General features: G+C 43.9%; 46 protein-coding genes and 4 pseudogenes. 17 read left to right on the top strand and 33 right to left on the bottom strand.

The window, feature by feature from the left end; all coding sequences use genetic code 11:
- Nucleotides 1–388: 388 nt before the first annotated feature.
- Nucleotides 389–925, bottom strand: coding sequence for a TetR/AcrR family transcriptional regulator (locus HHA42_RS07535; protein WP_075168278.1), 537 nt, complete (start codon nt 923–925; stop codon nt 389–391).
- Nucleotides 926–1,175: 250 nt separating this feature from the next.
- Here HHA42_RS07535 and HHA42_RS07530 point away from each other — a divergent pair, with 250 nt between their 5' ends.
- Nucleotides 1,176–2,111, top strand: coding sequence for an alpha/beta fold hydrolase (locus HHA42_RS07530; protein ID WP_104492492.1), 936 nt, complete (start codon nt 1,176–1,178; stop codon nt 2,109–2,111).
- An 84-nt stretch (nt 2,112–2,195) separates the two neighbouring features.
- On the opposite strand, the gene HHA42_RS07525 is transcribed toward HHA42_RS07530, so the two are convergent.
- The 6 genes and pseudogenes from HHA42_RS07525 to HHA42_RS07500 all read right to left on the bottom strand — a co-directional run bounded on the left by HHA42_RS07525 (nt 2,196) and on the right by HHA42_RS07500 (nt 7,247).
- Nucleotides 2,196–2,549, bottom strand: coding sequence for an alpha/beta hydrolase (locus HHA42_RS07525; protein ID WP_075168280.1), 354 nt, complete (start codon nt 2,547–2,549; stop codon nt 2,196–2,198).
- 103 nt (nt 2,550–2,652) lie between these two features.
- Nucleotides 2,653–3,408, bottom strand: a pseudogene (locus HHA42_RS07520) (TonB-dependent receptor plug domain-containing protein); the annotation flags it as partial.
- 352 nt (nt 3,409–3,760) lie between these two features.
- Nucleotides 3,761–4,561 (bottom strand): sulfite exporter TauE/SafE family protein, encoded by an 801-nt coding sequence (locus HHA42_RS07515; RefSeq protein WP_168418679.1) that lies wholly within the window; start codon nt 4,559–4,561, stop codon nt 3,761–3,763.
- Between the two features lie 41 nt (nt 4,562–4,602).
- The gene (locus HHA42_RS07510; protein ID WP_160232475.1) at nt 4,603–5,094 is read right to left on the bottom strand and encodes a flavin reductase; all 492 of its coding nucleotides are present in this window, start codon (nt 5,092–5,094) and stop codon (nt 4,603–4,605) included.
- Between the two features lie 109 nt (nt 5,095–5,203).
- Entirely contained in the window at nt 5,204–6,232 is a 1,029-nt protein-coding gene (locus HHA42_RS07505) for a methionine synthase (protein ID WP_168418678.1), read from the bottom strand.
- A gap of 28 nt (nt 6,233–6,260) precedes the next feature.
- Nucleotides 6,261–7,247 (bottom strand): DUF1852 domain-containing protein, encoded by a 987-nt coding sequence (locus tag HHA42_RS07500; protein WP_168418677.1) that lies wholly within the window; start codon nt 7,245–7,247, stop codon nt 6,261–6,263.
- 661 nt (nt 7,248–7,908) lie between these two features.
- Here HHA42_RS07500 and HHA42_RS07495 point away from each other — a divergent pair.
- Nucleotides 7,909–8,916 (top strand): OmpA family protein, encoded by a 1,008-nt coding sequence (locus tag HHA42_RS07495; RefSeq protein ID WP_168418676.1) that lies wholly within the window; start codon nt 7,909–7,911, stop codon nt 8,914–8,916.
- A 153-nt stretch (nt 8,917–9,069) separates the two neighbouring features.
- On the opposite strand, the gene HHA42_RS07490 is transcribed toward HHA42_RS07495, so the two are convergent.
- From HHA42_RS07490 to dsbD (HHA42_RS07470), 5 genes are all read right to left on the bottom strand, one after another.
- On the bottom strand, nt 9,070–9,273 hold the full coding sequence (locus tag HHA42_RS07490; protein WP_127801575.1) for a hypothetical protein: 204 nt from the start codon (nt 9,271–9,273) through the stop codon (nt 9,070–9,072).
- Nucleotides 9,274–9,276: 3 nt separating this feature from the next.
- The gene (locus HHA42_RS07485; protein ID WP_168418675.1) at nt 9,277–10,200 is read right to left on the bottom strand and encodes an Abi family protein; all 924 of its coding nucleotides are present in this window, start codon (nt 10,198–10,200) and stop codon (nt 9,277–9,279) included.
- 272 nt (nt 10,201–10,472) lie between these two features.
- Nucleotides 10,473–11,213 (bottom strand): thiol:disulfide interchange protein DsbG, encoded by a 741-nt coding sequence (gene dsbG / locus HHA42_RS07480; protein WP_168418674.1) that lies wholly within the window; start codon nt 11,211–11,213, stop codon nt 10,473–10,475.
- A 12-nt stretch (nt 11,214–11,225) separates the two neighbouring features.
- The gene (locus HHA42_RS07475; protein ID WP_168418673.1) at nt 11,226–12,068 is read right to left on the bottom strand and encodes a TlpA disulfide reductase family protein; all 843 of its coding nucleotides are present in this window, start codon (nt 12,066–12,068) and stop codon (nt 11,226–11,228) included.
- A complete protein-coding gene (gene dsbD / locus HHA42_RS07470) occupies nt 12,065–14,047 on the bottom strand; it encodes a protein-disulfide reductase DsbD (protein ID WP_168461532.1) in 1,983 nt (660 codons plus the stop codon). Before dsbD (HHA42_RS07470) ends, HHA42_RS07475 begins: the two co-directional genes overlap by 4 nt.
- 109 nt (nt 14,048–14,156) lie before the next feature.
- On the opposite strand from dsbD (HHA42_RS07470), the pseudogene HHA42_RS07465 reads away from it, so the two are divergent.
- Both HHA42_RS07465 and HHA42_RS07460 read left to right on the top strand, forming a co-directional pair.
- Nucleotides 14,157–14,827 (top strand): annotated as a pseudogene (locus HHA42_RS07465) (response regulator transcription factor).
- Between the two features lie 2 nt (nt 14,828–14,829).
- Complete coding sequence (locus tag HHA42_RS07460; protein ID WP_168461531.1) at nt 14,830–16,221, top strand: ATP-binding protein; 1,392 nt, start codon at nt 14,830–14,832, stop codon at nt 16,219–16,221.
- 23 nt (nt 16,222–16,244) lie between these two features.
- On the opposite strand, the gene HHA42_RS07455 is transcribed toward HHA42_RS07460, so the two are convergent.
- The 4 genes from HHA42_RS07455 to betI form a co-directional block, all read right to left on the bottom strand.
- Entirely contained in the window at nt 16,245–17,018 is a 774-nt protein-coding gene (locus HHA42_RS07455; protein WP_168418670.1) for a TorF family putative porin, read from the bottom strand.
- 157 nt (nt 17,019–17,175) lie between these two features.
- Nucleotides 17,176–18,843 carry a choline dehydrogenase gene (gene betA, locus HHA42_RS07450; protein ID WP_168418669.1) on the bottom strand — a complete coding sequence of 556 codons (1,668 nt, stop codon included), beginning with the start codon at nt 18,841–18,843 and terminating at the stop codon, nt 17,176–17,178.
- A 16-nt stretch (nt 18,844–18,859) separates the two neighbouring features.
- The gene (gene betB / locus HHA42_RS07445; RefSeq protein WP_005177904.1) at nt 18,860–20,332 is read right to left on the bottom strand and encodes a betaine-aldehyde dehydrogenase; all 1,473 of its coding nucleotides are present in this window, start codon (nt 20,330–20,332) and stop codon (nt 18,860–18,862) included.
- Nucleotides 20,333–20,352: 20 nt separating this feature from the next.
- Nucleotides 20,353–20,937 (bottom strand): transcriptional regulator BetI, encoded by a 585-nt coding sequence (gene betI / locus HHA42_RS07440; RefSeq protein ID WP_034597681.1) that lies wholly within the window; start codon nt 20,935–20,937, stop codon nt 20,353–20,355.
- A gap of 229 nt (nt 20,938–21,166) precedes the next feature.
- Here betI and HHA42_RS07435 point away from each other — a divergent pair, with 229 nt between their 5' ends.
- Both HHA42_RS07435 and HHA42_RS07430 read left to right on the top strand, forming a co-directional pair.
- Nucleotides 21,167–23,203 (top strand): choline transporter, encoded by a 2,037-nt coding sequence (locus HHA42_RS07435; protein ID WP_168526018.1) that lies wholly within the window; start codon nt 21,167–21,169, stop codon nt 23,201–23,203.
- A 12-nt stretch (nt 23,204–23,215) separates the two neighbouring features.
- On the top strand, nt 23,216–23,824 hold the full coding sequence (locus HHA42_RS07430; RefSeq protein ID WP_005177911.1) for a MarC family protein: 609 nt from the start codon (nt 23,216–23,218) through the stop codon (nt 23,822–23,824).
- A gap of 82 nt (nt 23,825–23,906) precedes the next feature.
- On the opposite strand, the gene HHA42_RS07425 is transcribed toward HHA42_RS07430, so the two are convergent.
- From HHA42_RS07425 to HHA42_RS07400, 6 genes are all read right to left on the bottom strand, one after another.
- Complete coding sequence (locus HHA42_RS07425; protein WP_168526016.1) at nt 23,907–24,968, bottom strand: enoyl-CoA hydratase/isomerase family protein; 1,062 nt, start codon at nt 24,966–24,968, stop codon at nt 23,907–23,909.
- 21 nt (nt 24,969–24,989) lie between these two features.
- A complete protein-coding gene (locus tag HHA42_RS07420) occupies nt 24,990–25,763 on the bottom strand; it encodes an enoyl-CoA hydratase (protein ID WP_168389937.1) in 774 nt (257 codons plus the stop codon).
- Between the two features lie 19 nt (nt 25,764–25,782).
- Nucleotides 25,783–26,910: an acyl-CoA dehydrogenase family protein gene (locus tag HHA42_RS07415; RefSeq protein ID WP_104470213.1), complete on the bottom strand. Its 1,128-nt coding sequence runs from the start codon at nt 26,908–26,910 to the stop codon at nt 25,783–25,785.
- Nucleotides 26,911–26,979: 69 nt separating this feature from the next.
- Entirely contained in the window at nt 26,980–28,632 is a 1,653-nt protein-coding gene (locus HHA42_RS07410) for an AMP-binding protein (protein ID WP_168395992.1), read from the bottom strand.
- An 83-nt stretch (nt 28,633–28,715) separates the two neighbouring features.
- On the bottom strand, nt 28,716–29,606 hold the full coding sequence (gene mmsB / locus HHA42_RS07405) for a 3-hydroxyisobutyrate dehydrogenase (RefSeq protein WP_168418681.1): 891 nt from the start codon (nt 29,604–29,606) through the stop codon (nt 28,716–28,718).
- An 11-nt stretch (nt 29,607–29,617) separates the two neighbouring features.
- Nucleotides 29,618–31,147 (bottom strand): CoA-acylating methylmalonate-semialdehyde dehydrogenase, encoded by a 1,530-nt coding sequence (locus tag HHA42_RS07400; RefSeq protein ID WP_168418666.1) that lies wholly within the window; start codon nt 31,145–31,147, stop codon nt 29,618–29,620.
- A gap of 176 nt (nt 31,148–31,323) precedes the next feature.
- On the opposite strand from HHA42_RS07400, the gene HHA42_RS07395 reads away from it, so the two are divergent.
- The gene (locus HHA42_RS07395; protein WP_104471333.1) at nt 31,324–32,208 is read left to right on the top strand and encodes a LysR family transcriptional regulator; all 885 of its coding nucleotides are present in this window, start codon (nt 31,324–31,326) and stop codon (nt 32,206–32,208) included.
- A gap of 132 nt (nt 32,209–32,340) precedes the next feature.
- Nucleotides 32,341–33,018, top strand: coding sequence for a type 1 glutamine amidotransferase domain-containing protein (locus HHA42_RS07390; protein ID WP_168418665.1), 678 nt, complete (start codon nt 32,341–32,343; stop codon nt 33,016–33,018).
- Between the two features lie 121 nt (nt 33,019–33,139).
- Here the strand turns inward: HHA42_RS07390 and HHA42_RS07385 are convergent, their stop codons facing one another.
- The 7 genes and pseudogenes from HHA42_RS07385 to HHA42_RS07355 all read right to left on the bottom strand — a co-directional run bounded on the left by HHA42_RS07385 (nt 33,140) and on the right by HHA42_RS07355 (nt 39,916).
- Nucleotides 33,140–34,894, bottom strand: a complete 1,755-nt coding sequence (locus HHA42_RS07385; protein ID WP_168418664.1) for a bifunctional protein-serine/threonine kinase/phosphatase — start codon at nt 34,892–34,894, stop codon at nt 33,140–33,142.
- Nucleotides 34,895–34,956: 62 nt separating this feature from the next.
- Nucleotides 34,957–35,064, bottom strand: a pseudogene (locus HHA42_RS07380) (formate/nitrite transporter family protein); the annotation flags it as partial.
- Between the two features lie 134 nt (nt 35,065–35,198).
- Nucleotides 35,199–35,348: pseudogene (locus tag HHA42_RS07375) on the bottom strand (transposase); the annotation flags it as partial.
- 98 nt (nt 35,349–35,446) lie between these two features.
- Nucleotides 35,447–35,722 (bottom strand): hypothetical protein, encoded by a 276-nt coding sequence (locus HHA42_RS07370; RefSeq protein ID WP_168461656.1) that lies wholly within the window; start codon nt 35,720–35,722, stop codon nt 35,447–35,449.
- A gap of 99 nt (nt 35,723–35,821) precedes the next feature.
- The gene (locus HHA42_RS07365) at nt 35,822–37,999 is read right to left on the bottom strand and encodes a TonB-dependent siderophore receptor (RefSeq protein ID WP_168526014.1); all 2,178 of its coding nucleotides are present in this window, start codon (nt 37,997–37,999) and stop codon (nt 35,822–35,824) included.
- Nucleotides 38,000–38,054: 55 nt separating this feature from the next.
- Nucleotides 38,055–39,242, bottom strand: coding sequence for a phosphotransferase (locus HHA42_RS07360; protein WP_168526012.1), 1,188 nt, complete (start codon nt 39,240–39,242; stop codon nt 38,055–38,057).
- 92 nt (nt 39,243–39,334) lie between these two features.
- The gene (locus tag HHA42_RS07355) at nt 39,335–39,916 is read right to left on the bottom strand and encodes a hypothetical protein (protein ID WP_168419301.1); all 582 of its coding nucleotides are present in this window, start codon (nt 39,914–39,916) and stop codon (nt 39,335–39,337) included.
- 197 nt (nt 39,917–40,113) lie between these two features.
- Between HHA42_RS07355 and umuD the strand changes: the two genes are divergently transcribed.
- On the top strand, nt 40,114–40,728 hold the full coding sequence (gene umuD / locus HHA42_RS07350; protein ID WP_168526010.1) for a translesion error-prone DNA polymerase V autoproteolytic subunit: 615 nt from the start codon (nt 40,114–40,116) through the stop codon (nt 40,726–40,728).
- A gap of 40 nt (nt 40,729–40,768) precedes the next feature.
- Nucleotides 40,769–42,064, top strand: coding sequence for a Y-family DNA polymerase (locus HHA42_RS07345; protein WP_168526008.1), 1,296 nt, complete (start codon nt 40,769–40,771; stop codon nt 42,062–42,064).
- 144 nt (nt 42,065–42,208) lie between these two features.
- Here the strand turns inward: HHA42_RS07345 and HHA42_RS07340 are convergent, their stop codons facing one another.
- Nucleotides 42,209–44,416, bottom strand: a complete 2,208-nt coding sequence (locus tag HHA42_RS07340) for an OsmC domain/YcaO domain-containing protein (protein WP_168526006.1) — start codon at nt 44,414–44,416, stop codon at nt 42,209–42,211.
- Nucleotides 44,417–44,725: 309 nt separating this feature from the next.
- Between HHA42_RS07340 and HHA42_RS07335 the strand changes: the two genes are divergently transcribed.
- Together HHA42_RS07335 and HHA42_RS07330 are read left to right on the top strand one after the other, a co-directional pair.
- Complete coding sequence (locus tag HHA42_RS07335; protein WP_168526004.1) at nt 44,726–45,073, top strand: carboxymuconolactone decarboxylase family protein; 348 nt, start codon at nt 44,726–44,728, stop codon at nt 45,071–45,073.
- A 32-nt stretch (nt 45,074–45,105) separates the two neighbouring features.
- Entirely contained in the window at nt 45,106–45,735 is a 630-nt protein-coding gene (locus tag HHA42_RS07330; protein ID WP_168526002.1) for a class I SAM-dependent methyltransferase, read from the top strand.
- A 167-nt stretch (nt 45,736–45,902) separates the two neighbouring features.
- Here the strand turns inward: HHA42_RS07330 and dsbG (HHA42_RS07325) are convergent, their stop codons facing one another.
- From dsbG (HHA42_RS07325) to dsbD (HHA42_RS07315), 3 genes are read right to left on the bottom strand one after another with little or no spacing between them, the layout of a single operon-like run.
- Nucleotides 45,903–46,661 carry a thiol:disulfide interchange protein DsbG gene (gene dsbG / locus HHA42_RS07325; protein ID WP_168525999.1) on the bottom strand — a complete coding sequence of 253 codons (759 nt, stop codon included), beginning with the start codon at nt 46,659–46,661 and terminating at the stop codon, nt 45,903–45,905.
- 60 nt (nt 46,662–46,721) lie between these two features.
- On the bottom strand, nt 46,722–47,552 hold the full coding sequence (locus HHA42_RS07320) for a TlpA disulfide reductase family protein (protein ID WP_168525997.1): 831 nt from the start codon (nt 47,550–47,552) through the stop codon (nt 46,722–46,724).
- Nucleotides 47,549–49,597 carry a protein-disulfide reductase DsbD gene (gene dsbD, locus HHA42_RS07315; protein WP_168419293.1) on the bottom strand — a complete coding sequence of 683 codons (2,049 nt, stop codon included), beginning with the start codon at nt 49,595–49,597 and terminating at the stop codon, nt 47,549–47,551. Before dsbD (HHA42_RS07315) ends, HHA42_RS07320 begins: the two co-directional genes overlap by 4 nt.
- Before the next feature lie 110 nt (nt 49,598–49,707).
- Between dsbD (HHA42_RS07315) and HHA42_RS07310 the strand changes: the two genes are divergently transcribed.
- From HHA42_RS07310 to accC, 5 genes are all read left to right on the top strand, one after another.
- Entirely contained in the window at nt 49,708–50,376 is a 669-nt protein-coding gene (locus HHA42_RS07310; RefSeq protein WP_168419292.1) for a response regulator transcription factor, read from the top strand.
- Nucleotides 50,373–51,776: an ATP-binding protein gene (locus HHA42_RS07305; RefSeq protein WP_168525995.1), complete on the top strand. Its 1,404-nt coding sequence runs from the start codon at nt 50,373–50,375 to the stop codon at nt 51,774–51,776. The genes HHA42_RS07310 and HHA42_RS07305 overlap by 4 nt, the downstream gene beginning before the upstream one ends.
- 967 nt (nt 51,777–52,743) lie before the next feature.
- Complete coding sequence (gene aroQ / locus HHA42_RS07300; protein WP_075175225.1) at nt 52,744–53,199, top strand: type II 3-dehydroquinate dehydratase; 456 nt, start codon at nt 52,744–52,746, stop codon at nt 53,197–53,199.
- A gap of 16 nt (nt 53,200–53,215) precedes the next feature.
- Nucleotides 53,216–53,638 carry an acetyl-CoA carboxylase biotin carboxyl carrier protein gene (gene accB, locus HHA42_RS07295; protein WP_075175224.1) on the top strand — a complete coding sequence of 141 codons (423 nt, stop codon included), beginning with the start codon at nt 53,216–53,218 and terminating at the stop codon, nt 53,636–53,638.
- Nucleotides 53,639–53,655: 17 nt separating this feature from the next.
- Entirely contained in the window at nt 53,656–55,023 is a 1,368-nt protein-coding gene (gene accC / locus HHA42_RS07290) for an acetyl-CoA carboxylase biotin carboxylase subunit (protein ID WP_168419289.1), read from the top strand.
- Nucleotides 55,024–55,234: the final 211 nt, after the last annotated feature.

The raw sequence follows: 55,234 nt of genomic DNA, 5'->3' as shown, positions 1-55,234 counted from the left end.
GAAATTGCAAAAGTGCATATTCTAAAAGCGGACATTTTTACTTTGGAGAAACCGGACATTTCTATTTTGGAGTTACAAACGCAATTGCGTATAATCAATATTATGTTAAATACCATTCACCATACAATAAGTTCATATTTATCTTACTCTCACCTGAATTGGCTATTCACCAAAACTTATGAATCTTGCCGGCTTTGAATATAGCTTCCTTGAGGATTTGATAGCCCTAGGAGTATTCCTTTGAAAGTTTTCGCAATGAATTACTTAGCTAACTTTGGCTGTAAGCCATTAAATTGCTTATGTCAACTGCCAAGCCTTTTGAAATTTTCCTTAGAAATTAAAACTAAATAAGAATTGGGTCTGACGGTTCTATATCAGCATATTTAACTTAAGCACTCGCAACTAATGCTGCACAAACGGCCCGCTTCTCTGGTTCAGATAACTGATGAGCTAAAAGACCTTCAATGGTGAATACAGCTATTTTTACTCTAGGCTCAATTTGATCAGCGGACATTCCTATCTTCTGTAGCTCTAAACGAAACAATGCCTCCACCATGACATGGAATCTCTCATGCCACTCCTTTAGTTCTGTCGAAAATTTCAGTCTAGCATGCACAGTACTCACCAAGCGATCAACTAATTGCAGTTGATCCACTACCCAGATTAAACGTTCAGAAAGATCCTTTGATGATTGCAACATGTATTCATTTACATGCTTGGTTAACTCAGCATTCAGGATGCTAACCAATAATTCATCTTTATTTTTGAAATACCAGTAAATGGTATTTGGGGCAACTCTAGCTTCAACAGCAATACGACTCATGGAAGTCGCATCATACCCTTCGGTTAAAAACAACGAACGTGCAGCATCAATGATCTCTTGTTGTTTTTCTTCCCGATCTTGTACACGTTTATTACGGGCCATTCAGTTTTCCTACTCTACTAAAAATTAAGGTGCTATCACATAAAACGGATCAAAGCAGTATCGTAAATTCTTCTTGAATGCTATTCAAGAATATAGTTAAATCATACTATCTTGAACAACATTCAAGATAATGTAAAAGAATAATAATGCACTACTGATTGATCAAAATAAATTTAATTTTCTGGTGCATTTTTAACAAGAAATAAGATGGAAGGCAGCCATCAAGAAATCTAAGAGCAGGCCAAAATATATGTCAAACCGTAAATATCCTGATACCTCACATATTGAAAAATCAGTCTATGAGTCTAACTTCCTAACTGAAGGTGATATGTGCTCAGCAACATTACATGTACCTAAAGAGTCAGCAACACAAAAGCTGCCTGCTGTTTTAATGGTAGGTGGTTGGGGAAGTATTCAAGGTGCATTGACCGATTCTTTCATCAATCACTTTGTTACCCAAGGTTATGCTGTGATGGAATTTGATTATCCAGGCTGGGGATTAAGTGGAGGTCTGCCGCGTCAGGATATTAATCCGTGGAAGAGAGTAAAAACCGTTAATAAAGCATTATCCCATTTGAAGTCTATGCCTCAGGTGGATGCTGACAATATTATTGCCTGGGGTACTTCATTTGGTGGTGGACATGTGGTGGATCTAGTAGCAGAACACCCTGAATTAAAAGGTGCCATTATTCAAGTTCCTATGCTAGATGGCATCAGTACAGTACGTTCTGTACCTCTACCCCAAATGTTTAAATTTTTAGGGTATGGTTTAGCGGACAGAATTAAACCAGGTGAACGAATTTGCATTCCAACTGTGTCACAACCGGGTCAATTAGGAGCGATGGATCGTGATCAGGCCTGGAATGCCATGGAACTTGCTAAAGAGAAATTGAATATAGACTATGATAATCGTGTTACTGCACGTTCGCTTTTGACTATGGGATTCTATCGCCCATGGAAACGTTTAAAGCAGGTCAAAGTACCTATGTTGATTGTAGGGGCAACTCAAGATACCGTCGCTCCGTTCGTAGCTAAAAAGATTGAAAAGGTAAAAAATCCTTTCATTCAAATGAAGAAAATTGAAGCGGACCATTTTGACCCTTATTTTGAACCATACTTCTCACAAAATTTAAGTTATCAGTTGGACTTTTTAAACAGCTTAAAGTCTTCAAGAGCACACGTATAAATGCCATACCGCTTATAACAGCTAAAATAGCCTTATCCCTGGATAAGGCTATTTCTTTAAAGCGATCGATAGAAAATTTTTAAATTAAAGCTGCTGTAGAAATGATATATGTTGCGATTGGATGCGATCGATAAAGGGTGCATGAAACAGATCAAAATGCCCACAGTCTTCTTCTAAATAGCGGATTGACTTTGATTGTTGCGCCGTTTTGCGTGTACTTGATATTGGAATTAAAGAGTCTTGCTTTGCTCCAATCATTAAGGTGGGGGTCTGAATTTTATGACTTACGGAAATGGGGCGATAAAATGGAATAGTGAGGACGATTCGTGCAGGAACTTGGTTATCCCAGTTTTGGTTTTCCTCAACTAATGAATAATAACCCTGATAACAATCCGAACCTGATAGGACTGCAAACCGACTTTTTGCCACGACCTTCATCAATTTTGCCTTACCAAATAGACTATAGAATAAGTCAGTGATTGTTAAATAGGTTGCAGGCAAAAGATAACGTTTAGGGTAACCCTACACTGAAAGTTTGCGTATCTGTTAAGTCAAAGTTTAAGCGGCCATTGATGTCAAGGGTATCGGTATCCATTGTGCTACCCTGCCAAGGACTTAATGAAATACGCTTTCCTCGACCATCAAATCGAGAACCTCGGCGGGTATAATCTAGGCCTAAAAATCCATCCACTTGATCATTACTAAATGAGGCAGTTTGACCCACTTGGTAAGTTAAACCGTCACGGCGGAAATTATCGGCTGATGTGATGCCCAGCTTGGTTTGAAAACTTACGGGTTCAGATTTATCTGTGCGTTTGGTAATAATATTAATAATACCGCCAGTTGCACCTGAACCATAAATACTGGATGCGCCGGAAACCACCTCAATATGGTCAATCATATTTGGACTAATACTATTCAGTTGACGTGCAATATCCCGTGAACCTGTCTGTGAAACTCCATCAATCATGACCAGTACATTACGTCCACGCATGGTCTGACCATAATTACTTGTAGTTCCACTACTAGGTGCTAAAGATGGTACAAGCTGCGCTAAAATATCCGCGACTTTTCGACCTGCGCCAGCTTGTTGAACAATTGCTTCGCCATGAATGGTTTGTACTGTCCCTGCGATCTCGGCGATTGTTTTAGGTGTACGTGTGGCGGTCATCACCATTGTTGAAAGTTGAGTGATATCCGGTTTTTCTGGTGCAGCTGCTGGGCTACTCTCTTTTGCATAAAGATGCATAGAAATAGCGATTGTGAGAAGACAAAGATTAAATTGAGATCGCCGCATTTTCATTCCCTAGATTGCAATTGTTAATTTTGCGGCAAATGATAATCATTATTATTAATGATGTAAAATTATTATTTAAAAATTTTATTGAGTACTTTCCTGGCTTGAAACTTCACAGGAAAAATTTCATAAAACAGACAATGAACACTGCTTTGAAATGAAAAAAATTAATATTTATTGATCTATTTTTAATTGAGGTAACCGACTTCTTCTAAGTAAATCAAGTAATCCAAATTGAACAGGAAGCTCCTTCTAAAGATAATTATTTAGATCATGAATCTGCTAAGAAGCATACGCTCTATAATCAAACCACTATTATGAGCGTATTCGTTATCTTCCAATTGCCTTCAGCTTAACCCAAACCCTTAACCAGAAAGAAACAGCCCACAATCACCAATAACACGGCGAAACATTTTTTCAGGATTTGTGGCGATAATGCATGTGCTGTTTTCGCCCCAAGTTTGGCAGTAAAGAAACTCATAATGCTAATACCAAGAAAAGCATAAATATGAACAAAGCCAATAGTATTGGGCACATTCACCTGCGCCTGCATCCCAAAAATCATAAATCCCAAAGCACCGGCAACTGCAATGGGGAAACCACAGGCTGCAGATGTGCCTACTGCCTGTTGCATGACCACGCCATAACGGTTGAGATACGGTACGGTCAAGCTGCCACCGCCAACCCCAAAGATGGCTGAAGCAAAACCAATTCCCGAACCTGCAGCGATTTGTTGACCGGTTGAGGGCAAGGTTCGCCCCTGCTCTGCCGGCTTTTTGCTACCTGTAAACATGGTATACGCCACCCAGATCAGAAAGATTCCTACCACAATCTGCAAATGTAAGCCCGAAATTAAACCGGCAATCCCTGCACCGAAAAAGCATCCAATGGCCATAGGCGGAGCTAGATGTCTAAAGACTGGCCACAGCACTGCCTCGTTCTTATGGTGCGCCATCAATGAACTGATAGAGGTGATCACAATAGTTGCTAGCGATGTACCTAAAGCCAAATGCATAATCACATCCGGACTATAACCCATCTGCATAAACACGATATATAACAGTGGTACAATGATTGTTCCGCCACCGACCCCAAACAGCCCAGCGGCAAAACCTGCGCATGCCCCGATAATTAAAAAAATGATAATTTCCACGAAATACTGACTGAATAATTTGAAATTAAAGACAAGGCGCCTTAAGCAAGTTCCAGCTCACCAACCTGATGATAGGCACGATTAAAATACACCAGACCATGTTCTTGCTGACTGTGCTGAATGGCCAGCACACGGCACATAAAAATGCTATGCGTACCCACCTGCTGAATCTGCTCAATCTCGCAATCAAAGCTGGTCAAGGCATCTGTTAACACCGGTGCGCCGGTTTCCAGTTCGGTCCAGGTTCCATATTGAAAGCGCTCTTCAGACTTCATTTTGGAAGCAAAGACATTGGAGATCTGCTGATGCTGCGCGCCTAGCACATTCACGCTCAAGACTTTATTTTCAATAAAATGGGCGTGTGAACGTGAGGTCTGATTCATGCAAACCAATAAGGTCGGTGGTGTATCGGTTACACTACACACGGCAGATGCGGTAAATCCATGCACACCAGATGCCCCAGCCGTGGTCACCACATTGACCGCGCTGCTGAGCAAAGACATGGCATTTCTAAAGTCTGCTGCTTCAATCATCACCGGATTCCTTCATTTTCTTGGGTTATGCTTGAAATGGTTGTTAAGCGGATGGGCCAGATGTTTTCCATCCATTCCCATCAGCTCTGCCACATGATGTACCTGCGCGTTAAGCACTCAATTCTTGACGCACAATATCGGCGCCAGCGCTTAAAGCACGCAGTTTACCTTGCGCCACCTGACGTGATAACGGCGTCATACCACAGTTGGTCGATGGATAAAGCTTGTCGGCATCGACAAATTGCAAGGCCTTACGCAAGGTATTGGCCACTTCTTCTGCGGTTTCAATCTGGTTGGTGGCCACATCAATAGCGCCAACCATGACTTTTTTGCCACGGATCAGCTCAATCAGGTCCATCGGTACGCGCGAGTTCTGGCATTCCAGCGATACAATATCAATTTTGGATTGTTGCAATTTCGGGAATACGGCTTCATATTGTCGCCATTCAGAGCCTAAGGTTTTTTTCCAGTCGGTATTGGCTTTAATGCCATAGCCATAACAGATATGCACGGCGGTTTCGCATTTCAGTCCTTCCAGTGCGCGTTCCAGTGTGGCCACGCCCCAGTCATTGACTTCATCAAAGAACACGTTAAAAGCAGGTTCATCAAACTGGATAATATCGACCCCAGCCGCTTCGAGTTCCCTTGCCTCCTGATTCAGGATTTTGGCAAATTCCCAGGCCAGTTTTTCACGGCTTTTGTAATGACCATCGTACAGGGTATCAATCATGGTCATTGGACCCGGCAAAGCCCATTTAATTGGCTGAGTGGTCTGGCTGCGTAAAAACTTGGCATCTTTCACAAACACTGGCTGTTTCCGGGTTACTTCACCGATCACCGAAGGTACGTTGGCATCATAACGGTTACGGATACGCACCGTTTCCCGTTTTTCAAAATCCACACCTTCGAGATGTTCAATAAAGGTGGTGACAAAATGCTGACGGGTTTGTTCACCATCACTGACAATATCAATCCCGGCCAGTAACTGTTCATGCAGTGACAGGCTCAAGGCATCCTGTTTGGCTTCACGTAGTGCATCGCCTTCAAGTTTCCACGGCGACCAGAGTTGTTCCGGTTCTGCCAGCCAAGACGGTTTCGGTAAGCTGCCTGCGGTTGAAGTTGGGAGTAAAATGCTCATCTTTAATCTTCTATCTCTATACGTTGAATTAAGCAGCGTTGGTTTCTACGGTGTAGCTGGCAGCCCACTGTTCCAGAATGTGCTGATACGGTTTGATAAAGTGTTCTTCTGTCCACTTGCCCTGTTTTACGGCCAGCTGGCTACGCTCGACACGGTCATAGACAATTTGCGTTAAGGAATAATCCGAGTACTCAAGACTAGGTTGATAGACCTGACCAGCAGTCGAGTTGGCATTGTAAATTTCAGGACGATAAATCTTCTGGAAGCTTTCCATGGTGCTAATCGCGCTGATTAATTCAAGATCGGTATAATCTGCCAATAAATCACCGCTAAAATAGAACGCCAAAGGTGCAGCACTATTTTCCGGTTTAAAATAGCGAACGGTTAAACCCATTTTTGCGAAATAATGATCTGTTCTTGAGTATTCATTTTGCTGATATTCAACACCCAGCACCGGATGAACATTGGCGGTACGATAATAGGTTTTGGTGGTCGATACGCTCAGGCAGATCACCGGCTGTTTATTAAACTGTGACTGGAACGCCTCGGAATTCACCACGTACTGATACAGCTTGCCGTGCAAATCACCAAAGTTGTCAGGCATTTCCCCGGCTTTATGGCCTTGGGACAATAAAAGCACGCTAAAGTCATAATCACGTACATACGATGAAAAACTGTTTCCGATCATGCCTTCAATACGCTGATTGGTACGATGATCAACAATCGTCGATTTCAGCATTTCAATGGCTGGAAAGGCGTTACCATTGCCTTCGACATCAAGATCTGCAGATACAATATCAATTTCCAGTGAATAACGGTCACCCTTCGGATTATCCCAATGTGCCAAGGCATTAAAACGGTTATTGATCATGCGCAGCGTATTACGCAGGTTCTGTTCACGGCTTTCGCCACGCGCCAGATTGGCAAAGTTGGTTGTTAAACGGGTACTGTCCGCTGGTTGATAGTTTTCATCAAAACGAATACGTTGAATTGAACATGCAAACTGTTGACTCATCTGTTCCACCGCTTTAAATATCTAAAAATAAAAATCTGAATGTCTTTCTGGTTTTAGTTATACGTGAACCCTAAGATGAATAAAAATGATTTAATCTAAGTCAATAATGAATAAAATTCATGTTGAGGTTTTAATATCGTTATTTAAGGAAAGAGAACAGAAAAATAGACTGCCCTATTAGTTGTCACTCGAGTCCTTTTTTTCTAGCAGGAAAAAGTCAAAGCAATGCTAGATTTAAAATCAAAACAAATTTTAAAATTATAATAAAAACAATTATTTATAATTTTTATTTTAGCTAAGTATCTTCACATTTTGTTGAAGAAAATGAGCTTCTTGATGGAATAAAAAATTGGCTCGCCTAAATATTTGGATCTGGTCTGTTTAGGTCAAACGGCGCTTATATAAAAATATCTATAAAAGCATCAACATGAATTTGGCTCAGTTGAAGATGAGGAAAAATCAAGGCGTTAAGCTTGTAAATGATCAGTGATTTACCTTTTATATTGAACGAATGGATGCAACGATCTCCTGTAGCCCAATTTCCTTGAGAAACGACTTAGCGACGCTCAGCCTCTATAAAAAATGAAAATTTAAACCGGCTCAGCTATACTGCTTAAAATACAAGCAGAATATTAAGATCAGTAAAATAAGGAAATATCCGATGACTTTTCAAAAAATAATCTTGGGGCTAAGTTTAAGTTGTGTACTGGCACTTATGTATGGCTGTGCCAAACCGACTTCTGATCAGGCTGAAACTGAAGTCAGTACTTCTGAAATCACATCAGATGCAAATGAAACTGCCAAAGCCAGCTCTGATTTTGACCTGAATAACATCCCCATTTCGACCGCAGTGCTTGGTGAGTTTCCTTATATTGCATTACCAGAGGGCTATCGCTATCAGAATGATGAAAAACGAAATTTTGAACGTGTGCCGTTTTGGACAGGACATGACTTTCACTGGGTTGAGGGAAAACTGTTTAGTTCGGGTATTACCGCTAAATCAGATTATAAAGAAGGCAGTTATTTAGAAATACAGCGTAATCTTGATGCGGTAATTAAACAGCTTGGTGGTGTAGAAGTTGCCAATAGTCAAATCCCCAAAGAGCTTGCCAACAGTCTGCCTGATGCCATTCGGGTGCAACATGGTTCAGGTTTGGCTGATATTTATAATTACCCTGCGCAAACGTATGTGATTCGACAAGCGGATAAAAATATTTGGTTCCATTTGGCACAATCTGGCCACTATATGGGTTTAATGGTAGCGGAAAGTCAGCCCTTAAATATCACTGCCAAAGCACTGACTTCAGGTGCACTGAAACAAAGTCTGGATCAGGACAGTAAAGTGAGTGTGCAAATTAACTTTGCCACAGATCAAGCCGATATTTTGCCAGACTCACAAGAACAAATAGATCAGATTATTGCTTTACTGAAAGATAACGATGATTTAAAACTTGGCATTTACGGACATACTGATAATACAGGCGATGCGGCGCATAATTTAAAATTGTCTGAGCAACGTGCGCAAGCTGTGGTGACTGCTCTAACCAAAGCAGGCATTGATACAAATCGTCTGACAGCCAAAGGTTTTGGGGATACTCAGCCTGTTGCAGATAATGCGACTGAAGATGGTAAGGCGAAAAACCGTCGGGTGGAGTTGGTGAAATTATAAAAGTCTAAATACTAAAAAGACCGCAATATAGCGGTCTTTTTTACATCTTTTTAAAAATGGTGTCACGGCAGTCAACGTCTAAAACAAGCACCACAATTTTGGCGTCAATGACTTGATAGACTAAGCGATACGCGGTTTCAGCTTATCAAACTTTTAAGTGCGGTTTTTGTGAACTCGAACTCTTAAGTCAGCTAAAGTTATCCTGATAGTTTCTTCACTTTTCGCTTTTTCTGCTAGTTGTAATAAATAAACCTCATCCATAACACAATCTTTTAAGATTATTTTTGTATTTTCCAAAATGCGATTTTGACGATCAGGGCTACGACCTTCTAAAAATTCTGGTATTTTTTTTACCATATTTCATAAGCTCCAAATAGGATGTTCTTCCCAATTACCAGGAAAACCCATCGCAACACGCCAATTTTCATCTTTCACAATAGGTTTTAAGAGTTTATTCAATTGATAGCACCACTCTGAATCAAATCCTGTCGGTCTTAGCAAGGTTTTTAAGATTAAGAGTACATAGAAGATACGTTTATTCGTCGGTGTAATCGGTGATTGCCAATTTGGATCTTTGTCGGCTTTAGATTTAATAGCTAATTCTTTATTCCATAACCGTCCATGATGGGCACAAATATTTCTCACATAGGTCAATATATGCAACCATTCAGCTAATTTTTCATGATGCAAAGAAAAATGCTGTGCGATTGCTTTCTTATCTTCTTTATTGTTAGCCTTATTATTTATTAAACCACTATATAAAAATGACAATGAACCAAAACTTAAAACTTCTGTCAGCATCCAGATTGGGATTTGAGGAAAACCATCATAATTTTGTTGAAAATGCTGGATGAACGTATCTTTAGAGCGTCCAACTTCTTTGTTGCATGTTTCTAAAAATTTTCTATGGTTAAATTTGGGATAAAAATTTTGTGCATTGTAGATACCAAATGCACCATATTGATGACCGAGATAATACGTTAATTTCGTTCGTAAAAACGTTTCTATAATTTCGATAGCACCGAATATTTGTAATCGTAATTCAGTATCAAATTCATATAATTGCACAATTTTTTCAAACGAAGTGCCCGGCTTGAATCGATCTAAGACATTATTTCCTGACCTTATTCGGTAAGGATACCAATATGCACTTAAGCGATAATAACCATATTTTGCCAATATTCCTTCAGCCCAAGCAACATTATGAATACTCAATCCTTTAGACTGTAGATGATGCACTTGCTCAGCATATGATAAAGGCTTTTTATTATAAGGTTTTAACATAATTCACTAAAATCGAGGCATAAAAAACCGCCAAGGTTGCGCGGACTTCAAAAGAAGAACTAAGCGTGGCGGCTGTATTAAGTACATAATAGCGACAATTGTCATTATTAGCAAGTTATGATCAAAAACTGCCCTTAGCGACAGTCTTTTTTATATCTAATCTCCCCTAACCCCTCTTTATTAAAGAGGTGAGGAACAGCATTCCACAAGGGGAAGATTTTTTACGCCCCAAGCGCTAACCTAAACAACATCTGCCATTGTTCATGAACCTTTTACTTCTCAAAAATCTCTCTTAAATCCTCCATCATCCCTTGGGCGGACTTAAACTCGCCTTGCTGGTTTTTCCACACCATCGACGGAGTGGCAAAGAAACCATATTTAGCCATCAGTTCCTGATTGGCATCTATTTTTGCAGCAATATCAGCAGGGATATTCTTGGTAATTTTTAACTTGTTTTGCCCTTTGTTAGCATTGTAACTGGTAAACACCTGCTGTGGATTTTTAGCCATCAGCATGGTTGCCACTTGCCCGCGACTCTCATCACGAATGACTGCCACCTGAATATGTCTAAGCTGTACCTTCCCCGCCTTCACCCACGGACGTGCCTTTTGCCAGAAGGTATGGCAATACGGACAATTCGGGTCTGAAAATACATATACAATCCGCGGCGCATCTTTTTGTCCGTCCTGAATCCAGGTGGAGTTTTCCAGACTTTTCCAGACATCATCCAGCACGGCGTCTTTGACATGGGTTTCAAGCGCTTTGATGGTCAGGTTCTCACCCTTGGCATTGTGCAAATCGCCAATAATGTAATATTTCTGGTCATTGGAAATAAACACGGTCGCCGGACTTTGCTGCATATGCCCGGCCCATCCGGTCATTTTTTCTGGCGCTTCAATCTGTTTGATAAATTTAAAGCCTTCCTGCTCAATCTGTTTTTTCAGATCAGTCTGGGCAAATGCTGTCGTATTTAACAGCAGCAGGAACAACGCAGCGGGATAGATCATTTTCATGAGAATTTCCTGTTATTTTGAAGATGGAGCAGAAAGATCATTGATATAGCGACGCAGCATCGGCTGGGTCAGTTCGCCCATATGCCGATGCACGAGCTGTCCTTGTGCATTAAAGAACAAGGTGCTTGGCAAGCCATACATATTCATCTGGGTGGCCATGTCACCTTGAGGATCAAACAGGACATGCTGGAAATTAAAACCATGCTGACGCAAATAATCCTGTACGGTGTCAGTCGTTTCGCCCTGATTCAGCATTACAAAATGAATGTCCGGATAATCCTGCTGGGCCTGATGTAAAACCGGCATTTCCCGGTGACACGGCGGACACCAGCTGGCCCACAGGTTAATGACGGTCGGTTTGCTGACCCAGTGCTGTAGTGGCACCTGTTGCTGCTGTAAATTTTGAAATTGCAGATCAGGATACTGATTCTGCTGTGGCAAGACCGTTTGAATACCCCAATTCAGACAAAGCTGGATCGCAACAAATAGCGCGATCAATATCGCTTTAGGCAGATTGGCCAATGCCCGGTTTTTCCATAGAAACCACCCAATGCCGGCAATCAATCCACCATAAAAATGAAAGCCTTTGTCCTGAATCTTGATTATATCCAGTGGTGTCGCCAGATAAAGATCGGCATGCATCAGCACAAAAACCAGTCGTGCGGCAATTAATCCCACCCACAATGATGTCCACAAGCTGTCACTAAAGATGCACCAGCTAGGTTCAGGCCATTGCTGTTTGTGTCTGAAATATCGCCCTGCCCCATACACCAGCACTAATCCGGTGAGCAGCAGCACAATCTGCCACGGCAACATCAGTGGGCCTATATGCAGCGCCGTTGCAGAAACCATCATGGTGTTTTTGCCTGCTGAAGTTGCTGTAAGCGCTGAATAAGTTGGGTCGCGCTAAAGGTACCAGTTAAACGTAAAGTACGCTGTTCCTGCTGCTGACTGTCCAGGAAAATCATGGTCGGTGGACCAAGAATCTGCCAGTCACGCAGTAATTCATCTTGAGATGGATGATACTCGGTTAAATCCAGTTTAATCCGTACCACATCCTGCAAGGCTGCCTGTACATCGGTACGGGGCAGGACTTCATTTTCTACCGGTTGACAGGCCACACACCAGTCGGCATAGACATCAATCACGATACTGCGTCCACTGTTTTGCTGTAGCAGCTGTACCAGTTCCTGCTGGGTATGCACCTTTTGCCAGCTGAGTGTTTGTTGGGCATGGACTGCACCCATCTGCTGAAGGCCATGTTGAATATGCCAAATACTAATAGCGGTCATGGCCAGCGCCAGTACAATAACGCCAACACGCGAGATTTTGCCTTGCAGATGTCTGCGGATTAAATCGAAGCAGTAAATCGCCAGTGCCAGGAAAATAATGCCCATCAACAGGAAATAGGCCACAGTCGGCAGCAATGGGCGGGCGAAATAAACCGCCAGCGCCAGCATTAAAAAGCCGAAACTGAATTTCAACCGGTCCATCCACATACCCGGTTTCGGTAAATATTTGGCGCCAAATACAGCGGCAATAAATAAAGGAATCCCGAGGCCCAGACCCAGTACAAACAGATAGGTCGCGCCGAGTACCGGCTGATCCAACTGCGATACGAACAGCAAAGCACCAGCCAAAGGCGCGCTCATACACGGACCTACAATCAGCGCGGAAATCATCCCCATTAACGCAGCACCGACCAGCGTACCGCCCTGCTGTTTTTGCTGCCATCGGTCCAGTCGTTGTAATAAACCTTGTGGTAAGGACAGCTGATACACCCCAAACAGGTTCAAGGCAAACAAGATAAATAGCACCGCAAAAATGCCAATAAAGATCGGGCTTTGGAACCAGCGCTGGAAACTATAGCCCAGTTGCGCAACTGCCAGTCCCATCACCGCATACACTGCGGCCATACCCAGCACAAAAGCCAGCGCAATCAACGCAGCACGATAACCGCGATGACGCTGTACCAGAATACCGGACAGAATTGGAATCAGTGGCAAAGAACAAGGTAAAAAGGCCAGTAAAATACCAAAACCTAAAAAAATCAGTAGATTAACAAATAAATGATGTTCCGAGAGTAAATTGAAAAAATACTGGTCGTTGTTCCATTCAGATTGTAATGATGCGGTGGCTGCCGTTTGTGTCTCGCCTGCGATTTCACTGGCCGGCACCGGATTAGACGCTACGACTGAAATTTCTGAAGCCGCGACAGCATCAGTGAGTTTTGTCGGCTCTGTATTCTCTACTGCGGCAATCGACTCATTTTCAATGACTGCTTCTTCGGCGGCAGCAGATGTAGTTGTCAGTACTGTTTTTTCAGGTTTACTTGGTGCCGCTTCAATTTTAGCCGGTGCATCCAGCGCGACCGGTTTGGCGGCACTTAATAAACGCCGTTCGCTTGAAGGCGCATCTGACTGGGGCAACAAGCCTTGCGCATCGGTCTGAATGGTGGCGCGTTGCACCGGATAACATAAACCGCTTTCGGCACAGCCCTGCCACTGAATTTTAAATTGCTGGTTTGGCGCGACCGTAATCGTGGTCTTGACCTGATGATAATGCACCTTGGTCTGGCCAAAGGTCGGATCGTTCTTATCTTCCGGGACCGGCAGCTGTAATTTTAGCGCACCAGCATCGCTACGCACCTGTAGCTGATCATGATATAAATAATAATCTTCGGCGATGGTCCAGCGCAGTTCCGCCTGATCATCGCTAATAGAACGCGCCTGAAACTGAAACGCTTGATCGGGTGGCAAGAACTCCTGCGCCTGTGACCAAACTGGCCAGAATGCACAAAGAACCACAAGCAAAGCACTTACACGCGTAATCATGACGTCCATTTTTCTGTAGAAAACCCGATTCATTATTAAAAAGATTAAATTAAGAGAACATTAACATAGCTCATTATTTATAAAATAGGATTTCAGGTGGAGAGTAACTATGTTTGTGGTTCTGGTCGAAGATGATCCTTATATTGCCCAAAGTATCTGTTCAGCGCTGGACTATTTAAATATTTCAGTCGAGCATGTGGCTACTGCGCGTGCTGCCGATTATTTTATCCGGCAAAGTGCGGTCGATTTGTGCCTGCTGGATTTGGGCCTGCCCGATCAGGATGGTCTGGAACTGCTGCAGCAGTGGCGCCAGGATGAAATTCATCTGCCGGTACTGGTTTTACCGCCCGGCATCAAACCCGGCAATGTGTAGAAGCCTTAAATCTGGGGGCCGATGACTACCTGACCAAACCCTTTGAACTGGATGAGCTGATTGCCCGTATTCATGCGCTGGCACGGCGTAATCGAGGTTTTTCTTCCAATCTGTTACAACTGGGCGATTTGCAGTTAAACCGCGATACCCAGGAAGTGACGTTCCAGCAGCAGCCGGTGACTCTGTCACGGCGTGAATACAGCCTGCTGGAAACCCTGATGAGCCATCCCAACCAGATTTTAAAAAATGAACAGCTGCTCGATAAACTGTATGGCTATCAGGACAGTATCGAGAGCAACGCGCTGAATGTGCATATTTATCATTTACGCCAGAAACTAGAGCCGCAGCTGATTCAGACCATTCGTGGTGTGGGCTATATGTTTAAAGTACCGGAAACCGAGAGCTGAATATGCAGAACTACAGTTTAAAATGGCGGCTGGTCAGCATGTTTATGGTGGTGTTTCTTAGCCTGTGGAGTCTGGTGTTTTGCTGGCTGTATTATGATTTGCAGCAGCGGCTGCAAGATACGCTGGATCAGCGCCTGTTTGCCTCTGCACAAATGGTGGCGCGGCTGATTCAGCATTTGCCGCTCCAGGAAATTAATCCCGATTCCTTAAAACAGGTGGCCGAACAGTATCATGCGCAAAACCTGATTGCCTGTGAGGTGTCGGTGTTTAGCTCGGATATTACCTTGGGGCCGTATGTGGTGGCTCGCACCCGCGGTGCGCCGGCGCAGCTAACCGGACAGCAACCGGGCTTTAGTACCTGGCAGGAAAATGGTGTGGAATGGCGCAGTTATGTGCTGCGTAAAGGTGATATTCAGGTGGTGGCCGCAGAACGGCTGGTGCTTAGAGCCTCTTTATTGCAACAGATTCTGCAATCGGTGCTGATTCCGCTGGTGTTATCGCTACTGATCTGTATGGCGCTGGTGATTCATATTCTGCGTAAAGAATTCCGCCCTTTAGATGATATGGCCCAGCAACTGGCAGATAAACAGCATTCGCTGTCAGATGCGGCGCATTATCTGCAACATCTAGATGCGCGTAAAATTCCCAAAGAAGTCCAGCCTTTTGTCGATAATTCCAATCAGCTGATTCAGAACCTGCACCATAGTCTGGAAAATGAAAAACTGTTTACCGCCTATGCCGCGCATGAACTGCGTAGTCCTTTAACTGCAATTAAAACCCATGTACAACTCAGCCGGATGATGGTCGAGCAAAATCCGGCGCAGGCCAGCAAGCTGATTGAAAACCTGAAACAGGCCGAAAACAGTATCTGGCGCTATCAGCAGTTGCTGGAACAATTGTTATTACTGAGCCAGACCGATCATGACGCTGCGCAAGCTGCCCCAGATTCAGATACCACCGAAGTCGCGCCGGTTTTAAGACAAGTGATAGAAGAATTAAGTCCGGTTTATCCGCATTTAAATAGCGTATTGCAGGTCGATTGGGAAAATCTGCAGACCCTGCAACTACCACCGCTGAGCTTGCAGACCATCCTGAAAAATCTGCTGGAAAATGCCCTGTTACATGCCCAAGGCTTAAGCCGGATTGCAATTGCCATGCATGATCAGCAACTGCTGGTACAAGATGATGGTCAGGGGCTGACTGCCGCTGAACTGACCCAGATGACCCGGCGCTTCTGGCGTAAATCTGCCCAGCAACAGGGTCATGGTTTAGGGCTGGCTTTGGTGAAAGCGCTGCTCCAACATCATCACTACCAGATGGATTTAAGCCTGAACCCGCCTCAGGGTTTAAGCATTCGCATTCGGCCGGAGCAACCCTCTTCCACGCTCAATTAAAGGGTTGATGCTTGGGGACCAGATTAGAAGCTATATCTTAAGCCCCAAACCGTCTGATTTTTCTGTTTGATTTTACTGCGGTCATAGCCACCCAGAATGAAGTCGGAAAAGACATTCACATTCGGCGCAACTGCATAATCCAGGCCGACCGAGGCAAAACGAAAAGCGGTATCGGTCTGGGTATCTAAAAATTCCTGACCTTCATATTTGCCGGAGTCATTAAAATATGAACCGGCAACGGCCAGATTTCCAGTTAATTTGTCGCTGAGCTGATGGGCATAGTTCAGGCTGACATAGGTATCGCCCTGATTCATATACACCACATCATATAAATAGGTCGACACGCCGAAGGTTAGTGTAGCTTGCTCATTCAGGTTTTTACTGACACGCAGGCCCAGTTCATTGGAGGTGGTGCTGTCCCCACCCGGATAATAATAGGTCGCATTCCACAGATCCCAAGTCAGGCCTTTAAAATCTGACACATGCCCGACAATAAAATCATGTTCCATTTTATCGGTGCTGTATTGCCGACCTTTCTGTAAATCGCGGTATGAATAACCCAGTGTACTGCCCCAATAACCGGCATAAAAATTTCCATAACCCAAGGTTAAAGAGGCCTGCAAAGCCAAGTCTTCATTTTCTGGTGCATTGGTCAGACCGCGTGACACATATTTGGATACTGCAGTCAGCTGACCAGACACATCAATAGAGGAAGAGGATGCATCATTGGCCCAGCTGGACATGCTGATACATGACAGACACCCGGCGGCGACCACCGTTCTTGTAAATGGAATCATTGTTTTAAAATTTAACCTGATTGAATGTAAAAATCCCAGCCAACCATCCGACCGTGAGCTGTGCGGATGGTTGGATATGTGGTTTTAACTAAGAAAAAAGGATGTGTATAAAAATGCACATCAAAATGATCTAAGAGATCAAAGCGTTCTGTTGCGGCTAGATTGACCGGACTGGCGTATTGGCCCGGTAAAATGGCGCCGTAGATTTGGCCAGCGCCGGTTTGGCGCGAATATGATCGGCCAGTTTTTCGGCCATCATAATGGTGGTGGCATTCAGGTTGCCGGTAATAATCAGCGGCATGATCGAAGCATCAATCACACGCAGGTTTTGCAGCCCATGTACCCGCCCGTAGCCATCGACCACCGCCATATCATCTTCACCCATTTTGCAGCTGCAAGATGGATGGAACGCAGTTTCAGCGTGGTTACGGATAAATTCGTCCAGCTCGGCATCACTTTGTACCTGTTTGCCCGGGCTGATTTCTTCGCCGCGATAGGCATCTAAAGCCGGTTGATGCATGATGTCCCGGGTAATGCGGATGGCATCACGAAACTCGCGCCAGTCCTGTTCGGTACTCATATAATTGAACAGGATACTTGGATGCTGAAACGGATCTTTGGAGCGCAGTTTGACCCGCCCACGAGATGGAGAGCGCATAGAACCAACATGCGCCTGAAAACCATGCTGCTGAATGGCATTACTGCCATTGTAGTTAATGGCGACCGGTAAAAAGTGATACTGGATATTTGGCCAGGCAAACTCATCGGAGGTGCGGATAAAGCCACCGGCTTCAAACTGGTTACTGGCACCCACACCCTGACCTAAAAACAGCCATTCTGCGCCAATTTTTGGCTGGTTATACCATTTTAAGGCGGGATATAAGCTGACCGGTTTTTTGCACTGATACTGTAAATACATTTCCAGATGATCTTGCAGGTTTTCGCCCACGCCCGGTAAATCATGAACCACCGGAATCTCCAGGCTTTTTAGATGCTGGGCATTACCGACACCGGAACGCTGCAGAATTTGCGGGGACGCAATGGCACCCCCACAGAGCAGCACTTCTTTTTCAGCAAAGACTTGCTGTGGCTGCGCGGTACTTTGTCCCTGAAAATATTCAACTCCCACCGCCTGCTTGCCATGAAATAGAATTTTATTGGTCATGGCATGGGTGCGAATGGTTAAATTCGGGCGCTGTCTGGCCATATCCAGATAACCACGCGCCGTGCTGGAACGGCGTCCCTGTGGGGTTACGGTACGGTCCATCGGGCCAAATCCTTCCTGCTGATAGCCATTTAAATCATCGGTACGTGGATAGCCAGCCTGTACCGCAGCATCGACCATGGCATGAAACAGCTCGTTATTTCCGGCTTTCGGGGTGGCGACCTGTACCGGACCACTGTCGCCATGATAGTCATTGCCGCCAATATCACGGGTTTCGGCCTTTTTATAATAAGGCAGGCAGTCGGCATAGCTCCAATGTTCCAGTCCTTTCAAACTGGCCCATTGTTCCAGATCCATCGCATTGCCGCGGATATAACACATGCCGTTAATCAGGGAGGACCCGCCCAAGCCTTTACCGCGACCACATTCCATGCGGCGATTATTCATATACGGTTCCGGATCGGTCAGATAGGCCCAGTTATAACGCCGGCCCTGTAAGGGATAAGCCAGCGCGGCAGGCATCTGGGTACGAAAATCCAGCCGGTAGTCCGGCCCACCTGCTTCCAGGAGCAACACCGTCGTTTCTGGATCTTCGGTTAATCGAGCCGCCAGCACATTCCCGGCAGAACCTGCGCCAATAATAATATAGTCATAATTCATGCAGCATGATCCTCCCTTAAGCTGAAAATACAGATTGGAAAGGACTCAGTTCCACCTGAACCGATTTGGTCTGGGTATAGTGCTGTAAGGTCACCAGACCATTTTCACGGCCAACGCCTGACTGTTTATAGCCACCAACCGGCATTTCTGCTGGAGATTCACCCCAGGTATTCAGCCAGCAAATCCCAGCTTCAATCTGATGAATAATGCGATGGGCACGGCTTAAATCCGGACTGACCACACCAGCAGCCAGACCATAGGTGGTGGCATTGGCTCTGCGGATTACTTCATCTTCACTGTCATAGCTTAAGATGCTCATAACCGGGCCAAAAATTTCTTCCTGGACAATGCGCATTTCATCATGACAGTCGGTAAATACCGTGGGTTCAACAAAAGCCCCGTGCGCAAACTCAGCTGCCGCTGCGCGCTGTCCACCTGTTAACAGACGGGCGCCCTGTTGCTTGCCCAGCTCAATGTAATGCAATACTTTTTCCATATGGGCAAAGCTGGACAGTGGTCCAAAATTGGTGTTCGGGTCTAAAGGCTGCCCCATCCGCACATAAGGAATGCGCTGCAGAATCTTTTCTTCAAAAGCAGTTTTTAAAGCAGCAGGAATAAACACCCGGGTTCCATTGGTACACACCTGTCCAGAGCTGTAGAAATTGGCCATCATGGCGATATCGGCAGCCAGATCCAGATTGGCATCTTCACAGATAATTAACGGTGATTTTCCACCAAGTTCCATGGTGACTTCTTTTAAGCTGGACGCCGCCGCCTGTGCCATTACTTTTTTACCGGTACTCACACCGCCGGTAAAGGATACTTTGGCAATCTCTGGATGCTCAGTGAGGTAGCTACCCACATCGCCACCACCGGTCACCACATTAAAGACGCCGTCTGGTACTCCGGCTTCACTATAAATTTCGGCCAGTTTTAACGCGGTAAGTGGGGTAATTTCACTGGCTTTAAACACCATGGCGTTGCCTGCGGCCAAGGCCGGTGCAGATTTCCATAACGCAATCTGGATTGGATAATTCCAAGCGCCAATACCGGCCACCACACCCAGCGGTTCACGGCGGGTATAAATAAAAGAACTTTCTCTTAATGGAATTTGCTGGCCTTCGAGCGCTGGTAAAATGCTGGCATAATATTCCAGCACATCTGCCCCGGTCACAATATCGACGCTCCGGGTTTCACTTAAAGGCTTGCCACTGTCCAGGCTTTCAATTTCTGCCAGCTCATCATTGCGTGCCCGTAAAATGGCTACGGCCTGATTTAAAATGCGTGAACGCTGCATGGTGGTCATGGCTGCCCAGACTTTTTGTCCCTGTTTGGCAGACTGTACTGCCCGATCAACATCGGCCTGGTTACATGCCTGAATGGTGGCCAACACCTCAGCATTGGCCGGATTAATACTTTGGAATGTTTCAGAGGATGAAGCATCGACAAACTGACCGTGAATATAAGGTCGTTGTGTATTGAATTGCATCAATTGGTTCTCCTCGCAATTTAGTGAATATTGAGTTGCTGACGGATATAGTCGGCACAAATCTGAATAGGTAAATCGGCATCCAGTTCAGTGGTCATTAAGGAACCGCGTAACCAGAAACCGTCAATCAGTGCGGCCAGACCCTGCGCGGCGCGTTCAGCCTGCTCGCGGTCCAGCTGTTTGGCAAACTCATGCTTGATATTGGAATGCAGGCGATAATGGTTGACCTGCTGCAAACGGTGCAAGTCAGGTTGATGCATACTGTTGGCCCAGAATGCCAGCCAGGTTTTCATGGCGGCTTTATCGGTCTGTTCGGCCGAGAAATTGGCACGCACAATCGCAATCAGGCGCTGCTCCGGGGTGTTTTCTGCGGCGTTTAAACTGGCAGAAATGGCATCGCCCAGCTGTTGCAGCAAATAACGCATGGTCGCTTCAATCAGGCCATGCTTGCCCTGAAAATAATGACTGATGATGCCTGTAGACACACCTGCCCGCTGGGCAATCTGGCTGATAGATGCTTCAGCAAAACCCAGTTCATTAATGGCAGATAAGGTGGCATCAATTAGCTGTTGACGACGAATCGGTTGCATACCAACTTTAGGCATAAGATCGACCTGACTAATAAAAATCATGCACAAGGCAAGGTAACATATAAAAACGTTATTTTAATTGAACGTTCAATTAAAATAAATTATAGTCCCGTCTGCTTCCTGATGTACAGCTCAGTTTGTTTTTCATTTGCAAATGTTTGTAATGAGAGCCATGCCTATAGTCTGGTTAAGCCAAAACACACTGCGCTGTAGATCCGAATTAAAAAAATATGGTCACAGATTTATGCAAAAGAAAACTGAACAGACGACCGATAGTCTGAACAAAGTTGTCTTTTTTCTTTCGGCAACACTCATCCTGCTGTTTTCGCTGGTTACGATTTTATTTAATGACCAGGCGAATCAGCTCATTACCCAAATCTTGAACTGGGTCAGCCGGACCTTTAGCTGGTATTACCTGCTGGCGGCCACCTTATATCTGGTCTTTGTACTGTTTATTGCCCTGTCGCGTTATGGCGATATCAAATTAGGTCCCAAACATTCCAAGCCGGAATTTAGCCTGCTGAGCTGGTCGGCAATGCTGTTCTCGGCCGGAATCGGGATTGACCTGATGTTCTTCTCGGTGGCCGAACCGCTGTCTCACTATATGAATCCGCCTGTCGGCGAAGGTCAGACTTTTGAGGCTGCGCGCCAGTCAATGGTCTGGACCCTGTTCCACTATGGATTAACTGGCTGGAGCATGTATGCCTTGGTTGGCGTGGCTTTGGGTTATTTTAGTTATCGTTATAACCTGCCGCTAACCATCCGCTCGGCGCTTTATCCGATTTTTGGCAAGCGTGTTAATGGCTGGATTGGACATAGTGTTGATACCGCGGCCGTTTTGGGCACCATTTTTGGTATTGCCACCACCTGCGGGATTGGTGTGGTTCAGCTCAACTACGGCCTGCATGTACTGTTTGATGTGCCAGAAAACCTGCTGATCCAGTCGGCGCTGATTGCCGTTGCAGTCATTATTACTATTATTTCCGTGACTGCGGGTGTCAATAAAGGTATTCGGGTTCTGTCTGAAATTAATATCTATGTATCAATCGGGTTGCTGCTCTTTATTCTCTTTATGGGAAATACAGAGTTTTTATTAGCGGCTCTAATTCAGAATTTTGGTGATTATCTCAGCCAGTTCCCGAAACTCTCTTTAAGCAGTTTTCCTTTTGAGCAGCCTAAAGAATGGATGAACAGCTGGACCCTGTTTTTCTGGGCCTGGTGGATTGCCTGGTCGCCATTTGTCGGCCTGTTCCTGGCGCGAATTTCCCGTGGCCGAACCATCCGTGAATTTGTGGCCGGTACCTTAATTATTCCCCTGCTGTTTACCCTGACCTGGCTGTCAATTTTTGGAAATAGCGCCCTGCACAGCGTAATTTTTGATGGCAATACCCAGCTGGCCACCACCGTATTGGCCAATCCGGCACATGGTTTCTATGACCTGCTTGCCCAATATCCGTGGTTCCCATTTCTGGCCGGCGTCGCTACCATTACCGGTTTGCTGTTTTATGTGACTTCTGCCGATTCAGGCGCACTGGTACTGGGGAATTTCACCACCAAATTTACCAATATTGAACATGATTCGCCGCGCTGGTTAAGTGTCTTCTGGGCACTGGCGATTGGTTTACTGACTTTGGCCATGCTGATGGCCAATGGCGTGACTGCACTGCAAAACACCACCATTATTATGGGGCTGCCTTTTAGCTTTGTGATTTTCTTTGTGATGGCGGGTCTGTACAAGTCATTAAGACTGGAAGATTTCCGTCAGGCCAGTACCAACATGAATGCGGCACCCGTGGTCGGCAATGTCGACATCTTTAACTGGAAAAAACGCCTCAGCCGGGTAATGCTGCATGCCAATTTATCGCAAACCCAGCAAATGCTGGAAGAGGTCTGTAAACCGGCAATGCAGGCGGTGGCCACAGAATTCATCAACAAAGGCATTCAGGTCGATCTGGCGGAAAAAGCCCTGGATGATGAACCGGAACTGTCACATCTGGATTTAACCATTCAGCTGGATGAAGAAGAAAACTTCGTTTACCAGATCTGGCCAATCCGTTATGACACACCCAACTTCAGTTCACGCGGCAAACGCACCAAGAAATACTATTACCGTCTGGAAACCTATCTGTTTGAAGGCTCGCAAGGCAATGATCTGGTGGGTTATAGCAAGGAACAGGTCATTAACGACATTCTGGATAAATACGAGCGCCATTTGATGTTCTTGCACATCAACCGGATTAGTCCAGGCAAGCGCCCGCTCTTTCCAGACCCGGATCAATAAGGAATCTGTAGGATGTCTGAATCGCTTCACGCCTTTGCACTGTTTTTCTCATTATTAAACCCGTTTTTAATGAGTATTTATATGCTCGGCATTATCCGTAATTCCGAGGCCCGAGTGTTTAATCGCGCCCTGATTCAGGGCAGTTTAATCAGCTTTGTGGTGTTTATTATTTTCGCCAAAACCGGTGAAGCCTTTTTTCATGATGTCCTGCATGTCCGTTTTGAATCTTTCCAGATTTTTGGCGGGATTATTTTTCTGGTGATTGGTTATCGCTATGTGTTTGAAGGCGCCGATACCATTGGGGTGATGCGCGGTGCGCCACATCATTTGGCCGGCACCATTGCCATGCCGTTTATGATTGGCCCGGGAACCATCAGCGCCGCGGTCATTACCGGAATTCAGCTAAGCCTGTGGCAACTGGTGCTGGTGATTTTTGTGACGCTATTTCTGACCTGTAGCCTGCTTATTTTAATGAAATATGCGCATGATCATTTGCAGCATAAACATTCCAATTATATTGATTTGTATGTCGATATTGTCGGGCGTCTGGCTGCCTTGCTGATTGGGACCATTGCCATTGATATGATTGTGACCGGTGTCAGCGGAATTATGCAGAGCTAAACGTCCATTTTAGATGCTCTAAACCAAAACCCTCTTTCAATTTGAAAGAGGGTTTTTTATTGATATTTGAATGTTTAGCTGTTTAAGAAATCTGCTCCAGCGGCTGCGTATTCCAGACCGGCCACAAAGTTTCCAGCACTTTTTCAAAAGCAGTATTGTCAGTTTGCCATTGCGGATTTTTATCTTTATCGACAATTAAAGCGCGTACACCTTCAATAAAATCACCTTGCTGCATCCAGACATCCTGTAAATTGCGTTCCAGCTGCATTGACTTTTCCAGCGACAAGTTTTGCCCGACCTGTTGCAGCTTTAAGCTGACCTGTTTGGCCATTACTGGACGCTGCTGCAAAATAGCCAGCATTTTCTGCGCCCATTCCTGATCTGGACCGGTACCTGCCTGAGCCAGACTGTGTTCAATATCATCCAGCGTTGCATAAGAGAAATGGGCATTGATCTGCTCGATACGCTTTTGCAATTCACTTTCTGCCGGATGGGTAATAAAGCTGCTGATGATTTTGCGGATTTCAATCGGGTTGAGTAGCGGCGCTGCAATTAACGCTGCTTCTAATTCAGCAAAGCGCGCACTCGGCACATGATAGTCAATTAAATCTAAATACAAGGCATCGCTGCTGCTGATCTGTTCACCGGTCAGCGCCATATATACACCAACATCATCTAGCCGTGACAGGAAATGGGTGGCACCGACATCGGGGAAAAAGCCAATTGCAGTTTCCGGCATGGCAAAGCGGGATTTTTCACTGCTGATCTTGATATGACAGGCTTGCGCCAGACCAAAACCGCCGCCCAGCACATAGCCATCCAGCATCACCATAACGGTTTTTGGAAAATTGCGGATGTTGCTTAACATGCGATATTCAGTGGCAAAAAAATCCTGATATTGGGTATTGCCGGCCTGATAACTGTCATACAGATAACGGATATCACCGCCCGCGCAAAAGGCTTTCGGACTGTTGGAATTGATCAGGATGGCCTGTACCGCAGCATCCTCACGCCATTGCTCCAGTTGTGCCTGAATACCCTGAATCATCGGTAAGGTTAAAGCATTTAAGTGGCTGGTCCGGTCCAGGCTAATCATGCCCAGACCACCCTGCACACAAATGGCTAAATTATTGTCCGTACTCATTTATTTTTCCTATTATGATTTTTATTGATGGCTAAATTGGGCCGGGCGTTTTTCGACAAAGGCCTGCATACCTTCTTTCTGGTCCTGACCGGCAAAAATGGAATGGAAAATACGTCGCTCAAAACGCAAGCCTTCGGCCAGACTGACTTCAAAAGCACGGTTGATGGATTCTTTAATCATCATCACTGCTGGCAGGGATTTTTCGGCAATTTTTTCTGCGGCTTGCAGAGTTTGCTCTAACAATTCCTCTTTGGCAAACACCCGTGCCACCAGTCCACTTTGTTCAGCTTCCTGCGCGCCCATCTGGCGGGCCGTCAGACACATTTCCATGGCTTTGGCCTTACCAATTGCCAGGGTTAAACGCTGGGTACCGCCAATGCCCGGCAATACACCCAAAGTCACTTCAGGCAGGCCAAATTTGGCATTATCAGCACAGTAAATAAAGTCACACATGAGCGCCAGTTCGCAGCCACCGCCCAAGGCATAGCCACTGACTGCGGCAATTAACGGTTTACGGCGCTGGGCGATGCGGTCGGCCAGACTGAAAAAATCATCCAGATAAATTTGTGGAAATGTGAGATCTGCCATTTCTTTAATATCGGCGCCGGCAGCAAAGGCTTTTTCTGAACCGGTAATCACGATACAGCCAATATCCGGGTCTTTTTCCAGCCGGTCCAGCGCCTGATTGACTTCGGCAATCAGCTGATGGTTCAGGGCATTTAAAGCTTTCGGGCGGTTTAAGGTTATCAGTCCAACCCCGTTACGCTGTTCAAGTAAAATTGTTTCCCATTGCATGATCAATCTCCCTGTTCAATTATAAACTACGTGCAATCACCAGACGCTGAATGTCGCTGGTGCCTTCATAAATCTGGCAAATACGCGCATCCCGATAAATACGCTCGATTGGAAAATCTTTTAAATAGCCATAGCCGCCAAAAATCTGTAAGGCTTTGGAACAAACCCGTTCTGCCATTTCTGAGGCAAACAGTTTGGCCATGGAGGCTTCAGTTAAACAGCTTTCACCAGCTTCTTTTTTACGGGCCGCGAAATGCACCAGCTGCCGTGCTGCTTCAATTTCGGTGGCCATGCTGGCCAGCCGGAAAGAAATGGCCTGCTGTTCAAAAATCGGTTTGCCAAAGGCCACACGCTCATGCGCATAGCGGCTGGCTTCTTCTAAAGCGGCGCGCGCCAGACCTACCGCCTGTGCGGCAATGCCTATGCGGCCGCCTTCCAGATTGGCCAGGGCAATTTTTAGGCCTTCACCTTCGGCGCCCAGCCTTAAACTTTCATGAATGCGTACATCGGTTAAGGCAATCTGACAGGTATCAGAAGCATGTAAGCCCAGTTTATTTTCCACCCGGATGACCTCATAACCGGGCGTATCACGTGGCACTAAAAAGGCGCTCATACCTTTTTTGCCCGCATTTGGATCAGTTACGGCAAACACAATAATCATGCCGGCATTGTTGCCCGAGGTAATAAACTGTTTGGCACCATTAATAATATAATGATCGCCATCTTTAACTGCGCGGGTTTTAATAGCAGCAGCATCCGAGCCGGTATGTGGTTCGGTTAAGGCAAAAGCGCCAATCATTTGACCTTGAGCCAGTGGCTTTAAATATTGCTGCTTTTGCTGCTCGGTGCCGAATTTGAGAATGGGCACACAGCCAACTGAGTTATGCACGCTCATAATGGCCGATGTCGCACCATCGGCTGCGGCAACTTCTTCTAGGGCTAGCACATAGGCCAGCGTTCCCGTGCCTGAACCGCCCCATTCTTCCGGAATCAGCATTCCCATAAAGCCCAGTTCACCCATTTGGGCCAAAGCCTCTTTCGGGAAAATGCCTTTTTCATCCCATTCGCCAGCATTCGGTTTAATCTGCTCCTGGGCAAAACTTTTGGCCATGTCCTGAATCAGCTGTTGTTCTTCCGTAAATTGCATACCTGCTTCCCTTAATCTTCTTATTGAGATGTCTTTCTTGATCTGTTGGCGTTTTCGTTTTTTACCGTTTTATGCAGTTTTGGCCTGCTGTAATTTGCTGATTTCCTGATTACGCAGTAAAAAGCGCTGAATTTTGCCACTTGGGGTTTTCGGCAGTTCAGTCACAAATTCAATCAGGCGTGGATAGGCATGTGCAGACAGACGTTTTTTGACAAACTGTCCCAGTTCTTCTTCAAGTTGTTGCGTGGCTTGTACCTGCTGGGCCAGCACCACAAAGGCTTTAATTACTTCGGTACGCTCCGGATCCGGTACACCAATCACGGCGGCTTCAATCACCGCATCATGTTCCAGCAAGGCGCTTTCCACATCAAATGGGCCAACCCGATAGCCTGACGTTGTAATGACATCATCACTACGTCCGACAAAGCTCATGCTGCCATCGGCGTGAATTTCGGCGGTATCGCCAGTTAAGTAATAATCTCCAACAAATGGTGATTTACGGCTTTCTTCATAACCGCCAAACCACATCATTGGTGATTGACGGATATCAATCGCCAGAATGCCCGCAGTATCTGCTGCTAAGGCCTGACCCTGCTCATCAACCACGGCAATGGTATAGCCCGGGCTGGCAAAGCCGGCTGAACCTGAACGCACCGGATGCTCCAAGGCATGATGATTACACACCACCATCCCCACTTCGGTCTGGCCATAATGGTCGTAAATGGGCACATCCAGTACCTGTTCAAACCAGCGGATTACTTCTGGATTTAATGGTTCGCCGGCACTGCTGACCACGCGTAATTTGCCACGTAGCTGTGCCATCTGTGCCTGATCGGCAGCCATCATCATCCGGTACGCCGTCGGGGCACCGGCCAGATTGGTGATGCCATATTGCTGAACAATTTCGCAGACACTTTCGGCATTAAAACCACCTTCATAAAACAGGGTCGAATGCCCCAGTAGCAATGGCCCGGTAATGGCATAGTACAGACCATACGCCCAGCCCGGATCTGCAATATTCCAGAACGCATCTTCCGGTTGCAGGCCAATGGCATTTTGCATATAGCCGCCAAATGCAATCAGGGCTTTTAGTGGCACTTTCAGCGGTTTGGCCGGCCCGGTGGTGCCCGAAGTAAACATCAATAAAAATGGATCATCAATCGTCAGCATTTCCAGTTCACAGTGCTCGTCCTGACCCTTCAATACGCTCCAGAAACTGAAATCTTGCGGATAGGCATCGGCCTGGCGCTCTGCATGCACGGTCACAATGTCTGGACAGTTCGCAATATCCACCAATTTATCGCGATTGGCCAAATCGGTGACCACCAGCTTGCTTTGAGCCAGCTGAATACGGTGTTCAATGGCTTTGGGTCCAAAGGCGGTAAATAGCGGCTGATACACTGCCCCAATCCGCCAGGTGGCCAAAATAGTAATGATCAGTTCCGGAGTGCGTGGCAATAAGCCAGAAACGCGGTCACCTTTTTGCACACCCTGCGCTTTTAAAAAGCTGGCAAACTGGCTGGCATATTTTTTTAGCTCGGCAAAGCTGTACTGCTCTTTGCGGCCATCTTTACCATGCCAGTACAAGGCAATCGCATCTGAACCGGCGTGGCGGTCGCAGCATTCAAAACAGGCATTAAGTGCCTGCATGGTGCCAGACAGATACTGGCGTGCAACCGTATTGAGATCAAATTCCTGAACCGTTTTTTGATAATTTAACATATGTACCTCAGCCTGAATTTATCGTTATTACTGACAAGGTGTATGGATGTAGCCTGTCCCTGCTCCATCATGTTGCTATTTTTTTACGCTGTTGGCGCGGTATAATGATGCATGATGCTGGAGAAATCCAGATGTGCATGACCTTCCTGACACAACTGCTGATACAGCTGTTGCACCAGACTGCCCAGAACAATCGGATGCTCGGCCTGATGTGCAGCATCAACCGCCAGCCCTAAATCTTTCAGCATCAGTTGTGCGGCAAAACCATCGGTATAACCACGAGATGCTGGCGCATTGGCACAGATATCTGGCCACGGATTATAGACTTCAGAACTCCAGCAGCGCCCAGATGAGCTGTTAATGACTCCGGCCAGCGCTTGCGGATCAATCCCGAGTTTTACTCCCAGTGCCATGCCTTCGGCGACCGCCGTCATGGAAATACCCAGAATCAGGTTATTACAGATTTTTGCCACCTGCCCGGTGCCAATAGCACCACAATGCACCAGATTTTTCCCCATCGCACTCAGTACCGGCTTCACTGCTTCAAATGTGGCGGCATCGCCCCCAACCATAAAGGTCAAGGTGCCTTCTTTGGCGCCTAAGGTTCCACCAGACACCGGTGCATCACAGACCTGAATCTGTCGAGCCTGTGCGGCTGCGGCCACGTCCTGAATGGTTTTCGGGTCAATGGTGCTGCTGTCGATACATAAACTGCCAGCCGGCAGCACGTTTAAAATACCCTGTTCACCCAGATACACCGTGCGTACATGCTGGGCCGCAGGTAGCATGGTCACCACCACATTGGCCTGTTGGGCTGCATCTCGCGGACTCTGGCAAACCACGCCACCGGCCTGGGCAAAATGTTCTAAAGCGATCTCGCTCAAGTCATAGCCAAACACTTGATGGCCGGCTTTGAGTAAGTTCTGTGCCATGGAGCCGCCCATGTTGCCTAAACCAATAAATGCAATTTTCATGGTCATTCTCCTTAACGCAGACTGATGGTGGTATTCACACCGGCGCTTTCCTGATCATCTTCAAACCAGCGGCTGGTGATGGTTTTGGTCTGGGTATAGAACTGCACCGCCTGTTTGCCATACGGGCCTAAATCACCGAGTTTGGAGCCACGGGAACCGGTAAAACTGAAAAATGGTACCGGTACTGGAATTGGAATATTAATACCGACCTGACCAATATCAATCTGGTTCTGGAAAGTACGTGCGGTACTGCCGCTTTGGGTAAATAAGCCCACGCCATTACCAAACGGATTGGTATTAATCAGCTGAATAGCCTGTTCTAACGTATCGACATGAATGATGGCCAAGACCGGACCAAAGATTTCTTCCTTATAAATGCGCATCTCGGTCGTGACCTGATTAAAAATGGTCGGACCAACAAAATTGCCTTGCTCATAGCCGGCAACCTGCACCTCGCGGCCATCTAGCAGCAGTTCTGCACCCTGCTCGACACCACTGTTAATCAGGTCAATCACACGGGCTTTGGCACGGGTTGAGATGACCGGTCCGACATCGGTATTCGGTTCATGGCCAGCATTGACCTTTAAGGTTTTGGCTTTATTGACCAGCTCATCGACCCAATGCTTGCTTTCACCGACCATCACCGCCACAGACAGGGCCATACAGCGCTGACCGGCGGCGCCAAAGGCTGCACCAACCAAGGCATTTAAGGTCTGTTCTTTATCGGCATCCGGCATTACCACCACATGGTTTTTGGCGCCCATCATTGACTGTACCCGTTTGCCATGCTGGCCTGCCAGGTTATAGACATGGGTACCCACCGCCGTAGAACCGACAAAGGAAATGGCCTTGATATCAGAATGCGTACACAGCAGATCGACCACTTCTTTACCGCCATGCACCACATTCAGCACTCCGGCAGGAACACCGGCCTGCATCGCCAGCTCGACCAGCATCATGGTTGATAGCGGATCCTGCTCCGACGGCTTTAAGACAAAAGTATTGCCGCAGACAATGGCCATTGGGAACATCCACAACGGAATCATCGCAGGGAAATTAAACGGGGTAATTCCGGCACAGACACCTAAGGGTTGCTGCATGGTATAGGTATCCACCCCGCGCGCCACGCCTTCAATATACTCACCCATTTGCAGCGAACCGACCGAGCAGGCATGTTCCACCACTTCCAGGCCACGCTGAATATCACCTTCGGCATCTGCTAATGTTTTGCCCTGTTCAGCGGTCAGGACTTGTGCAATACTTTTTAAGTTTTGACGGATCAGCTCCTGCAGTTTCAGCATAATCCGCATACGGGCCTGAATAGGTGTTTCACGCCAGCTGGCAAAAGCCTGTTGGGCTGCGGCAATGGCGGCATTGACTTCTTCTGCAGTGGCAAACGGCACCTGACCCAGAACCTCCTGGGTAGCAGGATTGACAATATCTTGCCAATGACTGGTTCTGGAGTCGATAAATTCACCATTAATCAGCAGTTTTGCCGTGGTGAGGCCGGTATTCGAATGGGGATGATGAATCGCGTTCATGGTCGCTCCGTGCTGGTTTGTTATTGTCGTTTTATCTGCCTTTACTGGCTGTTTTTAACGTATTATTTTTACGCTGTTTCAGCAGACTAACAAAGAACACTTTTGGCACCAATAGAGATTGGCGCACGACGATTGTGCAAATTTGCACAGAGATTTAACAGGATGTTAAACATAAAATGAAAGTTGATTGGGATCACTTACGCTTTTTTCTGGTCTTGGCCCGGGCCAAAACCCTCACCAATGCTGCGCGCCTGATGGAAGTGGAACACAGCACCGTGGCACGGCGCATTCAGGCGCTGGAAAATACCTTGGGTACCCAGCTGTTTAAACGTGAAGCCAAAGGCTATGAGCTGACTGCGGAAGGTCTGGCACTGGTGCCCCGCGTCGAACAGATGGAACAGTCTTTTATCCAGATTGATAAACGCCATGACCCTTTACAAGGCCGGGTACGCATTGGTGCGCCGGAAGGTTTCGGGACGGCGTTTCTGGCCCGGCTGCTGGCGGAGTTTTCACAGCATTATCCTTCGCTGACTATTGACCTGATTCCGGTGCCAAAAACCATCAAACTTTCACATCGTGAGGCCGATATTGTCATTTCAATTGACCGGCCCAAATCCGGGCCTTATATCATTACCCGACTCTCAAATTACTGTTTAAAACTGTACGGCAGTCAAAGCTATTTACAGCAAAACCCACCAATTAGACAGCTGGAAGATCTGAAACAGCACCGATTTGTCGATTATATTGATGATCTGGTGTATAGCTCGGCGCTGTATTCGCTGGAACGTTTGCCGCTGCAAGTGACAGCTTGTTTTCGCAGTAACAGTATTCTGGCCCAGCAGATTGCGGTCAGTACCGGCGCCGGACTGGCAATTTTGCCGCGATTTCTGGTGCATGATAAACCCGATCTGCAAGAAGTTCTGGGCGATCAGGTCAGTTTTACCCATACCTTCTGGATGTTGACCCTAGTTGATTTACAGCATGAGCCGAAAATCAAACTGGTCTGGGATTTCCTGCGCAAACAGGCCGATGTGCAGCAGGCCCTGTTAATGGGCACTTAAAATCCTTTGCAGTATCTGGAGATTGACACATGCCGATACAGCAACTGAACGTATCACAACACTTAGCGCCCATTACGCTTGCTAAATTAACAGCCGATGAACCGAATAATATGAACCATTCAGGAAAATGATATGAAGATTCTCATCGTGCTGACCTCTCATGACCGTCTGGGTGATACAGGCAAACAGACCGGTTTCTGGCTGGAAGAACTGGCCGCCCCTTATTATGCTTTTGTTGATGCTGGCGCCGAGGTGACCTTGGCCTCTCCTAAAGGTGGTCAACCGCCTCTTGATCCCAAAAGTAATGAACCCGATGCTCAGACCAAAGCCACCGAGCGTTTTAAGGCGGATACCGCCGCCATGCAAGATCTGGCGCAGACACGCAAACTCAGTGAGGTGTCGATTGCCGATTTTGATGCCGTGTTTTATCCGGGCGGTCATGGACCCTTATGGGATTTGGCCGAAGACCCGGATTCTATCTCTTTGATTGAACAAACATTGCAAGCCAATAAACCGGTGGCGTTGGTCTGCCATGCGCCGGGAGTATTACGTCATGTCAAAGCACAGGATGGCCAACCATTGGTCAAAGGCAAGACTGTGACCGGTTTTAGTAATACAGAAGAAGATGCGGTTGGGCTGACCAATGTTGTGCCCTTTTTAGTTGAAGATATGCTGAAAGAATACGGCGGGCAATACTCAAAAGCCGAGGACTGGCAGGTGCATGTACAGCAAGATGGTTTGCTGATTACCGGACAGAATCCGGCCTCCTCAGAGGCGACCGCAGAAGCGTTATTGAAATTCTCGAAATAAGCATAGCCATCGTTTTTGTGCTTAATAGAAAACTCCTGAATGGATTATTCAGGAGTTTTTAAATTGTTCGGATTGAACAACTCTTGAAGAATGATGCCCACCGGTTCAAGCCAGCTGATGTCTAAACACTAAACATCAACGCCAAAGACAACAGCAAGCATAAAAATAACATAGCTGAAACCGCCTGCCAGAATCTAACAGGATTTTTATCCAGCAAGGAAGACTGAACCGGCTTTAAAAAATACCGGTTAGGATGCTTAAGATCATACAGAAATTCCGACAATACCTCATAGCGTTCATTTGGCATCAGGGCCAAGGCCTTATGCAAGGCTCCATCAATCCACACCGGAATATCTGGCCGATATTCTAAAATTGAATGATAACGCACCGTTTTTAGCTGTTTAAGCGTCTGACAACGCGCCAGTTCGGTGCCATAGGGTAACTGTTTGCTAAGTACATAATACAGTACCACGGCCAGTGAAAACTGGTCTGAACGGGTGGAAACCGGCCGCGAGCAAAAATATTCCGGCGCCATAAAGGCCAAGGTGCCCAAAGCCGCGGCATGTTGCGGCTGTGATTCGGAAATCCCCTTGACCAGGGTTGCACCAAAATCAATCAGTTTTAGCTCTAACTGTGCATTCAGCATGATATTTTCAGGGCGAATATCCTGATGCAGCATGTCCAGCCGGTGAAAAGCCTTCAAACCTTTAATGATCTGTTCCGTAATCTGGATGGCGGTTTCAAGCGCAATCGGCTGGCGCTGCTGATGCAGCCAGGTATTTAAGGTCTGGCCAGATAAATATTCATAGGTTTGAAAATAATAAGATTTACTGCGCTGATGCGGATAGGCCGCTAAAACTTGTGGATGCTGAATCCGTTTCGCCACCCACTCTTCCAGCAAAAAACGCTCCAGTGCCTGCACATCGTGGGTTAAATCCAGTGACGGAATTTTAATGACTAGTTGCTGCTGCCACGTCTCATCCCAAGCCAGATATAAACGGCTACGGTGGTTCTGGTGCAGCACGTTTTGAATCCGGTAGCCTTCAAACTGCTGACCTATGCTTAAATCCGGGGCCAGACTTAGCTGGTTGTGACTTGGCTGAAATTGTGACTGGGCCTGTTGTGGCAGCTGCTGTACCTGCACAATTTGCAGGGTTAAATTGTCAGGACTACCCTGCGCATCGGCCAGATGGACCAGCATTTCTGCTACCTGGTCAAGATCTAAAGTTTCGGGGCTGTGAAGTGCCTCGATAATTTGGCTGTCCGACAGATATTCATATACACCATCGGTCATCAACAGGAAAATATCATCCTGTGCCAACGGCAGACTCAAATAATCCACCTCTACTTTCTGCGCCACGCCCAAAGCCCGGCTTAAATAGCTTTCCCGGGAAGATAACCAGACCCGATGATCGACACTGAGCTGTTCCAGCTGTTGCTCACGCAAGCGGTAAATACGGGCATCACCAATATGAAACAGATGTACAGTTTCATGTTTGAATACCAGCGCGCTAAAAGTGCAGACATAGCCGCGGTCTTTATCGACACGGCTCTGACTTTGCTGGGTCTGGGCATAGAGCCAGGAATTGGTGGCACGAATCACCCGGTCGACCGAAGTTTTGACGCTCCAGGAATCGGGCGTCGAAAAGTAATCGGCCAGAAAACTGGACACAGCGGTTTCACTGGCGATATGACTGACATTGCTGCTGCTAATGCCATCGGCAATGGCGCAGGCAATGCCCTTTTGCTGTGCCAGATAGCCCTCCGGAACAGCCGAACCATGAAAATCCTGATTGCTCTCTTTGCGGCCGGCAGCACTATATTGCCCAAGCCGAATTTGAAGTGAAGTCTGGTGTGAAGATGGCAAAGTGGACATGCGCTGATCTCAACTGGCTGGAATCTTCCCTGATTCCTGAACTCATCCTGTGGGCTTAAAACTTAGAACTCGCGTTTTGGTGCAGTGCGGACATGCGTGGTGTAGAGTGCAAGACCAGTTAAAGCCAAACCACCTACCAGGTTCCCCAGCGCTACCGGTAACTCATTGTATGTTCTTCGTTTTTTCGCAAGAGATGCGATGGATGTCTGATTATTTGTAGTCATAAATTTAAGTCCCCACTTGTTTCTAAGTGGGGACTAAATTAAGGCTTATAGGATGAATTCAGAAGGTGTGTTCAGCGGACGCTTACATTAATACTATGTTGCAGTGCGACCGAAGCGATCGAGGTATTAGGATTTTTACAGGCATTGACAATACTGAGTTTGAATTCTTTGCTGTATGTTCTGCGTTTTTTAGCAACAGGAGGTGTTGCTGAATATATATCCATGTTCATGGATTAAGTCCCCACTTGTTTTTAGGTGGGAACTAAATTAAGGCTTATAGGATCGCTTGGTAAGGCTGTGTTAGCCGGATGCTTACTCATGTATATCGTTATTGATGAGATTTAATCTCAGACATGATGTTTTGAATGGATGCTTTATCGTGAATTTGCAAATGATCTCTGATGTAGACGAGTTTATCTATATTTTTTTGAAATACAACTTGTTGTTCAGGATCAGCTAATTTAGCCTGTCTACTCAATTTGAATATCAAGCTACAAATACTTTCTCTGACTATTTCATAGTCAACAATTTCTTTATATTCAATATCTTGTTGATCTAGTGAAGTCTTATCTAAATGATCTAAATTAAACTGAGTGAGCTGCATTATAATCTTAACCCAACCCTAATTTTGACTAATTTTCAATCAAAATCAGGGTTTCACTTATTTTTCTATCTAAATCTCTTTCGCTTTTATACGACAGATTTAGAAATTCAGATTTAAAGAAAAAGTTGCTGTACGTGGCGCACCTAAGAATAAATAATCATCGCCATAGAATTCACCTGCATCACGCCAGTATTTTTTGTTCAATAAATTATTGATATTGAAACGTAACTGCGCATCGGTTGTATTTAACTTAAATTGATAAGCAGCGCCTAAATCAAAGACGCTATAACCACTCACTTTTGCAGTACCTTGTTTATTGGCATATTTGCTCGAACTATACTGACCACCCGCAAGTACTCTAAAACCTTCAATAGTCGGTACTTGATAAGTCAGATGCGTTGCAAAACGAATTTTAGGTACATTTTGCGCTTGATGATTGCCATATTCAACCGCTTCAACATCATCCAAACGAGCTCTAGTCAATGCTAAAGATGAGCTAAGTGCTAAATAATCGCTTAATTCTCCACTTAGTCCTAATTCTAAGCCTAGACTGTGTTGCTCACCTTCTTGAACAAAATAACGCTTATCTGAGATCGGCTTAGAGTATTGATTGTCTTGACGTAAATCAAAAATAGCTGCCGTCAATAAAAAGTTATGAATCTGTTGTTTTAAGCCAATTTCATATTGTTCAGAATGGATAGGTGCTAATGTATCTGCACTATTTTCTGCAAACCAAGGTGCAGTTTTTCCATCTGACAGCCCTTTTGCATAAGAAGCATACACAGTTGTTGATTCCGTTGGGCTATAACTTACTGCAAATTGTGGTAGAAATTTGCCTAAATCCGTATCACGGACTTGTTCGGTTTCATTATAAGCTTGCTCATCAAGCTCGATCCATTTCCCGCCCATCAAAGTAGACCATTGCTCATTCCATTCAATGCGATCTATAACCGTAAAAGCAGTTTGCTTACTATCCAAAGCTTTAAAATAAGGACCAAGATCTCCTTCTTCACGAATCCTATCATAGCTATCTTGGTAAATATTACCTACATAATCTGTTGAATTTACGTATTGATATATACCTGTGTAGTGATGTCTAGATTTATCTGTTTGAGTCAAATCAAAACTAAGATGATGCTTTGCCCAATCGGTATTGACCAAGCCATCTAACTTTATTTTAAATTGATTGGTTTTAAATGTGTCATTTGGGTTTTGGTAGTCATAAAGGTCATATTCTCCCTGCGCACCAAATGTGTTGCACGAATATGCTTCCAAACATCCATCTCGGTAATAACCAAAAGGAAATATTGAATAATCATCCACTTTAGATTTGCTATGCGAGGCAACCAATCCTAAATTCCAGTCATCATTAAACGTATAGTTGTATTTTAAACTGCTATTTAGGCTGTCAATTGTGACAGGCTTGCCCCAACTTTGGTAACCCAGCAAACGCTCCCATTTCACGTTTTGTGGTACTTTGCCATCAAGTAATTGATAACCTGGTACAGATTTTTGTTCTGAGCGCTGTGCTTCAAGATCAAACTCGAATTTGGATTGTGCTGTAGCTTTCCAGTCCAGTGCTAATGCCGCCAAATAACGCTCACCATCTACATGATCGACATAAGAATCAATCTGTTCATTGACTAAATTTATGCGATAGCCAAATTGTTGATCTTTCCCCCAAAATCCTCCCACATCCCCTGCGACTGCAAACTGCCCATGTTCATCTGCAGAAAAGTTAAGTGCCTGAATATCTTTAGGTCGCTTAGTGACATAATTGACCACGCCGCCCGGTGTAGACATACCACTTTGAATTGCAGAAATACCCTTTAAAATTTCCACACGTTCTTTATTTTCAAGTGCGACGTTTTGTTCACCACGTATCACATTGCCATTCACTAAATAACTTGATGCTAAATCGAGTGCAAAGCCACGTGATACAAAGTTGGGATAGTAACCAATCGCAGCATAACCATCGCCCACAGACGCATCATTTTTAATGACATCACTCAATACTCGTGCTTGTTGATCGGCAATTACATCTGCAGTGACAACAGAAATAGAGGCAGGTGCTTTTTGTAGACGATCTGTGCCTAAACCTTCAATTTTTACTGTAGAGCTAAAGTACGGCGTTGATTCATCGGCTGTAATGACAATCGTATCGAGCTGTTGCACACCATTTTCAGCATAAACCAGAGGTGTCAAACAAAGCGGTGACAGAATGATAGTTTTTAAAGACGCAGTTAATACATTCTGTTTGCATTTACGATTGTACATACGAAACCTTGCATAAAAATGGGTGGTGATGCTTGAGGCATTTGATAGGCGCAGATTATGACAATTCGCGTTGAATTAATCGAGTTAAAGTCTGGGTAAATTGCTGCCCTTGTTCTGAATAAAACCAATCTACATGCCCAATAATCCAATCATAATAAGCCGCATCTGCATGTTTTAGGTTTTTGGTAATTCCAATAAAATACTCAAGCTCTGAAAATGCAAAATCCAAATGTACGATTTTGAGCAGTTCGGGCAAAATGCTAAAGTCTTGTTGTGGATGCTGTTCGGCAAAATAAGCCTGTAAAAATGCACTCAAACCCGCTTCATCAATCTTTAGTTGTGATGTATGTGCTAAGGCTAGCCAATCTACAAAGTTACGCTCAATCGTTATGGCAAGGTCATAAAGCGCTGAATTTCGATCTGACAAGCCAAAATCAATCACTGCTGTAATATCAGCATTGGCACTTTGGGCAGACCAAAACAGATTGGAAGCATGTAAGTCATTATGCGTCCAAATTTTAGCAGTATGTTGCATTACATGCTTAATCTTGTGATGCGTCTGAAATATGCGCTCTAAAAAAACAGTATCTAAGTTTTTATCGGCAAAATAACGACTCAATTCAGGACTATTTTCAATACGTTGTTGAATAGCCATTACAATATTTTCACTTTCTAAAAGCTGCTGATTCGATACCAAATAATGGGCCGATCTGCCGTGTGACTCAGGAAAATCCTGCATGGCGATATGCAGTTTAGCAAGTAAACTTCCAACTTTGGCTGCATGCTCGGTATAGAAAAAAGGAGTCCAAGATTGCTGATCGACATATAAATCAAAGCCTACTGCTTTTTCATAGACCTCATACGTCCAACCCCCCATCTCTAAAGCTGTCAGGCCGCAATTTGAGGCAATCAATGTGGCAACTGGAATGTCTTTACTGGCTAAATGTTGCAGGAAGGCATGCTCTTGCAAAATATCTTGAGCATTGCGAAATGAACGATGGCTACGCTTAATGAAATATGAGTGAAGATTTATTTGACCCGTGTTAGATAAAACCTGCGTAACTTCAACCAGTACCGCAGAAGAAAATGGACGTGGACTACACCACAGAATTTGAACGTTACCTTGCAAACGTGGGTAATGCAGTTGCAGGCGGTGTAATTCTGGAACTGTAATATGGGCCCAATCTTTATTTTCCCAGTCGCTCCCCATGCCATGACCTAAATCATGCGTGATTGTGGTCATTTGAGATATTCCTAAACCTGATCAGCATTGTGCAATCGTATATTCCCTATAATCCATCCAAAATAACTACTTTTAGATGGATGCACTCCAAATTAATTCACGATCTTTGCCTGCTGCAAGCGTAAATTGACGTCGTCTATAATCTGATCTAAACCAGTGTCATAAGCCGCTTCACTCACAAAAGACACCATATTTTGCGTGACTTGCGGTAAATTGTAATCTGCATACCATGACAATGAGTTCACCTCTATTTCACGCTCACCTTGTAAAATCACAAATCTTTTTTGCATCCAAGCCTGTAAATTTTCACCCGTATAAGCATCATAGAAAATAATATCGGTCAGATAAAAATCTTTCATCATATAAGAATAGGTCACACTATTTTCTTCAGGCTCATAATTAAAAAAAGGTGTTGTGGTGAGATGAAATTCAACTAAAAATTGACGTTTTAAACGATGATTTTGGTATTCCGCTCTGACTTTGATCGGACAACTGATCTGTGCAAAGTCAATTTCATGTTCGGAGTTTTGTTTAAAATATTCAGCCAAAGAGAACACCTGATGTTTAATGAAATCCTGCATTAAAAACTCAGGTTCAAGTTGTGAATTGATTAATCCCAACAGTAAAGATTCAACTTCTTCTTTCGTTAAATAAATGTCTTCAACAATATGCATACTCATCTCTAAATTTACTGCTGCGATAGAAAAATCCTAACGGAAAGCCCTATGTTTGTATAGCTATGCAAAAGTAGAGTTCATTTCTATTCAGTGGCGAATCACCTAATCAGATTGAATCTTGATCACAATTTCAGTTATGCTATCAACACATCAAATTTCACTTCAAACACGCCTTGTTGCGTAGGAGTCATCTCATGTCCAAGAAGTTACCTATTTACTTCTCTGATGCTGCTTGGTCGTCATTACAAAAAATTATGGGTACTGAAGGCAAGCCTAGCCCAACCTTAAACTCCATTCTAGAGCAGATGGAACTGCTGAATAAACAAGACTTTCAGCCTGTTTGCAAACGTACCGTTTTACCGCTTCCAGTTGCCGTCGAATCCATTCCTGCAGGCTTTCCCTCTCCTGCCCAAGACTATATTGATAAAAATATTGATCTGAATGAGTATCTAATTTCCAATGAAAATGCGACCTTTTTAAATGTGGTACGCACCACATCTATGATTAATGCCGGGCTTGAATACGGCGATATTGTATTGGTAGATCGCAGCAAAGAAGCCAAACACCGCAGCATTGTAGTGGCCCTAATTGACCAAAAAGACTTAACCATTAAACGCTTGATGATTACCGCCAAAATGTCCAAAAGTGAGTTGGTGGAACATTTTGGTGAAGACTACGACCCTGCTACTTTGCCTAATGCTTGGCTCAAAGCTGAAAGCCCTGACTATGACAGTATTTATTTGAAAGATGGGCAAACGTTTGAAGTCTTTGCCGTGGTGACTTGGAACTTAAAAAACCTGATGGCTTAAACCCGCACACCATAATAAAAGCCAAATAAGCAGAATATTCATGAAACCTTTAAAGCAAATTTTTGCGCTCATTGACATCAATAATTGTTATGTGAGCTGTGAACGGCTGTTTCAACCACATCTGAATCATCGTCCTGTGGTGGTTTTGTCCAATAACGATGGTTGTGTGGTGTCACGTTCAGAAGAAGCCAAACAACTTGGTATAAAAATGGCTGTGCCTTTCTATCAAATTCAAGAGCAGATCAAACAACACAATATTGCCGTGTTTTCGAGTAACTATGCTCTCTATGCAGAAATGTCCAGACGTTTTAATAATACGATTCAACAGTTTGTTAGTGCCAAAGACATTGAAATTTATTCAATTGATGAAACCTTTATTGAACTGAGTTCGTATTCTCAAACCGATTTAAATGAATTGGCACAAGAAATTAAAGCAACTTTATGGAAATGGCTGGCTTTGCCTGTCTGTGTGGGTATCGGTCATAGTAAAACGGAAGCAAAACTGGCCAATCATATTGCCAAGAAAAATAGCTATTTCAACGGCGTGTGCAATTTAATAGATATGGATTTATGTAGCAAAGAAGCCTTACTTCAACTCATTGATGTTGATGAAGTCTGGGGCGTGGGCCGAAAACTTGCAAAAAAACTGCATGCTTTAAAGATTCATTCTGTATTTGATTTAGCGATCAGTGATCCTGAACACATGGAACGTAAATTTTCAATTTTAATGAAAAAAACCATATTGGAGCTAACAGGTACGCCGTGTATTGAACTGGAACAAACCACAGCCAGTAAACAGCAAATCATCAGCTCACGTTCTTTTGGACAACGAGTCACCGACATTCATGCACTTTCGGAAGCACTGAGCGATTATTTACAATCTGCTGTGCAAAGGCTTAGAGCAGAAAAAAGCTTATGTTCCTGTATGATTATTTTTGCGCAATCCAGTCGTTTTGATCAGCGCCAAGCTTTTTACAATCAATCGGTGACCATTGCCTTTAATGAGCCAACAGATTCTGCCTTAATCATGAACAAAGCCATCATGAAGCATATCTCTACCCTATTTCAGGAAGGTATTGCCTTTAAAAAGTGTGGTGTGATTCTAACAGGAATTGAACCCAAACAAGGCTATATTCACGACTTGCTTGCAGATACAGAGCAGATTGAAAAGCAAGAACACTTACAACAAGTGCTAGATAGCGTTAAAAATAAATTTGGCACACAAAAACTGGCCATTGGCGCATGTAAATTACAAAACCGTACATGGGCTATGAATCGCAGCAAGCTAAGTCCTAATTATTTTAGCTTGGAAGGCTTATTGGCACTTGGCGATTAGTGCTTTTTTAGTAGTTATCTGTTTTGTCTTTGATAGTGTCTAGATCTGCTTCAGTTGTACAGAAAAGATATTCATAAAACTGCTCATCCAAACAAACATCTTTTTGCGATGCTTATTTAGATGAGCGTATTGGCTTAAGCAAGATTAGCCTTTGTTTAGTCCGACAAACTTAGCACGTGCTTTATGCAGTTTTTTATAGCTTTCAATCAAACGTAAGTGACGATCTAAGCCTTCAAGTTGCATATTGGTTTCAGTTAAACCATAGAAACGTACTGTGCCTTCAACTGAGCCCATGACTGCATCCATACGTTCATTACCAAACATACGGCGGAAATTAACTGCATAATCGGCAATATCCATTTCATCATCTAAAATGACTTCAAGCACGACATTCATACATTGATAGAACAAGCCACGTTCTACGGTATTGGTGTTGTATTGTAAAAATGCTTCAACCAAATCTTTAGCTTCTTCAAACTGTTCTAATGCTAGATAAATCAACAACTTTAATTCAAGGATGGTCAGTTGTCCCCAAACTGTATTGTCATCAAACTCAATACCTATCAGGGTTTTAATTTCTGTATAGTCATCCAGCTCACATTCTTCCAAACGCTCAACCAAGGCTTCGAGTTGGGCGTCATCCAAACGGTGTAAATTCAAAATATCTTCACGGTAAAGTAAGGCTTTATTGGTATTATCCCAAATCAAGTCCTCCACCAAATACACTTCTGAATAATCTGGCACTAAAATTCGGCAAGCAGTAGCACCTAAGTGTTCATATACCGCCATATAGGATTCTTTGCCTAAATCTTCCAGAATCGCAAATAAAGCCTCAGCTTCTTCTACGTTGCTGTATTGACCATTGTTGGTGAAATCCCACTCCACAAACTCAAAATCTGCCTGCGCACTAAAGAAACGCCAAGACACCACACCACTTGAGTCAATGAAATGTTCAACATAGTTATTTGGCTCTGTAACTGCATTGCTGCTAAACGTTGGTTGTGGCAAGTCATTCAGACCTTCAAAACTGCGCCCTTGCAATAACTCGGTCAAGCTACGCTCTAAAGCCACTTTAAAATTAGGATGTGCACCAAACGAAGCAAATACACCGCCTGTACGTGGGTTCATTAAGGTCACACACATTACTGGGAACTGACCACCCAATGAAGCATCTTTGACTAATACTGGGAAACCTTGCTCTTCTAGCGCCTGAATGCCGGCCACAATACTAGGGTACTTTGCCAATACTTCTTGCGGCACATCAGGCAGGCTCATTTCTTCCTGAATAATTTCACGCTTCACTGCACGTTCAAAAATTTCAGATAGGCACTGCACCTGAGCCTCTGCAAGCGTGTTGCCTGCACTCATCCCATTACTTAAATACAGGTTTTCAATCAAATTCGATGGAAAATATACGGTCTCGCCATCTGACTGACGGACAAAAGGCAATGAACAAATACCACGTTCGGTATTGCCTGAGTTGGTGTCATATAAATGCGTACCAAGCAATTCATCTTCAGGGTCATAAATTTCTAGGCAATATTCATCTAAAACTTCTGCAGGTAATTCACCATTTGGCCCAGGTTTAAACCATTTTTCATTGGGATAATGTACAAACTCAGCATTGGCAATTTCTTCACCCCAAAATTGGTCGTTATAGAAGAAGTTGCAGTTCAGACGTTCAATAAATTCACCCAATGCAGAGGCAAGTGCACTTTCTTTGGTTGCCCCTTTCCCATTGGTAAAACACATTGGCGATTGTGCATCACGGATATGCAATGACCAGACATTCGGTACAATATTACGCCATGAAGCGATCTCAATTTTCATGCCTAAACCTGCCAGAATACCTGACATATTGGCAATGGTTTCTTCTAAAGGTAAATCCTTGCCGGCAATATACGTGGCTTGAGCTGAAGTCAGGTTCGGCATCAATAAAGCCTGTGCATCGGCATCAATACTTTCGACTTGCTCAATCACAAACTCAGGACCAGTCTGTACCACTTTTTTAACGGTACAACGATCAATGGAGCGTAAAATACCCTGACGGTCTTTTTCAGAAATATCTGCAGGTAATTCCACCTGAATTTTAAAAATTTGTTTATAACGGTTTTCAGGATCGACAATATTGTTTTGTGATAAACGAATGTTATCAGTCGGAATATCACGTGACTGGCAATAGACTTTTACAAAATACGCTGCACATAAAGCAGAAGATGCCAGAAAGTAATCAAATGGTCCTGGTGCAGAGCCATCGCCTTTATAACGAATAGGCTGATCGGCAATTACCGTAAAATCGTCAAATTTGGCTTCAAGACGAAGATTGTCAAGATAATTGACTTTAATTTCCATGCTGGCACACCTAGCGCTGTATGTGCCTGAGCAGACACACAATTTTTAAAAATTGATTTATAAGCCGAATCACGGAGGAGAAATTGACTTAAACAATGCGGATGGGAGTTATAAATTAATACTGTACGACCCTACAGTGAACTCCCGAATATGCGCAACATTATAAAGAGATTTATAACAATTGGTAATGCTGTAGATGTAGTTTTACTAGATTTAAGCTCAGGCTGCATTTTAATATATATAAACATAATATATTTAAATATATGGTATATTATATTCATAATCTATGCTGCTAGATGGTGAAACAACATGAAATATACCGAACTCACTGCTGAAATTTCTTCAAATATCAAATCTATGAAAGAGCAATCTCCAGATTTGCTCAAAAACTTCAACGCACTGTCTCAAGTTGCCATGAAAGACGGCGTAATTGATGCCAAAACCAAAGAATTTATTGCCCTTGCTATTGGTGTTGCGCAATGCTGTGATGGTTGCATTGGTTTTCACGTCAAAACCTTGGTCAAAATGGGCATGACTTTTGAAGAACTGAATGAAATTTTAGGTATTGCTGTTTATATGGGTGGTGGTCCATCGCTGATGTATGCTGCGAACGCTGTAGCTGCTTTTAAAGAGTTTTCCCCATCTACTGCCGAGTAACCTTATCTAAGTATTTAAGCTGAGTTAAAACTATGTCAAATATCCATAATGAATGGGATGAACGCTACAGCCAACATGATCATATTTATGGTGAACAAGCCAATGCCTTCATTCAGGAGATTACACAAAAGCTGCCAATTCAAGGCAAAACTTTGGGCTTAGCCGAAGGTGAAGGACGTAACTTGTTATATTTGGCTGCGTTAGCACAAACGAAGGGACAAACTTTTGAAGCAGATTTGTGGGACTATTCACAAGTTGCTTTAGATAAAGCCCAAGGCTATGCCCAGCAACGTGGTCTAAGTCTGAATACCCAGAAGCAAGATTTAAGTCAGGTAAATTGGCAAGCCAATCAATATGACAACATGATATGTGTATTTGGCCACTTTAACCCTGAAACACAGCAAAAAGTGTTAAATGGCGTGCGTGAAACATTGGTCAACGGCGGTTTATTTGTAGGTGAACTGTACTCAACCAGTCAGCTGGAATATAAAACGGGCGGCCCACGTGCAGTAGAAATGCTGTACGATCCTATCCAGTTTTTAAACCATTTCAAACATGATCATCTGATTCATTTCTTTGTGGGCGATGTAGAACGCTCAGAAGGCAAACTGCATCAGGGCAAATCTCATGTGATTCAATTTGCGATTCGTATTCAGAAATAAAAGTCTGAATCTTTAAATAAAAAAGGCTTGCTCCAATTCAATTAGAGTTCTTTTATAAATCCTCTTTAAGTCCCTAGCTCAGCCCTCATCCTCTTGCGGAATGTATTCCTCATCCCGCAGGGAGAAGGGACTTTCAATATCAATATTTTGCTTAGGTATTTTAAAAATCACTCAAACATATCTTTTAAAGATTTAGGCATCCCTTGTACGGACTGCAATTCGCCCTGTTTATTTTTCCAAAGTACAACAGGTGTGGCAAATAGTTCGTATCTATCCATCAACGCCTGATTCTGTTCTAAAGTTCTTTCAACATGCACAGGCACATTTTTTTGTTCAATTAATTTCTTTTGACCGTATTGACGATGAAATTCATTAAAGGTCTGCTGTGGATTTTTCGCCATCAACAAGGTGGCTGCCTGCCCTTTGCTTTCAGGGCGAATCACTGCCACAATTATGTGTCTCAGCTGAACTTTGCCAGACTCTACCCACGGACGTGCCTGTTTCCAAAAGCTATGGCAATACGGACAATTTGGGTCTGAAAACACATAAATAATTTTTTCAGCACTGGTTTGACCATCCTGAATCCACGTTGCATGCTCCAGACTTTGCCACACATCTTCTAGTACCGACTTTTTTACATAGCGATCCAAAGCATCCACCGTTAAATTATTGCCTTGAGCATCAAACAAAGTACCCACAATATAGTATTTCTGATCGTTGGAAATAAACACCGTTGCAGGGCTTTGCTCAATATGCCCTGCCCAACCTGTCATTTGTGCAGGTGCCTGAATTTGCTGCACAAACTTAAAACCCTCTTTTTCAATGTGCTGTTTTAAGTTGTCTTGTGCCTGCAGCATACCCACACTACCAGCCAGACTCATGCCTATCGCCAGTTTCAACATGTTGTTGGTTAAAATAGATGTCATATTTACGGTCCTTGATTTTGGATTCACGGCGGTTTTTCTTTGAAATAGGTAAAATCGTCTTTATGGGTTTGTTTGTATCTTGTTTAGGTAATGCTGCAGCATCGGTTTGGTCAATTCGCCCATGTGATGGTCGACTAATTCACCTTGTGCATTAAAAAATAAGGTGCTTGGTAAACCAAACATATTAAAGTGTTGCCCTAATGCACCTGCAGGGTCTAACAACAAATGTTCAAACCGAAACTGATGTTTCTGCAAATAGGCTTGAATCTCTACTGCGGACTCTCCTTGATTGGCAAATACAAAATTGATTTCAGGAAAATCTTGCTGTGCTTGTTGCATCACAGGCATTTCACGGTGACAAGTCGGACACCACGTTGCCCATAAGTTAATGACTGTTGGCTGACCTGAAAACTGGGCTAAATCTTGTGGTTGTTGCTGCAAGTTATGCAGTACCAGATTTGGATAAGCATGCTGTGTTTGCAACGGTTGAATCAAACTCCAACCTAATGCCTGTACTGCAATAAATAGCGCTACTGCCCATGCCAAAACCACACGCTGAATGCTACGGTTTTTCCAAACAAACCACGCCACACCTGCCACGACTGCAGCAATCAGATGAAAGCCTTTGTCCTGAATTTTTAAAATATCAATCGGGTTAGCAAAATACAGCTCATAATGCTGCAATACAAAAACGGTCCGCCCAACTAAGGCACCTATCCAAAGTGCATTCCACAATGCATCCTGATAGCGTGCCCAAGTTTGTACATCCCATGTATAACGGCGCTGAAAAAATTTGCCGACAATAAAGACTACAACTAGCCCCAATAGCAGAAAAACCAATGGCCATGGAATCATAAATACACCTAAATGCAAGGCTGCAGTTTGAATCATGGGCTAACCTCAGACAATTGGTGAATATTCTGAATCAGTTGTGGAGCATTAAATGTACCTGTTAAACGCAAGTCACGCTGTTCTTGCTGTTGTGCGCCTAAAAACAGCATAGTTGGTGGGCCTAAAATTTGCCATTTTTTCAATAAGGCATCTTGTGAAGGATGCTGCTCAGTTAAATCAAGCTTAATCCGCACTACATTTTTAAGCGCATCCTGCACATCAGTACGTGGAATCACATCACGCTCAATGGGCTGACACGCCACACACCAATCTGCATAGACATCAATCACAATATTTTGATTGGCGTATGCTGCCAATGCTGCATTCAGCTCTTGTTCAGTTTGTACCTTTATCCAGTTTTGCAATTGACTGGCCTGTACCTGCGCATTGACACTGGCAATACTCTGATTAACATGCCAAATTCCACTGCTGGCAATCACGGCAGACAACGCCAATAATGAAAAACGATGTGGGCGATGCATCACATGGCGCAAAATTGCAATCAGGTACGCAGCAAAGGCAAATAACACCACAGCAAAAGCAACATAGTACCAAGTGGTTGCCAGTAAAGGACGGGCGAAATATAAGGCCATCGCCAACATAATAAAGCCAAAGCTAAATTTTAGACGTTCCATCCACAAACCTGGTTTTGGTAAGTATTTGGCACCAAAAATGCTCGCAATCAGTAAAGGAATTCCCATACCTAAACCCAGCAGGAATAGATATAAACCACCCAATGCTGCTTGATCCAAATGCGACACATACAACAAGGCACCTGCCAAAGGCGCACTCATACATGGCCCAACAATTAGTGCAGAAATAACACCCATAACTGCTGCACTGAATAAAGTGCCGCCTTTTTGATATTGCTGAATTCGGTCTAAACGCTGCAACACTGCTTGTGGTAATGACAATTGATACAAGCCGAACAGGTTTAAAGCAAACACCACAAATAGCATGGCAAAAACTGCAATTACCACAGGGTTTTGAAACCAGCGCTGTACGCTATAGCCAATTTGAGATGCGACAACGCCCATAACACCATAGACCAATGCCATACTCACCACAAAAGTGATCGCAATTGCTGCAGCTTTATAGCCAGTGTTGCGCTGCACCAAAATTCCAGAAAGAATTGGAATGAGTGGTAATGAACATGGTAAAAAAGCCAGTAATACTCCAAAACCTAAAAATATAAAGGCATTTAGCAATAATCCTTGCCCTGACAATAAATTCAAGAAAAATTGATCATTGTTCCATTGCTGATTCAGACTGCTACTGCTTGCTGTTTCAGTATTCGTTGAGTTGGCAGTTGCATCTGTCGTATTTGAGTTTTCAAACACTACAACACCAGAAGGCTTCGCATCCTCAACTGTGTCGATCACGCCATTTGTATTTGTAGTATTTTGTTCAGCAACGGCATTTTCCCCCTCAGTCTGCGGTGTCTTTGCTGTTGCTTTCTGATCTTGTTGGAGTGCTTTTGTCGTCTCTGTATTTAAAGCAGCCTTTTCTTGTTTTTGAGTATTGGTTGAGGTTTGACTTTTATCTGTATCGGCAGGGTGACTATTTAACGTGGCTTGGTTATTTTGACTCAATTGCTGAAGCAAATTTCCTTTAGCTGAACTCAAATTATGCTGTGGCAATAAGCCATCGGCATCGGTTTGAATGCTTTGACGCTGTATGGGATAGCACAAACCATCTTCAGCACAACCTTGCCATGTAATTTGATACTGCTGATTGGGCTTGACCTGAATTTGTGTAGTCACTTGCCCATAATGCACACGTGTTAATCCAAAAGTTGGATCATCTTTTTCTTGCCCTGCAGGCAATTTAAAGCTGAATGGCTTTTGTGCTTGGCTGACTTTGAATTGATCGTGATATAAATAATAATGCGGTGCAACATCCCATTTTAATTCAACCGTTTGTTCAGACAAGGAAGTCGCCTGAAACTTAAACGCCTGATCGGGCGCTAAAAATTCATTGGCAGCATTGGCCCACACTGCACACAGGCTCAAAATAAAAAAAGCAATGACTCGAACAAATACCATGCGTTTATACTAAATATTAAAAAACTGTCTGTATTATCGTGAAGTGTAGATTAAGAGAACATTAACAAAGATTTTTCTTTGTAAACTATAAGCACAGCATGGGAGCAAATATGTTCGTTGTTTTGGTGGAAGATGATCCTTATATTGCCCAAGGTATTGTGGCAGCACTCGAATATTTAAGTATTTCAGTCGAGCATGTCAGTACTGCACGCGATGCCGACTATTTAATTCGTAACAGTGCTGTAGACTTGTGCCTGCTCGATTTAGGACTACCCGACCAAGATGGCTTACAGTTACTCGAAAACTGGCGTAAAAATGGCATACATTTACCAGTGCTGGTCTTAACAGCGCGTGATCATACCCAAGACTGCGTACAAGCTTTGAATTTAGGTGCAGATGACTATTTGACTAAACCTTTTGAACTGAATGAACTGATTGCTCGTGTTTATGCACTCAGCCGCCGTCACCGTGGTTATTCGTCTAACCAGTTGCAAAGCGGTCATTTAAATATCAATTTGGATACTCAGGAAGTACATTGGCATGATCAAGCGATTCCTTTGTCACGCCGTGAATATAGTTTGTTGGAAACTTTCTTGCGGCATCCGAACCAAATCTTAAAAAATGAAGAACTGATTGATAAAGTCTATGGTTTTCAAGACAGCATCGAAAGTAATGCCTTAAACGTCCATATTTATCATTTACGGCATAAAATCCACCCCGATTTTATTCAGACGATACGCGGGGTTGGCTACATTTTTAAACCTGAGTTGCTGACATGAAAAACTACAGCCTGAAGTGGCGTTTGGTTTCTACCATTAGCTGTGCTTTTATTCTGCTGTGGGTGATTGTCTTTGCATGGCTATACCATGACTTAGAACAGCGTTTACAAAATACGCTTGATGAACGGCTGTCTACCTCAGCGCGTATGGTCGCCCGCTTAATTCAGCAACTCCCCCTTCAGCAACTTACAGAAAGTTTACATGCAGAATCTGAAAATGCACTGCTGCACAGTTTAATCGCCTGTGAAGTGTCCATTTTCCGTGCTGATATTTCACTCCCTCAACACGTCATTGCACGTACTCAAGGCGCACCAAAAAATTTGCGCAATCAACAGGTTGGTTTTAGTACTTGGCAAGAAAATGGACTGCAATGGCGCAGTTATGTACTACGTGAAGGTAAAGTGCAAGTGGTGGTTGCCGAAAAAATTGAGTTACGCCAAAACCTACTCAAACAAATTTTACAATCTGTGCTGATTCCCTTACTGCTTACTTTAATTATTTGTATTTTACTGATTTTATGGATTATTCGCCTAGAATTCCTGCCACTAGATCAAATGACCCGACATTTAATTCAGAAAAAACAGTCTTTAGATGAGGCCTCACGTTATTTGATTGAATTGAAATCACAAAAAATTCCGAAAGAGATTCAACCTTTTGTAGATAACTTATTGATGTTGATTGAACGTCTGCATAAAAGTCTAGAACATGAGAAAAACTTTAGTGCATTTGCTGCCCATGAACTGCGCACGCCGTTGACTGCTATTAAGACCCATGTGCAACTCAGCCAGTTAATGTTGAATCAGAGTACATCACCATCTGACAGGGCTAAAGTAATCGACAATTTGAAACATGCAGAACACAGCATTCAGCGCTATCAACAACTATTGGAGCAATTGTTATTGCTCAGCCAAACTGAAGCAGGAGTGCAATTATCCAAAACACCATCCGCTCTTCATCAAGTTTTAAAGACTGTAATCAGTGAATTAGATAGCGCGTATCCACATGCCTCGCAACAACTACAAATTGACTGGTCAAGCTTAATGCAGCAGATTGAAATTCCTACAACTGCCCTGCACATGGTACTTAAAAACCTGATTCAGAATGCATACATACACACGCAAGACACGCCAAGCATCCACATCTATATGCAAGGTAAGCAATTGTTCATTACTGATTTAGGTAAAAACTTAAGTGAAGAAGACCTGAGCGTTTTAGCACAGCGCTTTTGGCGAAAATCGGCACATCAACAAGGTTATGGCTTGGGCTTAACATTGGTGAAAGTCTTATTGGAACAATACGGCTATAGTATCGACTTTGAGCTAAACCAACCACAAGGTTTAAAAGTGATTGTCAATTTTGATACATCACCTTCTACAGCAGAGATTCAGCAAGTAGGCTAAGTATTTGTGGGCTTTCACAACAAAAAACACCTGTTTTATGATCAGATCATTTAACTTTTGCCAATACCAAACCCTTTGCTCAAGTTTGCTTCAGAGACATTTTTAGGGTTATTTTTGAAAGAAAAGGTCAATGCCTTCTAAAATTTTCTCAATGATGAAAATACTGCAAACTTTTTAACAAAACAGCATTGGCAGGCAAAACTAGCTTAAATATTCATCGTCTTTCTAAGATGAGATGCAACGCTGTATTTTTACCCCACATGAATGTACAGGCATTTAGTTCAGGGATTAGATTTTAAGAGTCATCCTTTACTCATTTACTTTGGCTATTAAACCGACAAGGCATCCTTCAAGCTATATCCGTCAAGGCAAGTTCATCTACTTCACCTTAGAAAGACATACAAACACAATTCACACTCTATTCTATTTAAAGTGATGTTTTATTTAAATAAAGTTAATATTTTTTTAAGTGACAGAAACAGAAATTATCTCTTAGTACATACATGGCAGATTGTATGATGATTCAAGCATGTATCAAGTTATAGACTAAGGCTTAGACCACACTTAACTTTGAGCGACATGAAAAAGCCAAGCAAGTACATTTTATAAACTGCATTGAAATATCATGCTATAAAGAAAAATGGTTTGCATGCTTGTTGTTTTCTGGCTTTGGCATTCCTGATCAATCTAGCTTAAGCGATTCACTTGATCAGCAGTTACAGAAAACAAATGAATAGATTTTGTCAGTTGTTTTAGAATATTAAAATCAGCAAAAAAAACTAAAAATGTAATTTTTTAACATTGCGAATTCCCTGCAAAGTTTTCATTATAGAGCCTCATTTTGGCACACGCTTTCTACGTCAAATTAAACAAATTACAAAAAAAATGTGGAATTTTATGCCATAATTAGCAAACTTTGCAGACATCTTGCAAAGTATTATTGCAATTATTTATTGGAGCAAGCGGAATGAGTTCGACCATTTTGGTTATTCATGGACCGAATCTAAATTTGCTAGGAAAGCGTGAACCCGAAGTTTATGGTTACCTCACTCTTGAGGATATAAATCAACAGCTCATTTCACAAGCGCAAAAAGCATCAATTTCTCTCGATACTTTCCAAAGTAATTGGGAAGGCGCAATTGTAGACCGAATTCACCAAGCCGCGTTAGATGGCACACAATATATCATTATTAACCCAGCCGCATTGACACATACCTCTGTTGCGGTACGTGATGCATTACTGGGTGTTGCAATTCCCTTTATTGAAGTTCATTTGTCAAATGTGCATGCACGTGAGGCATTTAGACATCATTCATATTTATCAGACAAAGCCATTGGAGTGATTTGTGGTTTAGGCGCTAAAGGCTATGCCGCAGCACTCGACTTTGTTCTTGAAAAAATTCAACCTACTACACAATCTTAAACTAGGAATACTGTCCATGGATATTCGTAAAATCAAGAAACTCATCGACTTGATGATTGAATCTGACTTACAAGCGATTGAAGTTAAAGAAGGCGATCAGTCGATTGCATTAACTCGTCGCAGTCCAGTAGTAGCGGCAGCAGTTCCTGCGATGCCTGTTCCTGCAGCAGATGTACCATCAGCACCAAAATCTTCACCACGTGGTGCAGTTGAAACTTCACCAATGGTTGGTGTGTTCTATGCAGCGCCAAGCCCAGGTGAATCACCTTTTGTTAAAATTGGTCAAACTGTATCTGCAGGCGAAACATTGGGCATCATTGAAGCAATGAAAATCATGAACCCAATTGAAGCAACCCAAAGCGGTGTGATTGAAGAAATTTTAGTTAAAAATGGCGAAGTGATTCAATTTGGTCAACCACTCTTCCGCTACCGCGCTTAAGACCACGGGGATTCACAATGTTGCAAAAAGTTTTAATTGCAAACCGTGGTGAGATTGCCCTACGCATCACCCGAGCTTGCAAAACTTTAGGAATCAAAACCGTTGGTATCTATTCCGATGCCGACAAAGACCTGATGCACTTACGCTTTTGTGATGAAGCAGTGTGTATTGGTGCAGGTGCAAGCAGTGAAAGCTACCTCAACATTCCTGCCATTATTACAGCAGCAGAAATTACAGGTGCAGACGCGATTCACCCAGGTTATGGCTTCCTTGCCGAAAATGCTGAATTTGCTGAAATTGTAGAAAGTTCAGGTTTTATTTTCATTGGTCCACGCCCTGAGCACATTCGCTTAATGGGTAACAAAGTGTCTGCAATTACTGCAATGCGTAAAGCAGGTGTACCAACAGTGCCAGGTTCGGCACATGCAGTCACACCACACAATGCTTTAGCTGAAGCCAAAGAAATTGGTTTCCCGCTCATTGTAAAAGCTGCTGCTGGTGGTGGTGGTCGTGGTATGCGTATTGTAGAGCGCGTAGACACCCTACTTGAATCAGTTCAGGCTGCTCAGCGTGATGCAGAAATGTGGTTTGGTGATGACACGGTCTATATGGAGCGTTTCTTACAAAAGCCGCGTCACGTAGAAGTACAAGTATTGGCTGATGGTAATGGTCATGCCATTCACCTATATGACCGTGACTGTTCTTTACAACGCCGTCACCAAAAAGTGTTGGAAGAAGCACCAGCACCGAACTTACCAGAACAAGCACGCGCCGATATTTTAGAAGCCTGTGTAAATGCATGTAAGTTGATGCAATACCGTGGTGCAGGTACGTTTGAGTTCTTATTTGAAGATGATGAATACTTCTTCATTGAAATGAATACACGTGTTCAAGTTGAGCACCCTGTGACTGAAATGGTAACAGGCATCGACATTATCGAACAACAATTGCGTATTGCCGCAGGTCTAGGCTTAGAAATTGAGCAAGACCAAGTTGAAATTCGTGGTCATGCTATTGAATGCCGTATTAACGCAGAAGACCCAACGACCTTCTTGCCTTCACCAGGTAAAATTGAACACTTCTATGCGCCAGGCGGTGCAGGTGTACGTGTAGATTCACATATCTATCCTGGTTATAGCATTCCACCGTATTACGATTCGATGATTGCTAAACTGATTGTGCATGGTAAAGACCGTGAAACCAGCATTGCGCGTATGCGTCAAGCTTTGGATGAAACGATCCTTACAGGTATTAAAACCAACATTCCTTTGCACAAAGACCTAATTTTGCAAGATAAAAAATTCTGCAAACAAGCAATGGATATTCACTACCTTGAAAAGCATTTGCTCAAGCAACTTGCGGGTAATGAAGAAGAAAAAGCATAAGAAATTTAAATTTCTTATGTTCAAAAAAGGGCTGATTACTAAAAATCAGCCCTTTTTTATTCAGTCGAATATTGATTGATCGGATTATTCCAAATTCAGCCTAAAGAGTAATTAACTATAACTAAAAATATAGGCAAATATTTGCATAAGTGCTCATTTTGTCTATGTCGATTCAGTAGTGGCAAGGTGGGTATTTATTAGAGATTTAAAT

The organism is Acinetobacter sp. A3 (assembly GCF_012371415.1).
GTDB lineage: Bacteria > Pseudomonadota > Gammaproteobacteria > Pseudomonadales > Moraxellaceae > Acinetobacter.
The sequence above is the reverse complement of the archived record's forward strand: the minus strand, read 5'-3'. Positions and strand labels throughout refer to the sequence as shown.

Coding starts and splice junctions, on each gene's coding strand:
- HHA42_RS07535 (WP_075168278.1), bottom strand. CDS start 925: ATGGCCCGTAATAAACGTGTACAAGATCGGGAAGAAAAACAACAAGAG.
- HHA42_RS07530 (WP_104492492.1), top strand. CDS start 1,176: ATGTCAAACCGTAAATATCCTGATACCTCACATATTGAAAAATCAGTC.
- HHA42_RS07525 (WP_075168280.1), bottom strand. CDS start 2,549: ATGAAGGTCGTGGCAAAAAGTCGGTTTGCAGTCCTATCAGGTTCGGAT.
- HHA42_RS07510 (WP_160232475.1), bottom strand. CDS start 5,094: ATGATTGAAGCAGCAGACTTTAGAAATGCCATGTCTTTGCTCAGCAGC.
- HHA42_RS07505 (WP_168418678.1), bottom strand. CDS start 6,232: ATGAGCATTTTACTCCCAACTTCAACCGCAGGCAGCTTACCGAAACCG.
- HHA42_RS07500 (WP_168418677.1), bottom strand. CDS start 7,247: ATGAGTCAACAGTTTGCATGTTCAATTCAACGTATTCGTTTTGATGAA.
- HHA42_RS07495 (WP_168418676.1), top strand. CDS start 7,909: ATGACTTTTCAAAAAATAATCTTGGGGCTAAGTTTAAGTTGTGTACTG.
- HHA42_RS07490 (WP_127801575.1), bottom strand. CDS start 9,273: ATGGTAAAAAAAATACCAGAATTTTTAGAAGGTCGTAGCCCTGATCGT.
- HHA42_RS07485 (WP_168418675.1), bottom strand. CDS start 10,200: ATGTTAAAACCTTATAATAAAAAGCCTTTATCATATGCTGAGCAAGTG.
- dsbG (WP_168418674.1), bottom strand. CDS start 11,213: ATGAAAATGATCTATCCCGCTGCGTTGTTCCTGCTGCTGTTAAATACG.
- HHA42_RS07475 (WP_168418673.1), bottom strand. CDS start 12,068: ATGATGGTTTCTGCAACGGCGCTGCATATAGGCCCACTGATGTTGCCG.
- dsbD (WP_168461532.1), bottom strand. CDS start 14,047: ATGATTACGCGTGTAAGTGCTTTGCTTGTGGTTCTTTGTGCATTCTGG.
- HHA42_RS07460 (WP_168461531.1), top strand. CDS start 14,830: ATGCAGAACTACAGTTTAAAATGGCGGCTGGTCAGCATGTTTATGGTG.
- HHA42_RS07455 (WP_168418670.1), bottom strand. CDS start 17,018: ATGATTCCATTTACAAGAACGGTGGTCGCCGCCGGGTGTCTGTCATGT.
- betA (WP_168418669.1), bottom strand. CDS start 18,843: ATGAATTATGACTATATTATTATTGGCGCAGGTTCTGCCGGGAATGTG.
- betB (WP_005177904.1), bottom strand. CDS start 20,332: ATGCAATTCAATACACAACGACCTTATATTCACGGTCAGTTTGTCGAT.
- betI (WP_034597681.1), bottom strand. CDS start 20,937: ATGCCTAAAGTTGGTATGCAACCGATTCGTCGTCAACAGCTAATTGAT.
- HHA42_RS07435 (WP_168526018.1), top strand. CDS start 21,167: ATGCAAAAGAAAACTGAACAGACGACCGATAGTCTGAACAAAGTTGTC.
- HHA42_RS07430 (WP_005177911.1), top strand. CDS start 23,216: ATGTCTGAATCGCTTCACGCCTTTGCACTGTTTTTCTCATTATTAAAC.
- HHA42_RS07425 (WP_168526016.1), bottom strand. CDS start 24,968: ATGAGTACGGACAATAATTTAGCCATTTGTGTGCAGGGTGGTCTGGGC.
- HHA42_RS07420 (WP_168389937.1), bottom strand. CDS start 25,763: ATGCAATGGGAAACAATTTTACTTGAACAGCGTAACGGGGTTGGACTG.
- HHA42_RS07415 (WP_104470213.1), bottom strand. CDS start 26,910: ATGCAATTTACGGAAGAACAACAGCTGATTCAGGACATGGCCAAAAGT.
- HHA42_RS07410 (WP_168395992.1), bottom strand. CDS start 28,632: ATGTTAAATTATCAAAAAACGGTTCAGGAATTTGATCTCAATACGGTT.
- mmsB (WP_168418681.1), bottom strand. CDS start 29,606: ATGAAAATTGCATTTATTGGTTTAGGCAACATGGGCGGCTCCATGGCA.
- HHA42_RS07400 (WP_168418666.1), bottom strand. CDS start 31,147: ATGAACGCGATTCATCATCCCCATTCGAATACCGGCCTCACCACGGCA.
- HHA42_RS07395 (WP_104471333.1), top strand. CDS start 31,324: ATGAAAGTTGATTGGGATCACTTACGCTTTTTTCTGGTCTTGGCCCGG.
- HHA42_RS07390 (WP_168418665.1), top strand. CDS start 32,341: ATGAAGATTCTCATCGTGCTGACCTCTCATGACCGTCTGGGTGATACA.
- HHA42_RS07385 (WP_168418664.1), bottom strand. CDS start 34,894: ATGTCCACTTTGCCATCTTCACACCAGACTTCACTTCAAATTCGGCTT.
- HHA42_RS07370 (WP_168461656.1), bottom strand. CDS start 35,722: ATGCAGCTCACTCAGTTTAATTTAGATCATTTAGATAAGACTTCACTA.
- HHA42_RS07365 (WP_168526014.1), bottom strand. CDS start 37,999: ATGTACAATCGTAAATGCAAACAGAATGTATTAACTGCGTCTTTAAAA.
- HHA42_RS07360 (WP_168526012.1), bottom strand. CDS start 39,242: ATGACCACAATCACGCATGATTTAGGTCATGGCATGGGGAGCGACTGG.
- HHA42_RS07355 (WP_168419301.1), bottom strand. CDS start 39,916: ATGCATATTGTTGAAGACATTTATTTAACGAAAGAAGAAGTTGAATCT.
- umuD (WP_168526010.1), top strand. CDS start 40,114: ATGTCCAAGAAGTTACCTATTTACTTCTCTGATGCTGCTTGGTCGTCA.
- HHA42_RS07345 (WP_168526008.1), top strand. CDS start 40,769: ATGAAACCTTTAAAGCAAATTTTTGCGCTCATTGACATCAATAATTGT.
- HHA42_RS07340 (WP_168526006.1), bottom strand. CDS start 44,416: ATGGAAATTAAAGTCAATTATCTTGACAATCTTCGTCTTGAAGCCAAA.
- HHA42_RS07335 (WP_168526004.1), top strand. CDS start 44,726: ATGAAATATACCGAACTCACTGCTGAAATTTCTTCAAATATCAAATCT.
- HHA42_RS07330 (WP_168526002.1), top strand. CDS start 45,106: ATGTCAAATATCCATAATGAATGGGATGAACGCTACAGCCAACATGAT.
- dsbG (WP_168525999.1), bottom strand. CDS start 46,661: ATGACATCTATTTTAACCAACAACATGTTGAAACTGGCGATAGGCATG.
- HHA42_RS07320 (WP_168525997.1), bottom strand. CDS start 47,552: ATGATTCAAACTGCAGCCTTGCATTTAGGTGTATTTATGATTCCATGG.
- dsbD (WP_168419293.1), bottom strand. CDS start 49,597: ATGGTATTTGTTCGAGTCATTGCTTTTTTTATTTTGAGCCTGTGTGCA.
- HHA42_RS07310 (WP_168419292.1), top strand. CDS start 49,708: ATGTTCGTTGTTTTGGTGGAAGATGATCCTTATATTGCCCAAGGTATT.
- HHA42_RS07305 (WP_168525995.1), top strand. CDS start 50,373: ATGAAAAACTACAGCCTGAAGTGGCGTTTGGTTTCTACCATTAGCTGT.
- aroQ (WP_075175225.1), top strand. CDS start 52,744: ATGAGTTCGACCATTTTGGTTATTCATGGACCGAATCTAAATTTGCTA.
- accB (WP_075175224.1), top strand. CDS start 53,216: ATGGATATTCGTAAAATCAAGAAACTCATCGACTTGATGATTGAATCT.
- accC (WP_168419289.1), top strand. CDS start 53,656: ATGTTGCAAAAAGTTTTAATTGCAAACCGTGGTGAGATTGCCCTACGC.